This window comes from Paraburkholderia humisilvae (genome assembly GCF_902859855.1).
In the GTDB taxonomy this organism is placed as follows: domain Bacteria; phylum Pseudomonadota; class Gammaproteobacteria; order Burkholderiales; family Burkholderiaceae; genus Paraburkholderia; species Paraburkholderia humisilvae.
Genome location: NZ_CADIKH010000006.1, coordinates 1 through 56,726, shown reverse-complemented (window position 1 = coordinate 56,726; position 56,726 = coordinate 1). Strand labels below are relative to the sequence as shown.

Annotated in this window: 54 protein-coding genes (1 of these 54 running past the window's edge); 32 read left to right on the top strand and 22 right to left on the bottom strand. The window is 63.0% G+C overall.

Annotation, left to right across the window (positions count from 1 at the left end; translation table 11 throughout):
• Positions 1-388, bottom strand: partial view of an ATP-binding response regulator gene (locus HV796_RS07580; RefSeq protein WP_175225855.1) — the beginning only. The gene continues 1,550 nt to the left of window position 1, outside the view; only the first 388 of its 1,938 coding nucleotides appear in the window; the start codon lies at positions 386-388; its stop codon lies off the left edge, out of view.
• Complete coding sequence (locus HV796_RS07575) at positions 358-816, bottom strand: putative pterin-binding protein (protein WP_246355763.1); 459 nt, start codon at positions 814-816, stop codon at positions 358-360. Before HV796_RS07575 ends, HV796_RS07580 begins: the two co-directional genes overlap by 31 nt.
• Before the next feature lie 294 nt (positions 817-1,110).
• Between HV796_RS07575 and HV796_RS07570 the strand changes: the two genes are divergently transcribed.
• A complete protein-coding gene (locus HV796_RS07570) occupies positions 1,111-2,058 on the top strand; it encodes a phosphoribosyltransferase (protein ID WP_175225853.1) in 948 nt (315 codons plus the stop codon).
• 97 nt (positions 2,059-2,155) lie between these two features.
• On the opposite strand, the gene HV796_RS07565 is transcribed toward HV796_RS07570, so the two are convergent.
• Positions 2,156-3,838, bottom strand: coding sequence for an ATP-binding domain-containing protein (locus tag HV796_RS07565; protein ID WP_175225852.1), 1,683 nt, complete (start codon positions 3,836-3,838; stop codon positions 2,156-2,158).
• Positions 3,839-4,099: 261 nt separating this feature from the next.
• Between HV796_RS07565 and HV796_RS07560 the strand changes: the two genes are divergently transcribed.
• From HV796_RS07560 to HV796_RS07550, 3 genes are all read left to right on the top strand, one after another.
• Entirely contained in the window at positions 4,100-4,726 is a 627-nt protein-coding gene (locus tag HV796_RS07560) for a glutathione S-transferase family protein (protein ID WP_175225851.1), read from the top strand.
• A gap of 73 nt (positions 4,727-4,799) precedes the next feature.
• Positions 4,800-5,426, top strand: coding sequence for a glutathione S-transferase family protein (locus tag HV796_RS07555; protein WP_175225850.1), 627 nt, complete (start codon positions 4,800-4,802; stop codon positions 5,424-5,426).
• A gap of 33 nt (positions 5,427-5,459) precedes the next feature.
• Positions 5,460-5,993 carry a Fur family transcriptional regulator gene (locus tag HV796_RS07550; protein WP_175225849.1) on the top strand — a complete coding sequence of 178 codons (534 nt, stop codon included), beginning with the start codon at positions 5,460-5,462 and terminating at the stop codon, positions 5,991-5,993.
• A gap of 85 nt (positions 5,994-6,078) precedes the next feature.
• On the opposite strand, the gene HV796_RS07545 is transcribed toward HV796_RS07550, so the two are convergent.
• Positions 6,079-6,489: a response regulator gene (locus tag HV796_RS07545; RefSeq protein ID WP_134193475.1), complete on the bottom strand. Its 411-nt coding sequence runs from the start codon at positions 6,487-6,489 to the stop codon at positions 6,079-6,081.
• Positions 6,490-6,817: 328 nt separating this feature from the next.
• Positions 6,818-7,693 (bottom strand): DNA-binding transcriptional regulator KdgR, encoded by an 876-nt coding sequence (gene kdgR, locus HV796_RS07540; RefSeq protein ID WP_175225848.1) that lies wholly within the window; start codon positions 7,691-7,693, stop codon positions 6,818-6,820.
• A gap of 399 nt (positions 7,694-8,092) precedes the next feature.
• Between kdgR and kdgT the strand changes: the two genes are divergently transcribed.
• A complete protein-coding gene (gene kdgT / locus HV796_RS07535) occupies positions 8,093-9,112 on the top strand; it encodes a 2-keto-3-deoxygluconate transporter (protein ID WP_175225847.1) in 1,020 nt (339 codons plus the stop codon).
• A 66-nt stretch (positions 9,113-9,178) separates the two neighbouring features.
• Here the strand turns inward: kdgT and HV796_RS07530 are convergent, their stop codons facing one another.
• Positions 9,179-9,850, bottom strand: coding sequence for a TetR/AcrR family transcriptional regulator (locus HV796_RS07530; RefSeq protein WP_377756710.1), 672 nt, complete (start codon positions 9,848-9,850; stop codon positions 9,179-9,181).
• A 225-nt stretch (positions 9,851-10,075) separates the two neighbouring features.
• Between HV796_RS07530 and HV796_RS07525 the strand changes: the two genes are divergently transcribed.
• The 3 genes from HV796_RS07525 to HV796_RS07515 all read left to right on the top strand — a co-directional run bounded on the left by HV796_RS07525 (position 10,076) and on the right by HV796_RS07515 (position 14,325).
• The gene (locus HV796_RS07525; RefSeq protein ID WP_175225846.1) at positions 10,076-11,578 is read left to right on the top strand and encodes an MDR family MFS transporter; all 1,503 of its coding nucleotides are present in this window, start codon (positions 10,076-10,078) and stop codon (positions 11,576-11,578) included.
• Positions 11,579-11,925: 347 nt separating this feature from the next.
• On the top strand, positions 11,926-13,152 hold the full coding sequence (locus HV796_RS07520; RefSeq protein ID WP_175225845.1) for a zinc ribbon domain-containing protein: 1,227 nt from the start codon (positions 11,926-11,928) through the stop codon (positions 13,150-13,152).
• 63 nt (positions 13,153-13,215) lie between these two features.
• Positions 13,216-14,325: a TAXI family TRAP transporter solute-binding subunit gene (locus HV796_RS07515; protein WP_175225844.1), complete on the top strand. Its 1,110-nt coding sequence runs from the start codon at positions 13,216-13,218 to the stop codon at positions 14,323-14,325.
• Positions 14,326-14,711: 386 nt separating this feature from the next.
• On the opposite strand, the gene HV796_RS45375 is transcribed toward HV796_RS07515, so the two are convergent.
• Positions 14,712-14,834, bottom strand: coding sequence for a hypothetical protein (locus HV796_RS45375; protein WP_281369764.1), 123 nt, complete (start codon positions 14,832-14,834; stop codon positions 14,712-14,714).
• Positions 14,835-14,925: 91 nt separating this feature from the next.
• Here HV796_RS45375 and HV796_RS07510 point away from each other — a divergent pair, with 91 nt between their 5' ends.
• From HV796_RS07510 to HV796_RS07480, 7 genes are all read left to right on the top strand, one after another.
• Complete coding sequence (locus HV796_RS07510; RefSeq protein WP_246355740.1) at positions 14,926-16,527, top strand: efflux transporter outer membrane subunit; 1,602 nt, start codon at positions 14,926-14,928, stop codon at positions 16,525-16,527.
• Between the two features lie 128 nt (positions 16,528-16,655).
• Entirely contained in the window at positions 16,656-17,933 is a 1,278-nt protein-coding gene (locus HV796_RS07505) for an efflux RND transporter periplasmic adaptor subunit (RefSeq protein ID WP_175225843.1), read from the top strand.
• Positions 17,934-17,944: 11 nt separating this feature from the next.
• Complete coding sequence (locus tag HV796_RS07500; RefSeq protein WP_175225842.1) at positions 17,945-21,268, top strand: efflux RND transporter permease subunit; 3,324 nt, start codon at positions 17,945-17,947, stop codon at positions 21,266-21,268.
• Positions 21,269-21,273: 5 nt separating this feature from the next.
• Complete coding sequence (locus HV796_RS07495) at positions 21,274-21,921, top strand: TetR family transcriptional regulator (RefSeq protein ID WP_175225841.1); 648 nt, start codon at positions 21,274-21,276, stop codon at positions 21,919-21,921.
• A 131-nt stretch (positions 21,922-22,052) separates the two neighbouring features.
• Entirely contained in the window at positions 22,053-22,907 is an 855-nt protein-coding gene (locus HV796_RS07490) for a MetQ/NlpA family lipoprotein (RefSeq protein ID WP_377692031.1), read from the top strand.
• Positions 22,908-23,039: 132 nt separating this feature from the next.
• Positions 23,040-23,609: a GNAT family N-acetyltransferase gene (locus HV796_RS07485; protein WP_175225840.1), complete on the top strand. Its 570-nt coding sequence runs from the start codon at positions 23,040-23,042 to the stop codon at positions 23,607-23,609.
• 78 nt (positions 23,610-23,687) lie between these two features.
• On the top strand, positions 23,688-24,689 hold the full coding sequence (locus HV796_RS07480) for a sulfonate ABC transporter substrate-binding protein (RefSeq protein ID WP_175225839.1): 1,002 nt from the start codon (positions 23,688-23,690) through the stop codon (positions 24,687-24,689).
• A 12-nt stretch (positions 24,690-24,701) separates the two neighbouring features.
• Here HV796_RS07480 and HV796_RS07475 read toward each other — a convergent pair whose 3' ends face one another.
• Positions 24,702-25,289, bottom strand: coding sequence for a putative glycolipid-binding domain-containing protein (locus tag HV796_RS07475; protein ID WP_175225838.1), 588 nt, complete (start codon positions 25,287-25,289; stop codon positions 24,702-24,704).
• Positions 25,290-25,443: 154 nt separating this feature from the next.
• On the opposite strand from HV796_RS07475, the gene HV796_RS07470 reads away from it, so the two are divergent.
• From HV796_RS07470 to HV796_RS07445, 6 genes are all read left to right on the top strand, one after another.
• A complete protein-coding gene (locus HV796_RS07470) occupies positions 25,444-26,220 on the top strand; it encodes a class II aldolase/adducin family protein (protein ID WP_175225837.1) in 777 nt (258 codons plus the stop codon).
• Positions 26,221-26,320: 100 nt separating this feature from the next.
• Positions 26,321-26,512, top strand: coding sequence for a 4-oxalocrotonate tautomerase (locus tag HV796_RS07465; RefSeq protein ID WP_175225836.1), 192 nt, complete (start codon positions 26,321-26,323; stop codon positions 26,510-26,512).
• Positions 26,513-26,800: 288 nt separating this feature from the next.
• A complete protein-coding gene (locus tag HV796_RS07460; protein WP_175225835.1) occupies positions 26,801-28,192 on the top strand; it encodes a cytochrome ubiquinol oxidase subunit I in 1,392 nt (463 codons plus the stop codon).
• 45 nt (positions 28,193-28,237) lie between these two features.
• Positions 28,238-29,242, top strand: a complete 1,005-nt coding sequence (cydB, locus tag HV796_RS07455) for a cytochrome d ubiquinol oxidase subunit II (protein WP_175225834.1) — start codon at positions 28,238-28,240, stop codon at positions 29,240-29,242.
• Complete coding sequence (locus HV796_RS07450; protein WP_175225833.1) at positions 29,220-29,375, top strand: hypothetical protein; 156 nt, start codon at positions 29,220-29,222, stop codon at positions 29,373-29,375. Before cydB ends, HV796_RS07450 begins: the two co-directional genes overlap by 23 nt.
• Before the next feature lie 718 nt (positions 29,376-30,093).
• Positions 30,094-30,813, top strand: coding sequence for a response regulator transcription factor (locus tag HV796_RS07445; RefSeq protein ID WP_175225832.1), 720 nt, complete (start codon positions 30,094-30,096; stop codon positions 30,811-30,813).
• 79 nt (positions 30,814-30,892) lie between these two features.
• Here the strand turns inward: HV796_RS07445 and HV796_RS07440 are convergent, their stop codons facing one another.
• The 4 genes from HV796_RS07440 to HV796_RS07425 form a co-directional block, all read right to left on the bottom strand.
• Positions 30,893-32,743, bottom strand: coding sequence for an ATP-binding response regulator (locus HV796_RS07440; RefSeq protein WP_175225831.1), 1,851 nt, complete (start codon positions 32,741-32,743; stop codon positions 30,893-30,895).
• 310 nt (positions 32,744-33,053) lie between these two features.
• Positions 33,054-33,422, bottom strand: a complete 369-nt coding sequence (locus tag HV796_RS07435) for a hypothetical protein (protein WP_175225830.1) — start codon at positions 33,420-33,422, stop codon at positions 33,054-33,056.
• A gap of 202 nt (positions 33,423-33,624) precedes the next feature.
• On the bottom strand, positions 33,625-34,374 hold the full coding sequence (locus HV796_RS07430; RefSeq protein WP_175225829.1) for a hypothetical protein: 750 nt from the start codon (positions 34,372-34,374) through the stop codon (positions 33,625-33,627).
• On the bottom strand, positions 34,375-34,851 hold the full coding sequence (locus tag HV796_RS07425; RefSeq protein WP_175225828.1) for a hypothetical protein: 477 nt from the start codon (positions 34,849-34,851) through the stop codon (positions 34,375-34,377).
• 385 nt (positions 34,852-35,236) lie between these two features.
• Here HV796_RS07425 and HV796_RS07420 point away from each other — a divergent pair, with 385 nt between their 5' ends.
• Together HV796_RS07420 and HV796_RS07415 are read left to right on the top strand one after the other, a co-directional pair.
• On the top strand, positions 35,237-36,031 hold the full coding sequence (locus HV796_RS07420) for a hypothetical protein (RefSeq protein ID WP_175225827.1): 795 nt from the start codon (positions 35,237-35,239) through the stop codon (positions 36,029-36,031).
• 234 nt (positions 36,032-36,265) lie between these two features.
• Positions 36,266-39,721: an alpha/beta fold hydrolase gene (locus tag HV796_RS07415; protein ID WP_175225826.1), complete on the top strand. Its 3,456-nt coding sequence runs from the start codon at positions 36,266-36,268 to the stop codon at positions 39,719-39,721.
• Between the two features lie 33 nt (positions 39,722-39,754).
• Here the strand turns inward: HV796_RS07415 and hutC are convergent, their stop codons facing one another.
• From hutC to HV796_RS07390, 5 genes are all read right to left on the bottom strand, one after another.
• Positions 39,755-40,438, bottom strand: coding sequence for a histidine utilization transcriptional repressor HutC (hutC, locus tag HV796_RS07410; protein WP_175226016.1), 684 nt, complete (start codon positions 40,436-40,438; stop codon positions 39,755-39,757).
• 303 nt (positions 40,439-40,741) lie between these two features.
• Positions 40,742-41,419, bottom strand: coding sequence for a methyltransferase family protein (locus HV796_RS07405; RefSeq protein ID WP_175225825.1), 678 nt, complete (start codon positions 41,417-41,419; stop codon positions 40,742-40,744).
• On the bottom strand, positions 41,416-42,255 hold the full coding sequence (locus HV796_RS07400; RefSeq protein ID WP_175225824.1) for an arylamine N-acetyltransferase family protein: 840 nt from the start codon (positions 42,253-42,255) through the stop codon (positions 41,416-41,418). The genes HV796_RS07405 and HV796_RS07400 overlap by 4 nt, the downstream gene beginning before the upstream one ends.
• Before the next feature lie 188 nt (positions 42,256-42,443).
• Positions 42,444-43,124, bottom strand: a complete 681-nt coding sequence (locus HV796_RS07395; RefSeq protein ID WP_175225823.1) for a hypothetical protein — start codon at positions 43,122-43,124, stop codon at positions 42,444-42,446.
• A gap of 335 nt (positions 43,125-43,459) precedes the next feature.
• The gene (locus HV796_RS07390; RefSeq protein WP_175226015.1) at positions 43,460-44,767 is read right to left on the bottom strand and encodes an MFS transporter; all 1,308 of its coding nucleotides are present in this window, start codon (positions 44,765-44,767) and stop codon (positions 43,460-43,462) included.
• A 143-nt stretch (positions 44,768-44,910) separates the two neighbouring features.
• Between HV796_RS07390 and HV796_RS07385 the strand changes: the two genes are divergently transcribed.
• From HV796_RS07385 to mdcH, 8 genes are all read left to right on the top strand, one after another.
• Entirely contained in the window at positions 44,911-45,747 is an 837-nt protein-coding gene (locus HV796_RS07385; RefSeq protein WP_175226014.1) for a GntR family transcriptional regulator, read from the top strand.
• Positions 45,704-47,395 carry a malonate decarboxylase subunit alpha gene (gene mdcA / locus HV796_RS07380; RefSeq protein ID WP_175225822.1) on the top strand — a complete coding sequence of 564 codons (1,692 nt, stop codon included), beginning with the start codon at positions 45,704-45,706 and terminating at the stop codon, positions 47,393-47,395. Before HV796_RS07385 ends, mdcA begins: the two co-directional genes overlap by 44 nt.
• Positions 47,396-47,576: 181 nt before the next feature.
• Positions 47,577-48,590 (top strand): triphosphoribosyl-dephospho-CoA synthase, encoded by a 1,014-nt coding sequence (locus HV796_RS07375; RefSeq protein WP_175225821.1) that lies wholly within the window; start codon positions 47,577-47,579, stop codon positions 48,588-48,590.
• Complete coding sequence (locus HV796_RS07370) at positions 48,578-48,892, top strand: malonate decarboxylase subunit delta (RefSeq protein ID WP_175225820.1); 315 nt, start codon at positions 48,578-48,580, stop codon at positions 48,890-48,892. Before HV796_RS07375 ends, HV796_RS07370 begins: the two co-directional genes overlap by 13 nt.
• A complete protein-coding gene (locus HV796_RS07365; protein ID WP_175225819.1) occupies positions 48,889-49,776 on the top strand; it encodes a biotin-independent malonate decarboxylase subunit beta in 888 nt (295 codons plus the stop codon). The genes HV796_RS07370 and HV796_RS07365 overlap by 4 nt, the downstream gene beginning before the upstream one ends.
• A gap of 2 nt (positions 49,777-49,778) precedes the next feature.
• Positions 49,779-50,597 carry a biotin-independent malonate decarboxylase subunit gamma gene (gene mdcE, locus HV796_RS07360; protein ID WP_175225818.1) on the top strand — a complete coding sequence of 273 codons (819 nt, stop codon included), beginning with the start codon at positions 49,779-49,781 and terminating at the stop codon, positions 50,595-50,597.
• A complete protein-coding gene (locus HV796_RS07355; protein WP_175225817.1) occupies positions 50,597-51,355 on the top strand; it encodes a malonate decarboxylase holo-ACP synthase in 759 nt (252 codons plus the stop codon). Before mdcE ends, HV796_RS07355 begins: the two co-directional genes overlap by 1 nt.
• Entirely contained in the window at positions 51,352-52,293 is a 942-nt protein-coding gene (gene mdcH, locus HV796_RS07350; protein WP_175225816.1) for a malonate decarboxylase subunit epsilon, read from the top strand. The genes HV796_RS07355 and mdcH overlap by 4 nt, the downstream gene beginning before the upstream one ends.
• A gap of 54 nt (positions 52,294-52,347) precedes the next feature.
• Here the strand turns inward: mdcH and HV796_RS07345 are convergent, their stop codons facing one another.
• The 4 genes from HV796_RS07345 to HV796_RS07330 all read right to left on the bottom strand — a co-directional run bounded on the left by HV796_RS07345 (position 52,348) and on the right by HV796_RS07330 (position 54,276).
• The gene (locus HV796_RS07345; protein WP_175225815.1) at positions 52,348-52,668 is read right to left on the bottom strand and encodes a type II toxin-antitoxin system PemK/MazF family toxin; all 321 of its coding nucleotides are present in this window, start codon (positions 52,666-52,668) and stop codon (positions 52,348-52,350) included.
• Positions 52,662-52,910, bottom strand: coding sequence for an AbrB/MazE/SpoVT family DNA-binding domain-containing protein (locus tag HV796_RS07340; RefSeq protein ID WP_175225814.1), 249 nt, complete (start codon positions 52,908-52,910; stop codon positions 52,662-52,664). The genes HV796_RS07345 and HV796_RS07340 overlap by 7 nt, the downstream gene beginning before the upstream one ends.
• A 191-nt stretch (positions 52,911-53,101) precedes the next feature.
• On the bottom strand, positions 53,102-53,716 hold the full coding sequence (locus HV796_RS07335; RefSeq protein WP_175225813.1) for an alpha-ketoglutarate-dependent dioxygenase AlkB family protein: 615 nt from the start codon (positions 53,714-53,716) through the stop codon (positions 53,102-53,104).
• Positions 53,717-53,958: 242 nt separating this feature from the next.
• Positions 53,959-54,276, bottom strand: coding sequence for a hypothetical protein (locus HV796_RS07330; protein WP_377692043.1), 318 nt, complete (start codon positions 54,274-54,276; stop codon positions 53,959-53,961).
• Between the two features lie 331 nt (positions 54,277-54,607).
• On the opposite strand from HV796_RS07330, the gene HV796_RS07325 reads away from it, so the two are divergent.
• A complete protein-coding gene (locus HV796_RS07325; RefSeq protein ID WP_175225811.1) occupies positions 54,608-55,768 on the top strand; it encodes a metallophosphoesterase in 1,161 nt (386 codons plus the stop codon).
• Between the two features lie 58 nt (positions 55,769-55,826).
• On the opposite strand, the gene HV796_RS07320 is transcribed toward HV796_RS07325, so the two are convergent.
• Positions 55,827-56,378 (bottom strand): hypothetical protein, encoded by a 552-nt coding sequence (locus HV796_RS07320; RefSeq protein WP_175225810.1) that lies wholly within the window; start codon positions 56,376-56,378, stop codon positions 55,827-55,829.
• Positions 56,379-56,726: the final 348 nt, after the last annotated feature.

Genomic DNA, 56,726 nt, shown 5'->3' with positions numbered 1-56,726 from the left:
GCTTCGACTGCAGCAGGTGATACTGCAGCCGCAGTTGCGCATAGTTGCCGTCGACGCCCGTTTCGTACTGCAGCAACTGGCTCTCGAGCCGCGCGTAGGCAATCTGCAGTTGCGCCGCGTCCCAGTAGAAGCCGTCATAGGCCGCGGCGCGCTCCGTCACGCGCGGGTTGAGCAGCGCCGAATACAGCAGGTAGCCGATCGCCGCGGTCGGCGCGGCGAGCGCGGTCAACCAGATCAGCGCGTACACGAGACGACGCCGCCACGCATGCGGCAAGCGACGCACGCCGGGCTGCGGCGTCGCGGACCGATCCGCGGATGGCTGCCCGACGGACGGCCACCCCGCGGATCGCCGCCCCGTCACTTGACGATCAGAGCCTTGATCTGCCATACGAATTTCGCATCCGCCGTTGCGCCGGTCAGTTCCGCCGGGTACGCGTCGCGCGGATAGATCAGAAAGAGCGGCCCGAAATCGCTGATCTTCAGCCGCTTGCCGTTCATGCTGTATGCGACGATCACGCCATAGCGGTCGGTATCGGATACCGGCACCGTGTACGTGTAGTCATCGTAGGTATGCAGTTCGATGCGATCGCCGTAAGCGCCTACCGTCTTCAGAATATCCGCGAGCAACGGGCCCGAGAAGGGCGATTTCGGCGTCCATGACGTTGACGTCGAAATCGAATGCGCCGGCAGCGCAAGAATCTGCGCTTCCGAAAAGTGGAACACCCGGTGTTCGGAGTCCGTCGTGCGGGCGATCTTGCCGGAGACGTCGAGCGACATCGGCGTCGCCTGCGCTGCTGCCGCGCAGCATGCGAGCATGGCGATCGTAAGCCCGTAGGGGGCGGTGCCTATCGTGCGGCGCACATGCCGCGCTATCCCGTGTGATTCCCGCATGGTCTGGCCTTTTCTTTTCCGTTGTTTGTCGTGGTTCACCGCGCGCATCCGCAGCTCGAAGCACGCTTTCGGTGAACCGCATGCATAATATCGCCTCCATCCCGAAAAAGCCGTCCCGCTAGCGCGGCGCCTACGCGTATCGACACACCGGCCCCCTTTAGGCATCCATTCGCGCCCCTGGACCCCAACCGCGCCATTGAACGCAAACGAACGCCAGCCATGAAAAAGCCCGTTCTTCCGCTCACTTACGAACAGCTCGACCACTGGATCGAATCGCTGCAACCGACCTTGCTGGCAGAAGAATTTTCGGCCGCGATCGGCGTTCTGCGCGGCGGCGCGCCGCTCGCATTGATGGCTTCGCACAGCATCGGCGTGCCGGTCGCGTTCCTCAGCTACGACCGCCGCGCCCGGCACGTAACATGGGATTCGTCGTTGCCGTTGCCGTCGCTGGGTTCGAAAGTGCTGTTGTGCGAAGACATTGCGGGCCGCGGCTTCACGCTGGTCGACTGCATCGCGTTTCTCGAGCAGCATGGACTGGTCGTGAAGACGCTGACCGGCGCGTTCGATGAACTGAGCCGCATCCGCCCCGACTTCGCCAATGACGCGACCGGCTACTTCGCGCTATTTCCATGGGAACGCCAAGCGTACACGGAAGGCTACCGCGAAGACTGGCTGGAAGTCGAAGCCGGCGAAGCGAGCGCGATGGCGGAGGACCACGAATACGCGAGCTACGCGATCGACCTCGACGGTATTCTGCTGCCGGACGTGCCGCTCACCCGCTACGATGCGGACCTATCCGCGGCGCTCACCGAACGCGACGCGCTGCAGCCGTTCGACGTGCTGCCGGGCATCGACCTGGAGCATGTGCGCGCGGTGATCACCGGCAGGCCTCAGACGGACCTCGAACGCACCCGCGCATGGCTCGGGCGGCACGGCTTCGGCCACCTCGAACTGGTAATGCGTGTGCCCGACCTGCACGACGAAACGCCAGCGGGCGCCGCCGCTCATAAGGCGGCCGCCGCGATGCGCTGCGGCGTCACGCACTTTATCGAAAGCGATCCGGTACAGGCGCTGCGCATTGCGCAGGCAGCCCCGCTGCTGCGCGTGATCTGGTGGGATGCCGCAACGCGTACCGGCACGCTGGTGAGCGCGTCGCGCTGGCGCTGACGTTGGTGCGCTGACGTTGACGCCATTTCCGCTCTGATGCCCCCGGCGCGCGGGCTGCCAGCCGCGCCCGGGTTCGTTCAAACAGGCGCGGCTTCGTTCACTGCGCGCCATGAGCCGGTTCGATCGCCTCACCCAGCTGCAGATGTTGCGCCGCGCGTTGCGACGCGACGACAATCAGCTTCATCGTCGCGCGTGTCGCACCGACGAACAGCTTGCGCGCGCTGCGTTCGTCGAAGGAATCGAAATCGACTTCGGTCAGAATCACGCACGGCGCGGACTGGCCCTTGAAGCGGTAGATCGATTCGAGCAGCACATCGCCGTCGCGGTACTCGGGGCTGCCGAACAGATCGTATTTGCCGGTGAAACTGCGCAGCCGGTGCGGACCCAACTGGTCGAGCGCGGCGAGCACCGAGCCTTCGCGCCCGCGAAACGACAGCACCACGATGTCCTGCTTGCGAAAACCGAGCGACAGCGCCTGCGTGATTGCACGCTTGGTCGCATCGACGCAACTGTCGGCGGCTTCCGCTTCATCGTAGGTCGATAGCGCAATGTCGGACCCGTCGAACGGACTCGCAGCCGCAAGCCCCGCCGCAAGCGGCACCGATGCGCCGACCACGTCGCGCAGATAGTCGAGGATATCGCGCGGACTGCGGTAGTTCGTCGATTCCTTCAGCACCGTCCAGCCCGGCAGCGCGACCGGCTCGCGCATATACAGGTTCTGCAACGGATCTTCGAGCCACCACCACGCGCCGCCCGGCCGCAGCACGCGTTCAAGCGCCGGCACCCATGCCTCGCGAAAGTCCTGCCCTTCGTCGACGATCAGCACATCGTATTGCCAGCGTGTGTCGATTGGCGTTTGCGCGAACACGGTTTCGAGCTGCGCGAACACGTCGGTGGCGGCGAAATCCGGCACGCGGCCGCTGTCGCGCGCGATCCAGTCGCATAGCTGGTGATAGTTCGCGACCTTCGCTTCGGGCGGCGCGACACGCGCGATGTGATCGGCAAGCGGCCGGTTGAAGCAGACGTACAGCGGCCGTGCGCCGCGCGCGACCGCGTCTTTCATCACCTGCACCGCGAGCTGCGTCTTGCCGGAGCCGGCGGTGCCGATCACGCGCAGCCGGAACGGCGTGAACTCGAGGCGCCGCGCCCAGGTTGCGAGACCGCCGGCGAGGCGCGTGACGAGTGTGCCCGCCTGTCCGACCAGCGCGCTCGCGTCCGGTGTAAGCGACAGTTCGTCGGCGAGGAAATGGTGAATTTTCGGCGCGCATGGCAGACGCGGCTCATCGGCCGGCAGCGCGTCGCGAATGATCGCCGCCAGCCGCTCCTTGCGCGTCGCATCGACGATACGCGCCGGGTCCACACCCGCGATTGCCGCATCTTTCACCGCATGATCGGGGCAGTACAGCAGCCCTTCGATGAAATACGTGCCCGCGCCGAACGCCGCGGTAAAACGCCGATGCAGCCCTTCGACGGTGCGCGCGAGCGCGATCGCGACATTGCGCTCGGTCTGCAGATACGCCTTCACGAGCCCCTTCGGCGTCTCGCGCAGAAAGCCGGTTTTCTGCTCGATGATCATTACGCGCCCCGAGGGTCCGACGATCACGAAATCCGCTTCGCCGAACACCGAAAAGCCTTCGTTGACGCGCGTCCAGTGCACGCCGTGATACACGGTGTAACCGGCGGGCAGCGCCTCTTCGAGCAGCGCGAGCGTTTCGCGTTCGCGCGCCGCGGCGCCGGTGGCGGCGACATGCTTCCAGTCGTCGGGAACGATGCGGGCCATGCAATGCCTCGTCGTAGTGGGATTCGATAGGGGCGGTGGTGCTACGTGCGATACCACGTGCGGTGCTTATCGGCCTGTGCGCCTGTCGGCGCCTGTTGACCCCTGGCGGTGCCGCATCGCAAGAGACCGCTCATTGTACGCAATGCAAATCGCCGCATGCTTCGAACGTCGGTACGATGATTCGGCTTCGTGTATCGTTAACCGTTGAACGCCGCACCCGTGTGCGGCTTGCCAAACTGTAATGTCAGAAGGACTTTGCCGGTGATCAGAATCTGGGGACGCAGCAACTCCGTCAACGTTCAGAAAGTGTTGTGGTGCTGTGACGAACTGGTGCTGCCGTACGAGCGCATCGATGCAGGTCTGCAATTCGGGCGCAACAACGAGCCCGAGTATCTGGCGATGAATCCGACAGGCCGCATTCCGACGCTTGTCGATGGCGACTATGTGCTGTGGGAATCGCACTCCATCCTGCGCTATCTGGCGATGCAGTATGGGGAATCGAGCAGTCTCTACCCCGCTGACGCAAAGGCGCGCGCGAGCATCGATCGCTGGCTTGACTGGACGCTGTCGATGCTGGTGGCCGCCGAGCGCCCGGTGTTTCTCGCCGTGGTGCGCACGCCCGCGGAACAGCGCGATACCGAGAAGCTCGCCGCCGACCTGAACGCAGTCGCGACGCTATGGAAAATGATCGACGCGCAATTGCAGGGGCGCTTTCATATCGAGGGCGAGCATTTCACGCTCGCCGACATCGTGATCGGCTCGTACGCGAAGCGCTGGTTTGGACTCGATGGTGTCGAACGGCCAGCGCTGCCGAATCTCGAGCGCTGGTATCTGCGTCTTGCGACGCGCTCCGGCTTCCGGAAATACGTCGACTTCCCGCTCACCTGATTGCTGAGCACCGCGCCGCGCGCGTCACCCGCGTGCACGCTGGCAGCGCAGCGCACTTCCGCACACACGACCGATGACCATTACGCTCTACGCCTGGGCAACACCGAATGGACGCAAAATCAGTGTCGCGCTCGAGGAAATGGAACTGCCGTACACGGTCAGGCCGATCAACATCGGCAACAAGGAGCAGTTTCAACAGGAATTCCTGAGCATCAGCCCGAACAACAAGATCCCAGCGATCGTCGATCCGCAAGGGCCGGATGGCCAGCCGATCAGTGTGTTCGAATCGGGCGCGATATTGCTTTATCTCGGCGAGAAAACCGGCAAGTTTCTGCCCCAAAGCCTGCGCGACCGGGTGCCGGTGCTCGAATGGCTGATGTGGCAGATGGGCGGCTTCGGGCCGATGCCGGGACAGGTTCACCACTTCGCCGCGCTGCAGTCCGAAAGCGAGCGCCAGTATGGGCTCAAGCGCTTTTCCGCGGAAACGCGGCGGCTCTACGCGGTGCTCGATACGCGTCTTGGCAAGACCGAATATGTCGCGGGCGATCTGTCCGTGGCCGACTTCGCGATTCTCGGCTGGGCATGGCGCCACGAACGCCATAAGGTCGATCTTGCCGACTATCCGAACGTGCAGCGCTGGTATCAGACGATGTTCGCGCGGCCCGCGGTGCAGCGTGGCTTCGACGTGAAACTGGACTGAATCCATGCGCGCGGGCCATTTATAATTCAGCGCATGAAAAATGCAAAGGCCTCCGTGGCCGCCGAAAAACCCTCGCCCGCTCACGCACGAGCGCATGCCGGACACCGCCATCCCGCTTCACCGGAGGCGGCACTCGCGCTGGCCGACGCGTACTGTCGCGAGCGCGGTGAAAAGCTCACGCCGCTGCGCCGCAAGGTGCTCGAGTTGCTGCTCGCATCCGGGCGCGCGACAAAAGCGTATTCGCTGCTCGACGAGATGCGCCAGATACATCCCGGTTCGGCGCCGCCGACCGTCTATCGCGCATTGGACTTTCTGCTGTCCGCCGGCCTTGTGCACCGGGTCGAATCCATCAATGCGTTCACCGTTTGCCACGATCTGACGCAATGCCAGCACGGCATGCTGGTGGTTTGCCAGCAATGCGGCAGCGTCGCCGAACTGCATCAGCCGAAATTGCGCGAAGCGCTGATCGCACAGGTCGAGCATGCCGGCTACCGTCTTGCCGGCGAAGAAATCGAACTAAAAGGACTATGCGCGGACTGCCAGGCGGCGCAGGCCGCCAGCAATTGACACCGGCAGCGGGCGCCACCCTGTAAAACGACGCACACACGGGCGCTACTGCGGCACGGCAAAGCCCCGCAACCGCAGCGGCACGCTAACCCGCCGCACGCGCGCCGATGGCGTCATGCAGTATCGTCACCAGTGTTTCCGGACGAGCCGGCTTGGTCATGAAATGCTGGAATCCTTCGCCGATGCTGCGCAGCCGGTAGGCTTCGTCGGTATGGCCGGTAATCGCGATCGCCACCGCCGGCGCGTGATCGCCACGAATCTCGTGATCGCGCAACCGCTGGATCAGATAGAACCCATCCATCGCGGGTAAGTCGATGTCGCACACGACCGCGTCGGGCATCACACGCACCGCCGCTTCGACTCCCTCCTCCGCGTCCGACACTGCGACCACATGTGCGCCTTCGGATTCAAGCAAGCTCTTGAGTGACTCGCGATTCTGCGGGTCGTCTTCCACAAGCACGATCGTCGCCTGATCGAGCCTTAATACACCGTTCATTTTTACGTTGTTACCCAAAAAGCTGTTTGTGCAGCTGTTTATGCATTCTGACGTGGTCTTGTCAGGCACCTGCACCGCGCCAGCGCCGACAGCGGATAGACTGTACGACTTTCACTCTCTTGCAGATTTACATGACGTTCTTTCACAGACTGCGGGCGCGCTGTTCGCCGTTCGGTCCATGTCAATCTACCGTGCATTGACCCAACTGCGTCCAACGAGTTGCAAGGAAGTGTACGCTGCTGCGCAGTGCGCCGCAGCGACGCGGGCGACGCCACCATAACCGAACATTAAGGCGCGCGCATGACCGGCTGCGGACCCTGCACAATGCTTAATCCTGTGCGCAATGGCTGTCGTGATGGCCCAGTTGTGCCGAAATCGCACGTCCGGCCTCTTTCAGCAACGCGACATAGTGAGCCTTCGTATCGGCGCCGCAACGCATGCTTGGAAACGATATCGAAAGCCCGGCAACCACGCGCCCGAAACGGTCGAACACCGGTACCGCGACGCATTGCAGCCCTTCTTCCTGCTCTTCGTTGTCCTCGCCATACCCTTGCTCCTTGACGTGCGGCAGGATACTCAGTACGGCGTCCGCCGACGCCAGTGTTTTCGGCGTCGACTTGCGGAACACCACATGGGAGAGCACGTTGCGTGCCTCGTCGGGCTCCATCCACGCCAGCAGCACCTTGCCGATCGCGGTGCTGTACAGCGGATTGCGACGACCGATGCGCGATTGCATCCGCAGGTCGTAGTCGGCGTCGATCTTGTGAATATAAACAATGCTGCTTTCATCGAAGGCGCCGAGGTGAATCGCTTCGCGCGTGCGTTGCGACAGGCGCCGCATCTGCACGTCCGCTTCGCGCACGAGGTCGGCGCTCTCGAGCGCCTTCGAGCCGAGTTCGAACAACTTGATCGTCAGACGATAGCGGTCGGTGTCTTCCTCCTGCGCGACATAGCCAAGGGCTTTTAGCGTCTGCAGGAAGCGGTGCACGGTGCTCTTCGACATCACGAGACGCTGCGAAAGCTCGCTGATGCCGATCTGGTTGTTTTCGCCGAGCGCCTGCAGAATGGCAAACACCTTGTTCACCGCGGCGACCGACTCGCCCCGCTCGCCGCCGCCATCCGCGGTCAGCTCCGCACTGCGGCCGGTCAATGCGATATCGCCGTCTTTCTCGTCGGCTTTGACCTTTCTTGCTGCCACTCGCATATATCGTCATCCGTTGATGCTTTGCTGGTTCGAGAGCATAGCGCTTTTGCATCGCTGCGCGCGGTTCGATCAGCGCGCAAGCCAGCCGCAAAGGAAGGCTTGCGGCCTACGCCGTCGGCCGCGCATTAAAGCATGAAAAGACAATTTTCGGAACATCGGTCCGAAATTGTTCGCGCGCACGCGATGATGCCAAATGCGTGGGCATACCCATGCAATATGGGTATTTCACAGACATCGATTGCATAGGTGTAAACGATGGCCGTGAAATATAAACATTTTTAGAACGCCGTTCCGCGTCGATGATAAATTGCAATCCGGCCATGTTCCGGCGCACGACGCCGGCATTGCGACCCATAACAACCGATCGGGCACGACCCGTCCGTGGAGGAGCACTCTGGCATGAAGATCAAGCAAGCCATCGACCGTATTCCAGGCGGACTGATGCTGGTCCCCCTGCTGCTCGGCGCATGCGTGCACACGTTCGCACCGCATGCGGGCAAGTACCTCGGTTCGTTCTCAAACGCGTTGATCACCGGCACGCTGCCGATTCTCGCCGTCTGGTTCTTCTGCATGGGCGCAAGCATCAGCCTGAAGGCGACGCCGGTCGTGCTGCGCAAAAGCGGCGTGCTGGTCGTCACCAAAGTGGCGACCGCGGCGCTCGCCGGCGTGATCGCGTCGCGCTTCCTGCCGCCGGGCGGCATCACGTCAGGCTTTTTCACCGGGCTGTCGGCGCTGACCGTGATCTGCGTGATGAATGAGACAAACGGCGGCCTCTATATGGCGCTGATGCAGCAGTACGGAACCAAGGAGGAAGCCGGTGCGTTCTGCCTGATGTCGCTCGAATCGGGACCGTTCATGACAATGGTGACGCTTGGCATCGCCGGCCTCGCGAGCTTCCCCTACGCGACGCTATTCGGTGCGCTGCTGCCGTTCCTGATCGGCTTCCTGCTCGGCAATCTCGATCCGGAACTGCGCCGCTTCTTCGGCTCCGCCGTGCCGGTGATGGTGCCGTTCTTCGCATTCGCGCTCGGCAACAACCTTGATTTCGCGGTGATTCTGAACACCGGCCTGCTCGGCATTCTGGTCGGCATCTGCGTGATGATCGTGACCGGCACGACGCTGGTGCTCGCCGATATCTTCCTCGCGAAGGGCAATGGGACAGCCGGTATCGGCGCGTCGTCGACGGCCGGCGCGGCGGTCGCGGTGCCGCAGATCATCGCGAGTATCGAGCCTCGTTACGCGGCCGTTGCGCCGGCTGCGACCGCGCTGGTTGCGACCTCGGTCGTGGTGACCGCGCTGTTGACGCCGGTTGTCACGTCGCTGTGGGCGAGGCGCTGGGGCGTCCTGTCGGCAAAGTACCGCGATGCGGCGTTCGCTACGCTCGATGCGCCGCTCGAGCACAGGCCGGTTGAGCAGTGAGTGATGCGACGCAAACGAACCGGCGGCCGTGCCGGCGTTGTACGACGGCGCGCGGCCGCGGCTTGATCAGCGAGGGCCAACGCCGTTCGTCAATAATGCGAGCGCATGGCGCGCAATATCGGCGGCCGTGAGCCGGCTGCGCGCGGGATCGTTGCGCCAGGCATTCGACGCGGCGAGCGGCAAAATAGTGAGCCCCAGGATCGACACGAACAGCAACGACGGTTCGAGATCCGGATTGAGCCGCCCTTCTTTTTGCCACTTCGCGATACGCGCGAACGTGGCTTTCTGATGCGTGTCACCGAAGCGCTCACTCATGCGCTTCTTCAGCAAGCCGCCTTCACTGATCACCTCGCGCACCCACAACGACGGAAACCATGGATATTCACCGGCCATCGCAACCAGCCGGCGCGCCAGCTCGGTAATCGCCGCGACCGGGTCGTCGCCATGCTCGCGAAACGCACTGCCTAGCGCATTGCGCAGCGGCGTGAAGCGCTCGTCGATCAGTACGTCGATCAGTTGATCGCGCGTCTTGAAGTAGTAATGGACCATCGCCGGCGTGTAGCCCGCGTCGCGCGCAATCGCGCCGAGCGTCGTATCGACGATGCCCTGCCGCGCAAACAGTGTGATTGCAACATCGAGCAGCCGCGCACGCTGCTCGGGTGCGCGCGCCGCACCCGACGGGCGGCCGGGCCGGCGTGGCGGCGCAGGTTCGCCCGCCAGTTGAGGCGCGGATGCCACAGCCCCCTCGCGTGGCGCCGCACGCCCAGCGGAACGGCGACCGGCGCCCTTCTGCGCGCGTGAGCGCATCGCCACATTGCCCTTCCGTACTCCTTCCGACTGCGCTGCTTTTACCATTACCCTTCTCATTTGACGAACGCGTCATTGTGGAATATATTAATCTCCACGTTAATTAATTTCAAGTCAGCCGTTCGAGGCTGACCCGCCCGCATCATGGAACTGAACATGGACGCACATCCCCCCGCTCCCGCCGAGCTCGCTGGAGAACGCCCGCCCATCCGCCTGCTGTTCCCGGCGCTGCTGCTTGTCATGCTGCTCGCGGCGCTCGACCAGACCATCGTGTCGACCGCGCTGCCGACCATCGTCGGCGATCTCGGCGGGCTCTCCAGCCTGTCGTGGGTCGTGACCGCCTATCTGCTGACGTCGACCATCGTCGTGCCGCTGTACGGCAAGTTCGGCGATCTGTTCGGCCGCAAGATCGTGCTGCAAACCGCAATCGTGTTGTTCCTGATCGGCTCCGCGCTTTGCGGCATTGCGCAGAATATGACGCAACTCGTGCTGCTGCGCGCACTGCAGGGCCTGGGCGGTGGCGGCCTGCTCGTCATCACGATGGCCGCAATCGGCGACGTTATTCCGCCTGCCGAGCGCGGCCGCTATCAGGGCCTGTTCGGTGGCGTATTCGGCCTTGCCACCGTCATCGGGCCGCTGCTGGGCGGCTTTCTGGTCGACCATCTGTCGTGGCGCTGGATTTTCTACATCAACGTGCCGCTCGGCATCATCGCGTTCGCGGTGATCGGCGCGGTATTCAAGCCGCGCGTTGCGCATGTGAAGCATACGATCGACTATATGGGCGCCGCATTCCTCGCGGGCGCGCTCACCTGCATCATTCTGTTTACGAGCGAAGGCGGCGGGCTGCTGCCATGGACGTCCGCACAGTTGTGGATGACGCTCGTGCTCGGCGCGGTCTGCGTGGTGGGCTTCGTTTACGAAGAGCGCCACGCGCCCGAGCCGATCCTGCCGCTCGAACTGTTTCGCCAACGCACGTTCCTGTTAAGCAGCGCAATCGGCTTTATCGTCGGCGTATCGCTGTTCGGTTCGGTCACCTTTCTGCCGATGTATCTGCAGGTCGTGAAGAACTCAACGCCTTCCGAAGCCGGTATGCAGATGTTGCCCATCATGGGCGGCGTGCTCGTGATGTCGATCATCAGCGGCCGGCTGATCAGCCGGATCGGCAAGTACCGGGTGTTTCCGATCCTCGGCACACTGTTCGTCGGCATTGGCATGGCGCTGCTCGCCACGCTGCAACTGTCCACGCCGCTACACGTGATGTACCTGTACATGGGCCTCGTCGGCTGCGGTCTGGGCATGGTGATGCAGGTGCTGATTCTCGCGGTGCAAAACTCGGTCGAGTTCAGGCACCTCGGTGTCGCGACATCCGGTGCAACGCTGTTCCGCTCGATTGGCGGTTCAGTCGGCGTCGCGGGGTTCGGCGCGATCTTCGCGAACGGTCTCGCGTCAAGATTGCAAACCTCGCTGCCGGCGGGCGCCGAGTTGCCGCACTCGCTCGGCCCCGTTGCGATTCACCAACTTCCCGACGCCATGCGTAACGTCTATCTTCAGGCGTTTGCCGGCGCGCTCCATACCGTATACCTCGCCGCTGCGTGTGTCGTGGTCGTCGCGTTCGCACTCGCGTGGCTGATGCAGAACCATCCGTTGCGCAAGCATTGACGCGGCACCTTGTCAGGCGACTGGGCGTGCACCCTGCACGTCCCAGTCGTTTAGCTTTTCTTATGAATTGAAAAAACCGCGTACGCGAATGCGCACTCGTCGTAAAAATTCCCGGCTGCCAATCGTTCTGAGTGGGTGATGTGCCAACGCATCTGTGCGGTAGGTAACAACGGTGATTGACGCGCTGTTGGAAAGAACCCATATTTTCTTTCAGCGGTCTCGCCCAGCTCTCGCCTGACCGCTCTCCAGCGCATGTAGATCGTGAGTTCCGCGAGTCCTCGCCGATCGCTTCAACGACGATCCTGAGCATGCCGAAATGGCACCAGCCATAACGGTGGGTCGACAGCATGTCCGCTCAGATTACTCGTGACCCGAGTTTCCCCACGCCGTGCCGACGCTGTGGCGGGGTGCTCTATCAGCACGTCGATTTCTGTCCGTACTGCGGAACAGATCGCCCGCTGGACACGATTGCGCGCGCGCGCCCGGAGACGCCGCTGAGAGCCATTGGCCCGGCCGTTCCGGCCACGACGCAGCCTGTTCCGGCCCCGCTGCCCGCCGCCGATCTCCCGGCCAACGACCTGCCCCCAGTGAGGCCGGACGACCGGCACATTTCGCCGCTCGAAATTCCGTCACCGCTGTGGCAAACGGCCGGCCGCTGGATCTTCACGAAAGGGCTCCTGCTCGTCTGGTTCATTCTCGCGCTCGGCTATGCCGCGTACCTGCTCTTCGGCGAAAACCGCAAACCGGAACCCGTCGTCGAGGAGCAGACCGCGAACTCGTCGGCCGGTTCGATCTCGCTCTACCCGCCGCAGCAGCAGACCAGCCCGACGCCGCCCGTCGCCGACGCACACACGCAATCCGCTGGGCCGAAGCCACGCGTGATGCCGCAATACAAAGATGTGCCCGACAGCCTGCGCGCCGCACGCGCGAGCTTACAGGACAACAATCTGTCAGACGCCCGGGCCGCGGCCAATGCCGCGCTCGCACGAGCCCCGGACAATGACGACGCGCGCGCGATCCAGCGAGATATCGCCGCACGCGAACAACGGCGCGACAGCGCGCTGCAAAGCGCGGACCAATGCGCAAACCAGCACGCATGGGCGTGCGTACAGCAGCAGGCTTCCGAAGCGCTGGCGATCGATGCAAGCAGTCTTCACGCGCAGTCGTTGCTGGAGCGCGCGATTCTGTCGACCGGCTGGACGCCGCTCGCGGCGCCGTCCTCATCGGCGAGCGGCCCGCATACGGCCACCGCGTCGCCGCTGCCGGGCGGCGCGCGCACCGTGCGACTGCCATCGTCGCGCGACTGGGGCATGACCGCACCGCCCGTTTCGAATGACTCGACCGCGTCCGCGCCGCCGCCCCCACTGCCAGCCATCACGAGCGCGCCGGGCATCACGAGCGCGCCGCAGCGCGCAGACACCCCGGACGCCAGCAACAGCGCGGGCACCGCCACAGCCCCCGGCGCAGCGGATACCGCCAGTCCGGCAAGCCATGACAACAGCACGGATGCGCAGGAACGTGCGATCCTGGAATCGGGATGGAAGCACGCCGCACCGTCGAATGCGACGCACTAAACGTTCGGATACCGAACCATGTAGCAGTCTGCCGCACATCAACACTCAAAATGGAGGGAGACCATGCTGAAAAGAACTCTAACGGGACTGGCGGGACTATTCGCCCTGCTGTTTGCGATCTGCGCCGTCGCGGCGGGCGCCGCAGCCGAGGCTCACTACAAGATTGTCACCGGCCCGGAACGCGGTACGTACATTCAGATCGGCAACGACCTGTCGAAATGGGTCGCGCAGCCGGCCGGCATCGATCTGGAAGTGATTCCTTCGAAAGGCTCAGCGGAAAACGTGCAGCGCATGCGCTTCGAGCCGGGCGTGAAGCTCGCGCTCGTCCAGTCGGACGTGTACCAGGCGTACGTCGACATGGCTAACTCGGGCAACCAGGACGCCGGCACGACGATTCGCCCGCTGCGGCTCATCATGCCGCTCTACGACGAGGAGATCTACTTCGTCGTGCGCAACGACTCGCCGATGAAGACGATCAACGAGATCAAGGACAAGGTGATCAGTGTCGGTCTGATCGGCAGCGGCACCGCGCAATCGGCAACGACGCTCTACCGGTTGATGTTCGGCCAGCCGATTCCCGAGCAGAACACGCAGCATCTGAGCAACGAAGACGCGCTCGCCGCGTTGATCGTGAAGAAGATCGACGTCGCGATCATCGTCGCCGGACAGCCTGCGAAGCTCTTTACCGACATGAATCCCGACCTGCTTCAGCAGATCCGTTTCCTGCGCGTCGATCCGAATGCGCCCGAAACGGCGCGCGCGAAACAGACCTATTTTCCCGCGACGATACGTGTATCGAGCTACCCGAACTGGCTGAAGGAAGATGTGCCGACGTGGACCGTCAAGGCGTTTCTCGTCACCTACGACTACAACCTGCGCGATACCGTCGGCAATCTGAACCGCTTTGCTGATTCGCTCTGCGACAACTTCGATAATCTGCAGGAACACGGTCATCCGAAGTGGAAGCAGGTGAAGCTCGAGCTGCCAAGCCTTGGCAAGGGTTGGCAATACTATCCGCCGGTCGAGAAACATCTGAAGGCTTGTCTTGCGCGCCGCGCCGCGATGCAGGCGGCCACCGGAACGGCGACACCCGAGCGTGCCGCCGCTGCCCAAAAACTCAATCATCGGCCGTGCTCGGAACAGGAGCGTCTGCTGCTGCTGTGCGGGAAGTAATCTTTCCGCAAGTTGAGCGCCGGCGAAGGGTGCGGATTGCACACCAGCCGGCGCTCGGAAAACGCGCTGGATTGATGCACCGTGCGTGCGACAAATTAATGCGGACAAACTGCGCGGATGCTTCGTCAAGATTACTGCTTAACGCGCAATGAATTATTTCGTTTGCACGCTGACCTCTCCTCTTCATCAATCCACTGAAGCCGACCTGCACAACAGTTCCACCGTGTTCTGTAAGCAACATTTCGGCGCACTCTAGCCGGATTCCCTTATTGCTGGCGTTCGTCCGACCTTTTGGAGAGGTCCTTTCGCATTTCGCGACTCAACTACGTGATGCGCGTCGCGCAATTCTATAAACTGGTGCACAACAAATTTTCCGCCCGACTGAATTATTTCATTAAGCTTTCTTTTGCGGTTTGCACCATGCCCGTCGCCGCCGCGATGCGAAACACGTCGTAAACAAAACCTACCGTCATAACTTCACTCATAGCGACTAAAATCGCCGGATGCATCAAGAGCCTTCGTTATCCAGGAACGCTGAGCCTTCTCTTTTGCCGTTCGTCGCATTTCACTTGCCAATCGATTCCTTGACAGGAAGCATGCGTGAAAATCGTTTCGCTGTTCGTCCCGCCATTCGCACGGTCGGCTAAGACGCCGCCAGGTTTGCCGCACTCGCCGTCGCGGCGCCTGCTGCAGCACGGCGCGGCGCTCGCGGCCGCGCTGTGCCTCGCCGCGTGCGCCTTGGGCCCGGATTTCCGCAGGCCGGAAGTCCAGGTTCCCGATAGCTTCAAGGAAGGTGCCGACTGGCAGCGCGCACAGGCGAACCCGCAGGCCTCGCTCGCGAGCGACTGGTGGCGCATGTATCAGGACGACAAGCTCACCGCGCTGATCGAACAGTCGCAAAAGGCCAACCAGTCGATCGCCGCCGCCGAAGCCGCTTACCGCGTCGCGCTTGCGATCGTGCAGGTGAACCGCGCCCAACTGTTCCCGGTGATCTCCGCGGATCTGTCCGCCACGCGCAGCGGCACGCCGTCAGGTGCAACGTCAGGCTCGGCCACCGGCTCGATCACACCCGGCGTAGCGAACAACTTCCTCGCAAGCGCATCGGCCAGCTGGGAGCTCGACCTGTGGGGCGCGATCCGCCGCCAGGTTGAATCGGCGAGAGGCTTGGCGCAGGCATCTGACGCACAGTTGGCCGGCCAGCGGCTGTCAATCGCGGCAAGCGTCGCAATCGACTATTTCGAATTGCGGCAGGCCGATGTTGACATCCAGCTGCTCGAGCAACAACAGGACATCGACAGCCGCATCCTCTACATGACGCAAGAGGCGTATCGACAAGGCATGGCATCGAACGACCAGGTGCTCGCCGCGCAGGACAACCTCGAAGTCGTGATCGCCGATCTGCAGACCACGCATATCGTGCGCGAGCAGGACGAACACGCGATCGCGGTATTGGTCGGCGAGCCGCCTGCCAGTTTCACGATCGCGCGCGATCCGTCATATGCGTTCGTGCAGCCAGACATACCGGTCGGCCTGCCATCGCAGCTGCTCGAGCGCCGCTACGACGTAGTCGCCGCGGAACGCACGGCGGCTTCGGCGAACGCGTTGATCGGCGTCGCCGAGGCGGCGTTCTTCCCGACCGTGACGCTTTCGGCGACCGGCGGCTTCCAGCACAACACCTTCGCCAATCTGTTCTCGCTGCCGAACCGCTTCTGGACGCTCGGCCCTGATCTTGCCCAGACGATTTTCGACGGCGGCGCACGCACCGCCGCGGTGCGCGAAGCCCGCGCCACCTATGACGAGGACGTCGCGAACTACCGGAATACGGTGCTCACCGCGTTCCAGAATGTCGAAGACAGCCTGTCGTCAGTCAATCACCTGCGTCAGCAGACGCAATCATTCGCCGATATTCTCAAACGCAACCAACAGCTGTTCGCCAGCTCGAACGCGCAGTTCGACGCCGGCGCGGCCAGCCAGCAGGACGTGCTGACCCAACAGCTGACACTGCTGCTCGCCGAGCAGAACCTGAGCGACACGCAGGCGCTGCTGACGCAAAGCACGGTCGCGCTGATCAGGAACCTCGGTGGCGGCTGGGACTTCAAGGACATGCAGAACGCTGCGGCCAGCGCGACGTCGCACACGCCGGCCGGGTCGACGTCAGATCAGCAGCAGACGTCGACGGCATCCACGCCGCCGCCACACTGAACCGCACCGGCCTGCATGGTTGAACCCCCGCTACTCGCGGCTGCGCCGAGGCCCCGTTGTCGAATGGGCACCGCAACGCATGCTGCGAGTCGTCGTCACTACCGCCGTCAAGCAAGAATGGAGTCTTCATGAAGTCATTCCCGCTACGCGGGCCTTTGCTGTGCCTTATCCTCGTGGGCCTCGCCGCTTGCAGCAAACACAAGCCGGCTGCACCGCCGCCGCCGCGCGTGTCGGTGGTGACGGTGCACAAGCAGGACGTGCCGCTCACGAGGGACCTGGTCGGCAGGCTTTCGCCCTACTTCAGCGCGAACGTGACCGCCCGCGTGTCCGGGCTGCTGCTCAAGCGCGTCTACAACGAAGGATCGCAGGTGCGCGAAGGGCAGCTGCTGTTCCAGATCGACCCGACGTTCTACAAGGCGCAGCTCGACAACAACGTCGCGCTGCTCGCGCAGGATCAGGCGACCTACGTCAACAACCACATCACCGCGGTGCGTAATCGCAAGCTGCTGCCGGTCGGCTCCGTGTCGCAGCAAACGGTCGACAACTCGGATGCGCTCGAACGCAGCTCCGCCGCCAAGGTGAAGGCCGATGAGGCGCTGGTCGAAAGCTCGCGCATCAATCTCGATTACACGCGCGTGACGTCGCCTATTTCCGGCATCGCGGGACAGCAGCTCGTCACCGGGGGCGCGGTGGTCGGCAGCAGCAACAGCGACACCGGCGCGTCCGGCACGCTGCTCACGACGGTCCAGCAGATCGACCCGTCGTACGTGAACTTCACGATCAGCGCCGCCGATCTCGTCACGTTGCGCCAGGCGCAGAACACCGGCTCGGTCGCGCTATCGAAGCAGAACAAGACCAGCGTCGAAATCACGCTACCGGACGGCAGCCCGTACGGCCAGCTCGGCACGCTCGACTTCACCGACGTGACGGTCAACGCGACCACCGGCGCGGTCAATCTGCGCGCGCTCGTCGCGAATGCACAGCACGTGCTGCTGCCGGGCATGTACGTGAACGTCACCATCAACCTCGGCCAGCAGAACAACGTGATCCTCGTGCCGCAGCAGGCGCTGCTGCGCGACACGGTCGGCTCGTACATGTACGTCGCAGGCGCGGACAACAAGATCGTGCGCAAGGACATCGAAGCGGCCTACCAGTACAAGAACAGCTGGATCGTCACGAGCGGCCTCGCCGAAGGCGACCGCGTACTCGTAGACCATTTGCAGAGCGTCCATGAAGCGCAACCCGTGGAGCCGGTCGCATGGCAGCCGCCGACGGCCGCTCCGGCCTCGGGCGCCGCGGCAACGGACGCTCCAGCGCCGAACGCGGCGGCCTCGGCCACCGCAACCTCGGGCGCCGCGGCGGCGTCCGCACCCGACACGGCGAGCGCGGCTAGCCGCACGCAATAGGAGTTTCCGGCATGCCGAGTTTCTTTATTAAACGCCCGGTATTCGCGTGGGTCGTCGCCATACTGATTTCGCTGTTCGGCGTGATCTCGATGCGCAGCATGGGCGTCGACTCGTACCCGGACATCGCGCCGCCGCAAGTAACGGTCACCTCGACCTATCCGGGCGCGAGTGCGCAGACGATGGAAACCACCGTCACGCAGGTGATCGAGCAGCAACTCACCGGCATCGACAATCTGCTGTACTTCAGCTCGAAGTCGAGTTCGAACGGCCAGTCGGTCATCACGATGACCTTCGCGACCGGCACGAACCCGGACATCGCGCAGGTGCAGGTGCAAAACAAGGTGACGCTCGCGCAGCCGCTGCTGCCCAACCCGGTCGTACAGCAAGGCGTCGTGGTGGCGAAGTCGAGCCCGGACATTCTGCTGTTCCTCGCGTTGCGCTCGACCAATCCGTCGATCGACGCCGGACGCCTGTCCGATATTCTCGCGTCCGATATCCAGCCGACCATCGGCCGCCTCAACGGCGTCGGCAACACGACGCTGCTCGGCTCCGAATATGCGATGCGTGTCTGGATCGATCCGGACAAGCTGCAATCGTTCGGCCTGTCGACCACCCAGGTGGAAAACGCGATCAGCGCGCAGAACGCGCAGTTTGCCGCGGGTTCGCTCGGCGCGGACCCGGCCGTGCCCGGCCAGGTGTTCACCGCGACCATCTCCGGCGATCAGCTGTTCTCGTCGCGCAAGCAGTTCGAGGACATCATCCTCGCGTCGAACAGCAACGGCACCGTCGTGCGTCTGAAAGACGTCGCGAGAATCACGTTCGGCGCGCAGACTTACGGCACCTCCCCGGTCTGGGACGGCAAGCCGGCGGCCGGCCTCGCGGTGTACCTGCTGCCCGGCGCGAACGCGCTGGCCGTCGCGAATTCGGTGCGGGCGACGATGGGCGCGCTCGCGAAGGACTTGCCGAACGGCGTGACCTGGGCCATACCGTACGACACGACACCGTTCATTACCGCGTCGATTGCGGACGTCGTGCATACGCTCGCCGAGGCGATCATCCTCGTGTTCCTCGTGATGCTGCTGTTTTTGCAGAACTTCCGCGCGACGATCATCCCAACCCTCGTGATTCCGGTCGCGCTGCTCGGTACGTTCATCGGCCTGTCGGCGCTGCACTACACGCTCAATCAGCTCACGCTGTTCGGGATGGTGCTGGCAATCGGCATTGTGGTTGACGATGCAATCGTCGTGATCGAGAACGTCGAACGCATCATGACCGAGGACAAGTCCGAGCCGAAGCGGGCAACGATCAAGGCGATGAAGCAGATCACCGGTGCGATTGTCGCGATTACGGTGGTGCTGTCCGCGGTGTTCGTGCCGTCCGCGCTGCAGCCTGGCGCGACCGGCATCATCTACGCGCAATTCGCGCTGACGATCGCCGTGTCGATGATCTTCTCGGCTTTCCTTGCGATGTCGTTCACGCCGTCGCTGTGCGCGGCGATCCTGAAGCAAGGCAGTCACGTCAGCAAGAACGCGTTTTTCCGCGCGTTCGACCGTGGCTTCGACTGGATGACGCGCCACTACGTGAAGCATGTCGGGCACTCCGCGCGCCGGGCGCCGCGCTGGATGATCCTGTTCGTGCTGGTCACGGTGCTGACCGGCTTTCTGTACACGAAGCTGCCAACCGGCTTCGTGCCGGATGAGGATCAGGGCTTCATCCTTGCGCTGATCAACCTGCCGTCCGGCGCGACGATCCAGCGCACCAACAGCGTGATGACCGAAGTGCGCGAAACGCTGCTGAAGAGTCCGGTCGGCAAGGACATTTCGAGTATTTTCCAGCCGGAAGGCTTCAGCTTCGTCGGCACCAGCGAGAACGTCGGTATGGCGTTTATCAAGCTGACCGACTGGAGCAAACGCTCGAAGACCGCGATGCAGCTGATTCCGCAGGTGAACCAGATTCTGCACAGCATCCCGGACGCGCAGATCTTCGCGGTCAACCTGCCGACCATCCGCGGCCTGAGCCAGTTCGGCGGTATCGACATGTATCTGCAGGCGCGTGAAGGACAGTCGCGCGACGAACTCGGTGCGGCGACGGCAACGCTGCTCGCGAACGCCGCGAAGAGCCCGGTGCTGTTCGGCATCCGGCCGAACTCGCTGCCGACCGCGCCGCAGCTGAATATCGCCGTCGACCGGGTGCAGGCTCAGGCGATGGGTCTATCACTCAGCGACGTCTACGCGACGATCCAGATGCAACTGGCGCCGTTCTTTATCAATCAGTTCACGTACGGCGGCCGTGTGAAGCGCGTGTATGTCGAGGCCGATGCGAAGTACCGGATGAGCCTCGACGCATTCCAGCACCTCTACACGCCGACCAAGTCGACCAATGCCGACAGCAACGGCATCACGACCGCGACCAGTTCGGGTAGCACCAGCAGCGCGACCGGCGGCGTGGGCAGCTCAACGTCGTCGAGCAGTACGACTTCCGCGACGACCAGCAGCGGCTATCTGACGCAAGTCGATCCGTCCGCGGCGAATACCACCATCGCGCCGTACAACATGGTGCCGCTATCGAGCGTGGTGAAGGCGAACTGGGGCATCGGCCCACTCGTGTTGCCGCGCTATAACGGTTACTCGGCGATCGAGATCGTCGGTGCGTCGGCGGAAGGCTACTCGACGGGTCAGGCCATCGACACGCTGCAGAATATCGTCGATACACAGTTGCCGAACGGCTTCTCGGCGGACTGGACCGGTCAGTCGTATCAGGAACTGCTCGCGGGCAGTTCCGCGACGGTGCTGCTGGGGCTGTCGGTACTGGTCGTGTTCCTGTGTCTCGCGGCACTGTACGAAAGCTGGACGATTCCGGTCGCCGTGCTGCTGGTCGTGCCGCTCGGGATGCTCGGCATGCTCGCGTTCTGTCTGTGGTTCGGCGTGCCGAACGACATCTACTTCAAGATCGGTCTCGTCACCGTGGTGGGTCTCGCCGCAAAGAACGCGATTCTGATTGTCGAGTTCGCGGTCGAGGGGCAAGCGCGCGGGATGACGCTGTACGACGCGGTGGTCGAAGCCGGCCGCTTGCGTCTGCGGCCGATTCTGATGACCTCGATGGCGTTCATTCTTGGCGTGGCGCCGCTGGTGCTGTCGACCGGCGCGGGCGCGGCGTCCCGTCATGAGATCGGGACGGGCGTGATCGGGGGGATGCTGTTCGCGACGTTCTTCGGGCTGATGCTGATTCCGGTGTTCTACGTCGCTGTGCGGCGCCTGCTCGGTGACAAGCTCGATGAACCGTCGAAGAAGATCCACCATGCCGACGAGGGCGACCCGGATGAGGCTAAAGTTTAGCCGCGATGAGACGGACCCGCGAAGACGCGCTGAAAACGCGCGATCAGATTCTCGATGCCGCGGAGGTGACGTTCTTCCAGCATGGCTTCTCGCACACGTCGCTTGCGCAGATTGCCGAGCGCGCCGGGCTCACGCGCGGCGCGATCTATGGGCACTTCAAGAACAAGTGTGAGGTGTTCAACGCGATGGCCGAGCGCGTGAAACTGCCGATGGAGATGCTGGTCACCGCGACCTTCGACCCACGCGAAGCGGATCCGCTCGGGCGGATCCGCGACCTGTTCATGTTCTGCCTCGCCAAGGCCGCGATCGAACCACATAGCCGGCGTGTGTTCGAGGTGCTGTTCACGAAGTGCGAATACACCGAGGAGCTGGCGCCCGTACTCGAGCGGCAGCGCACCGCGGCACGCGACGGACGCGCGCGGATGGAACTGGGTTTGCGCAATGCGATCGATAAAGGGCAGTTGCCGCCCGAACTCGATACGACACGCGCGGCAGGCGTGCTGCAGATGTTTCTGGGCGGCGTGCTGCGGGACTGGCTGCTCGATTATGGCTCGGTCGACTTACCGCGTGACGCGAAATTTCTCGCGGATGCGTGCATCGGCATGCTGCGCAATTCGCCGGCGCTGCGCCGGCACGCGACGTCCGCTGGGTGACGCCGACGCGGCATCAGCCATGCAATAGCAGACAAGCGCTGAATTGCGATACCGATATATCGGCACGCTGAAATAGCAAACGAAGCAAAATTATTTGTCAGCGGCGCCGCCCGATACTTAGGATGCCGGTCATGTTCAACTCACACGACCCCGCGCATCCCATGAAGAACAGCAAACTCACCACCCTTATTCTGACCGCCCTGCTGCTTGGCTTGAGTCTCGCGACATTGCAGTTCGCGCATGCGGCGGAAAAGACACTACGCGTCGGCATCATGTCCGGCGAAGACGAGGACGTCTGGCGCGTGGTCGCGGCCAATGCGGCAAAGCATGGCCTCACGATCAAGGTCACCGCATTCTCCGACTATACGCAGCCGAATGAAGCGCTGTCGGTGCACGATCTCGATGCGAACTCGTTTCAGCACAAGCCGTATCTGGATGCGCAGATCAAGGCGCGCGGCTACCGGATCGTGCCGGTCGGCTTCACGTATGTGCAACCAATTGGCCTTTATTCGCGCAAGGTCAAATCGGTTGCCGCACTGCCCGATGGCGCGACGATCGGCGTACCGAACGACCCGAGCAATGAAGGCCGTTCGTTGCTGCTATTGCAGGCACAAGGGTTGATCGCGCTGCGTGCGGACGTCGGCCTGCTGCCCACCGCGCGCGATATCGCGAAGAATCCGAAGCATATTCACATCAAGGAGCTGGATGCCGGCATCGTGGGGCGCGCGATCGACGATCTCGACGCGGCGGTCGTCAATACCGACTGGGCCGTCAAGAGCGGCATCCGTATTCCCGATGAACGGATTGCACAGGAGCAGGTGAGCGGCAATCCGTATCGCAACTTTATCGCGGTCAACGAAAAGGATGCGAACGCAACGTGGGTGCATGCGCTGGTGGAGAGTTATCAGCAGCCGAACGTCGCAGCCGAGATTCAGAGTGTGTATCACGGTGCGACACTGCCCGCGTGGAACGAGCCGGCTCATTGATCGCGGCGCGACGTTCAGTCAGCCGAAGCAAATATCGAGGCGACGGGTTTACATGGTGCGCGCAATTTTGACGCACTTCAATTTGCACGACTGATCGGGCATAGTGAGTGCTTCAAGAGCCATACTCAGCGAATGTCCATGAGCAAGCCCGCCTCCGCCGTCTCCGCCGCTGCCAGCCCCGCCCTTTCTCCGGCTCTGCGCGACGCAAGCGATGCGGACTTTCCAGCCATTCAGGCGATCTATGCGCACCATGTGCTGACCGGCGTGGCTTCCTTCGAAGAAACGCCGCCTTCCGTTGACGACATGCGATCTCGCCACGCGACGATCATCGCACTCGGCCTGCCCTTTTTAGTCGCTGAATTCGATGGCCAAGTCGCCGGTTATTGCTACGCGAACCTGTATCGTCCGCGTATCGCATACCGCCATACGCTCGAAGACTCGATCTACATCGACGACGCGTATCGCGGCCGCGGCATCGGCCGTGCGCTGCTGCAAGCACTGATTGCCCGCTGCGAACGCGGGCCGTGGCGGCAGATGATCGCGGTGGTCGCGGACGGCGGCACCGGCGGCTCGATGTCACTGCATCGGGACGCGGGGTTTGAACTCGTCGGCACGCTGCGCGGGGTGGGGTTCAAACATGGCCGGTGGATTGATACGACATTGATGCAGCGGCCGCTGGGGGAAGGTGTACAGACTTCATAACGAAATCTCTATTGCTTCGTTTGCGGCACCCATCGTCCATGCGACGATCGTGCCACCGTAGCCATGGAGAAACGTTGGATGATCAAACGCATCGCCCCCCACGTACTACGTGCACTGCCCGCGATCGCGCTATTTGCCTGCGCCACCTTCGCATCCACCCAGTCCGCCGCACAAGACACGGTAAAAGTCTTGCGCATCGGCTATCAGAAGTCAGGTTTACTCGCGATCATCAAGGCACAACACACGCTCGACCAGAAGCTCACGCCGCTCGGCTACACCGTCAAATGGTTCGAATTCCCCGCCGGTCCGCAGCTTCTTGAAGCGCTGAACGCGAACAGCATCGACTTCGGCTCGACCGGTGCGCCACCCGCGGTGTTCGCGCAAGCGGCGGGCGTACGCTTTGTCTATGTCGGCACGGAGCCGGCGGGCGTCACCAATGAGGCGGTAATCGTCAAAGCCGATGCGCCGCTGCACACCGTTGCGGATCTGAAGGGCAAGCGCGTCGCGCTGCAAAAAGGCTCGAGTTCGAACTACCTGTTGCTCGCACTGCTGCAGAAGGCCGGCCTGCGCTACACCGATATCCAGCCCGTCTACCTGCCGCCGGCGGACGCGCGCGCCGCATTCGAAAACGGCACCGTCGATGCATGGGCGATCTGGGATCCGTACTACGCGGCCGCTCAGCACGCGTTGCATGCACGCACCCTCGCCGACTACACGTCGCTCGAAGCCGGACACAACTTCTACGAAGCAACACGTGACTTCGCGCAGCAACACCCCGACGTCGTCAGCATCGTGCTCGCACAGTTGCGCAGCACCGGTGTATGGGTCAACGCGCACCCGACAGAAACCGTCGATCTGATTGCAGCGCAAGTGGGACTCGACCGCGCGGTAGTCGACAAGTGGGTACGCCGCGTTCCCTACGGCACGCGGCCCATCACTGACGATATCGTGCGCGCACAGCAGAGCGTCGCCGATGCGTTCTACGACGCGCGCCTGATTCCGCAACGGATTACGGTTAAGGACAACGTCTGGCAGAACCCCGCGGCAACGGCAAAGCTTGCCGCCGCGGCGGCCAAATAGAATCAAGCAGGGTCACTCGCATGCTGCCGGAACGGTGCGGTTCGTTCCAACCACCGGCGGCAAGCGCGTAAACAACGTCGGATAGTCGATCACAAGCCCGTCTTCGTCGATTTTCATGTTCGCGGCAAAATCGCGAAAGATGCCTTCATAGCGGTATTCGACATCGGGCTCGATACACGTGTACGCCTGCTCAACGCGTGTCACCTGCAAATCCGGCGTCGAGATATACACAACCGCGATAGGCCGCCGCTCGCCGCGCGCGAGCTTTAATCGCAGGATCGGCAGCGTGTTCGTATAGGGCGTCGCCGCGATGTCGATATCGATGCAGCCTTCGAGCGCGGACAGCGTCAGTCCATGGCCGTCGCGCCAATGGCCCTCGCCGTCCCCATGCAGTTCGAGCTCGGCGCCGCCCACTACCTTCAGATACGCGTGTGTCGCGCGCCACTGCGGATCGCACAGGACACTGTAATACAGGCCGTAGCTTTTTCCGTAACGCTGCCCGACCACGGCACTTTCGACATGGAACCCATCCGCGCGCGCATCGAACGCGAGATGTTCGATGCCCTCATCCTCCTGCGACGCCCAGCGTACTTCACGCATGACTGTGTCTCCCTGTGTCGGCCGGCGTGAGCCCGAGCTTTCATCGTAGCGCGAACACGCGATCGACGGTATGCGGTCTCAACCTGCGCCACCGGCGAATTACCCGTTATCATCGTCGTGCTTATCTGTCACGCATGAATCCAAGGAGACGTTTATGTCGTTCGCTCGTCCCCCCGCGGGCCGTGTCGCCGCGTTCGGACCGCTGTCCGACGCCGAATGGCGCACGCGCATCGATCTGGCCGCCGCGTACCGGCTCACCGCCCTCAATAGCTGGGACGATCTCGTCTATACGCATATCTCCGCAAGCGTCCCTGGCGAGCCCGGTCATTTTCTGATCAACCCGTTCGGCTTCGGCTTCGACGAGGTCTGCGCGTCGAATCTGGTCAAGATTGACATCGACGGCAACGTCGTCGGCACAAGCGAGCATCCGGTGAACGTGACGGGCTTCGCGCAGCATGCGGCCGTGCATGCTGCGCGCGCGGACGCGTTCTGCGTGATGCATCTGCACAATACCGCCGGTATTGCGGTGTCGATCCAGCCCGCGGGTCTGTTGCCCGCTTCGCAACATGCGCTACGCTTTCACGGCTATCTCGCGTATCACGACTATGAGGGCGTCACGTTCTCGCCCGCCGACGGCGCACGCCTCGTCGCCGATCTCGGCGACAAGCCCGCGATGCTGCTGCGCAATCACGGCACGCTGACAGCCGGCCGCACGGTCGCCGAAGCGTATGTGCTGATGGCAACGCTAATCAAGGCGTGCGAAATCCAGTTGCAAGCACAGGCCGGCGGCACACATCTCGTGCTGCCGGCCGAAGCGGTTGCGGAGCGCGCGGCCGAACAGCTCTACGATGGCGGCGCAGTCGAAGGCGAGATTGAATGGCCCGCATTGCTGCGTAAGCTGGACCGCATCGACCGCTCGTATCGCGACTGATTCCCAACCGACCGTCCATGACATGCGGCGCCATGCAGCCCGTTCGCGAGCGGCGCCGTCTGTAAGCCTTTGTTGTTTCTACCATCAAGGAGCCGTTGTTATGCCCACCTTCCGCATCGAGCTATTCGAAGGACGCACCGTCGAACAGAAGCGCGAGTTTGTCGAAGCGATCACGAAGGCCACCTGCGAAACGCTGAAAGTCGAACCGTCATCGGTGGACATCATTCTCATCGACGTCAAGCGCGAGAACTGGGCCACCGGTGGCCGTCTGTGGTCCGACCCGCCGGCCTGAAGCAGAACCCATTCACGCGTCGTTTCATCGATGCTGCGGCGCGGTAGATTGACGCACGCCGCATCGGCAACCGTTTCGCGGTCCGCCTAGGCGCGGCGCACATTTTCCGATATCAATCAAAGGCTTGCCGTGCCGCAGACGCGTGCGGCAATGCACCTCGCTGCGTAATTTCGACGCACGTCGCGGCGCAGCACGATCTGGCGCACTCTCTTACGCTCCCCTCATCTGCCAAACGCAGTGCGCGCCGACACGAGTCGCCGTGCGTGGTTCGTCGCCCCGAAATCGAAAATGCACTCTGCCCTCTCCGCCTTCGATCTGGCCCGGCTCCAGTTCGCGTTCACCATTTCCTTTCATATCGTCTTTCCCGCACTCTCCATCGGGCTCGCGAGTTTTATCGCCGTGCTCGAATGGCGGTGGCTCAAAACCGGCAAGGCATACTACAAAGATCTGTGCCTGTTCTGGTCGAAGATTTTCGCGGTCGCATTCGGCATGGGCGTCGTGTCCGGCGTCGTGATGAGCTACGAGTTCGGCACGAACTGGTCGGGCTTCTCCGCGTTCGCCGGTCCCGTCACCGGTCCGCTGCTGATGTACGAAGTGATGACAGCGTTCTTTCTCGAAGCTGGCTTCCTCGGCATCATGCTGTTCGGCTGGCAGCGCGTGAGCCCGCGCGCGCACTTCGGCGCGACACTGATGGTCGCGATCGGCACATTGATCTCGACGTTCTGGATTCTCGCGTCGAATAGCTGGATGCAAACGCCGCAAGGCATCGAGATCGTCGGCAACCATGTCGTGCCAGTCGACTGGTTCAAGATCATCTTCAACCCGTCGTTTCCGTACCGGCTCGTGCATATGGCGCTTGCCGCGTTCATCGTCACGGCGCTGGTCGTCTCGGCGGTCGGCGCATGGCATCTGCTCAAAGGCCGGCGCGACCCCGCCGTGAAGAAGATGTTCTCGATGGCGCTGTGGATGCTGCTGGTCCTCACGCCCATTCAGGCGTTCGTCGGCGACCAGCACGGCCTGAATACGCGCGAATACCAGCCTGCGAAGATCGCGGCGATCGAAGGTCTGTGGAACACCGAAACAAACGGCACGCCGCTCAACCTGTTCGGCATCCCCGACATGAAGGCCGAAACCACCCGCTACGCGGTGTCGATTCCGCATCTGGGCAGTGTGATCCTTACGCACAGCTGGGATGGCCAGATTCGCGGCCTGAAGGATTTCCCGCCGCAAGACCGCCCGGATTCGACCGTCGTGTTCTGGACCTTCCGGGTGATGGCGGGTCTCGGCATGCTGATGATCGCTTTCGCCGTGACCTCGTGGGTGATGCGCCGCCGCGGCCGCCTGTATGACGCGAAATGGTTCCAGCGTTTCGCGCTCGCGATGGGGCCGACCGGTTTCATTTCGCTGCTCGCCGGCTGGATCACGACCGAAGTGGGCCGTCAGCCGTGGGTGGTGTACGGCATGAAACGCACGGTCGATGCGGTGTCGCCGCTCACCGCGCAGCAGGTCAGCCTGTCGCTGATGACCTTCGTCGTCATCTACTTCCTCGTATTCGGCACCGGCGTCTACTACCTGCTGAAGCTGATGCGCACCGGCCCCCAGTTACCCGGCCACACGCCGGACGGCGTTCCCGACGACGTGCGCGGCCGCCCCGCGCGCCACGCGCTGCCCACTGCCTGATACGGCTCGACACCCCGAATCTGATCGATACTTGCGAGGAACAGGATGGACGTTACTGTAGTGTGGGCCGCGATCATCGCGCTCGGCCTTTTTATGTATATCGTGCTCGACGGCTTCGATCTGGGCATCGGCATCGTGTTTCCGTTCTTTCCGGATGAGAAGGAACGCGACCTGATGATCAACACCGTCGCACCGGTATGGGACGGCAATGAAACGTGGCTCGTGCTCGGCGGCGCGGGCCTGTTCGCGGTGTTCCCGCTCGTCTATTCGACTGTGCTGTCCGCGCTCTATCTGCCGCTTATCTTCATGCTCGGCTGTCTGATTTTCCGCGGCGTGTCGTTTGAAATCCGCGCGAAAGCGAACCGCACCAAGCACCTGTGGGACCTCGCGTTCATCGGTGGTTCGGCCGGCGCCGCGTTCTTTCAGGGCATCGCGCTCGGCGCGTACCTGCAGGGCATTCCGGTCGCCGCGAACGGCAGCTTCGCAGGCGGCGCGTTCGACTGGCTCACGCCGTTTTCGCTGCTGACGGGACTCGGCCTCGTCGCAACCTATGCATTGCTCGGCTGTTGCTGGCTCGTCGCGAAGACCGACGGCGACCTGCAGCGGCGTCTGCATCGCGTGGTATGGCCGCTGACGATCGTGCTGCTCGTGTTCATCGCACTCGTCAGCCTGTGGACGCCGCTGCAGGACCCGAACATCGCGCAGCGCTGGTTCGCTTCGGGGCTGTTCGAGCGATTGCTGCCGGTGCCGTTCCTCGTTGCGCTGTGCGCGTTCTACATGTACCGCGCGGTGCGCGAGCGGCACCACAATACGCCGTTCATGCTCGCGCTCGGGCTCGTGCTGCTCGGCTATATCGGGCTACTGGTCAGCGTGTGGCCGTATGCGATTCCGTCGAGCGTCACGCTCTGGCAAGCGGCTGCGCCGCGTTCGAGCCAGATGTTCACGCTGGCGGGCGCCGCGGTGATTATCCCGATCATCATCGCGTACACGACCTTGGGTTACTGGGTATTCCGCGGCAAGGTGCGTCATGGCGAAGTCCACTACCATTGACGCGCGGCCGCGCCGCGTACCGGGCTGGCTGTGGTTCGTCGCGCTGTGGTGCGTCGGCGTCGGCAGTGCGATGGCCGTCGGTTTTGCGTTCAAGCTGTTGATGAATGCGACGCTCTTCGCGGTCAGCCGGTAGTGTGTCCGTCGCATGGTGGCCAGTGCGCAGCGCAGCATGCATCACGCAAGCGGCTCGCGGATACGCCTTTCGTCTATCACCTCGCGACGGGTACTCCCCTTCAAAAACGTTTCGGCGCGCTCGTCTACGTAGCAGGCTGCGGCGCGTAAGCGTCGCGCCACACGACGCCGCAGCGCACCGCCGCTGCCGCGACGGCCCGGCACAGGGCCGCGCGGCCGGGTAGCGAAGCGGTAGCGCGAGGGACCGCGTCCGGTCGCAGGCAGGATTGCATTCGCTGCACAGGACGCCAACAATAAGCAACCAGAGCGCGCCACCGGACGCGGACGCAGAACTGCGCCGACAGGCCGCCGGACATCAACCGAGCCGCAGGCCGGACGTTCGGCCGTAGCATGGGCGGCAAAGGAAACCCGCGCGGCATCGCGGGTAGCAGCAGACTGTACGACAGGCGATATAACAGGCGGCAGGCAGTACGCATCACGTAACACATAGACGCTGCAACGATCCATAGACGGCGGATCTCGGGGAAAGCAGCGGGCCGCGGCGCGCAACCTTGGCTATGGGAGCGCGCGCCGCAGCCCGGCGAACGGATGGCGCGGCACCGTGCGCAACGGTGTGCGCCGTTCGCTTCGGCCCCGGCAGGTTGCCGCGACGCGCGAACGCACGCGCCGCGGTGCAGCGGCAGCATCACGAACCGACAGGGCCAACTCGCGGAGACATCATGAAGTTTCTTGTGGCCGACGACCATGAACTGATCCGCCAGGGCGTCAAAGGACTGTTGCGCGGGCTCGATCCGGCAGCGCAGTTCGATGAAGCCGACAGCTGGGAAACGCTGGCCGCCCTTGCGCGGCCCGACGCGAATCACGATCTCGCGATCGTCGATCTGCATATGCCCGGCATGACCGGCGCGGCGTCGCTCGAAAGCCTGTTGAAGGCAAACCCTGCGCTGCCCGTCGTCGTGCTATCCGCGGAAGAATCGCCTGGCGAGATGCGCGCGGTGCTTGCCGCCGGCGCGCTCGGCTTCGTGCCGAAGCGGCAGCCGGCCAGCGTGATGCTCAAGGCAATCGAACTCGTGCTGTCGGGCGGTGCGTATGTGCCGATGGAAGCATTGAGCCTGCTCGGCGCGCGCGAAGCCGTCGCCGAGACGACCAGCGCAGGCGCGGGCGCGCGAAGCAGCCCGGAGCCCGAGCCGGTGGCGCGTGTCGAGGCGCTGCAGCCGCATCAACGGCATCTGCTCGAAAACCTGTCGCCGCGCCAGCAGGAAATCATGCGGCTCGTGCATCGCGGCTGGACCAACAAGATGATTGCGCGCGATCTCGGGGTCGCCGAAGGGACGGTGAAGGTCCATCTGTCGGTCATTTTTCGCGCGCTGGGTGTGCATAACCGCGCGACCGCGATCGCGGTGATCAATGGGTGGCTCGAAACGGGGAAGGTGCTCTAGCGGCTTGCACGGCGCCAGGCTCCGGGACGCCTGCGACGTACGTCTCGCGTGCGTGCCCAGCAGGGTTGCACATCAAGGCCTAGCCAGCGCCTTGCGCGTGGCCGCCGATCATCACCTGGGGTGTCGCCTGCGGCTCCCGCTCGGGCTGGGTCGATTCGAGCAACGGCGACCGATCCGCTTGCTGCCATAGCATCTCGAGCGTGCGACGCAGCCGCGCCGCCGTCACCGGCTTGTGCAGCACGGGAATACCCTGCGACGCGAGCGCCTGCAACTCGGCCGACGCCATATCACCGGTAATCAGCAGCATCACCGCCTGTTCACGGCCGCGCCGGCGCAGCGCGTCGCGCATGGCAGCCAGCGCTTGCGCGCCGGTCCGATGGTTGGCGAGCTGGTAATCGCACAGCACCGCGTCAGGCATGAATCCTTCGTCGAGCGCACGCAGCGCCTGACCCTCGTCGTGCACACCGCTCACGATGCAACCCCAGCGCCCGAGCAGACTCGACAGCCCTTCGAGAATGGCGGGCTCGTCGTCGATGCACAGCACGCGGCGGCCGGGCGCAGACGGTCCGCCGCTCGCGGTCTCGTTGAGTCCCGCGACGATCCGCGCCGGATCGCCCGTATCGACGGCAAAGCGGAACACCGAGCCGCGCCCCGGCACCGAACGCAAATGCAGTTCGCCGCCGAGCAGTTCGACCAATCGCTTGACGGTCGGCAAGCCAAGGCCGTGCCCCTGACGGGCGTCGCGCTGCGGGTTAGCCACCTGGTAGAACTCTTCGAAGATGCGCTCCTGCTCGTCGGGTGGGATGCCGATCCCGGAATCGCGCACCTCGATATAGCCGCCCGCGGAGCGGCCCGAGCGACGAAAACCCATCCAGATCGCGCCGCTTTCGGTGTAGCGCACCGCGTTCGACAGCAGATTGCTCAGGATCCGCTCGAGCAGCACCGGATCGCCGTGCACGACGGCCAGGGTGGGCGCGATGCGCAGCGCGAGACCCTTCGCGGCAGCCTGTGGCCAGTATTGATTACCGACCCGATCGAACAGTTCGGACAGCCGGAAATGCAGCTTGATCACCTGCGTGACGCCGCTCTCGAGCCGCGCGAGGTCCAGCACCTGGTTGAACAGCTGATTGAGCGCTTCGACGTTGTTGACGATGTGATCGGCGGTCTTCGCGTGCTGCGTGTGCGTCGCCGCCGGGTCGTTCAGCGACGCGGCGAGCAGCCCGATCGCATGCAGCGGCTGGCGCAAATCGTGGCTGGCGGCCGCGAAGAAGCGCGTCTTCGCGAGGCTTGCCTCTTCGGCGACGAGCTTTTGCACCGCAAGCGATTCGGCCAGCGTCTGCTGGTCGATGCGGGCCTGCACGACACGCTGGAACAGCTTGCGATAGCTCAGCGCATACACGTTGATCGCACCGAAGAAGAACGCGAGGACGATCGCAAGAATGGTCCGGTCGAACGTATGCACGTCGAAGTGCAGCACGATGGCGGGCAGCAACAGGAATGCGATCGACGTCGTGAAATTGACGACGTCGAAGCCGTTCGACATGAATACGCCCGCGGCGAGCGTGACGATCAGCACTGTATGCAGCAACGGGAGGTTGGTATGGGGACTTTGAAACGCGAACCAGATGGCGAGACCCGGCGCCGCGTAGAGCAAGGCGTTGCGCACCGCGTGCAGATAGATCCACGCGCGCGGTTGCAGCGCGTCGGGCCAGCGGCGATGGCACATCCACAGCACGAGGCCCGCGCAGTTCGCGAGCGCGTAGAAGATGAAACAGGCGGCAAAGCGCTGTGGGTACGGCATGTCGACCCAATACACCGCAACCAGCATCGCGATCGAAAACCAGTGCGAGAAAAAGGCGATCGGGTCTTGCGCGTACAGCACACGCACGAGGTCTTCGTCGATGGCACGCTGGATCGGATCAGCCCGCATCGTGGGGTCTCCTTTGTGTCGGCAGCGGTGGCGCTCTCGGGCGCGCGTCAATCGGGGGGCAATCGCAGAGCTCGGCGCTTCAAGGAAAACTCGCCCGCTTGGCTTGCGGCGACCCTGATCGGCTATTGGACAGCACCTTGCCTGTCTTGCGGAGCGGCGTGGGGTTGGCCTACTTTCGCCTGGAAGTTTACCGCCGCCACATTCTCTATGTGCCTTTATTTGTGCTTCGCGAACGCCTACCTGCCTGCGTATGGCAAGGTACATGCTCGAAAAACGAGAAAGGACGACCGGGACTGAAGACCCAGCAGCATCAGCGCTGACGGTATCGCTTTACAAAAACACCCAACAGCACGAACGCAACGGTCATCAAACCAGCGCCGACCAGTCGCACATTCAGCGAGTGCCTCTCGTCAGCCGACAGCATCATGCCTGCACCAAGCAGAATGCCGATCGCCGCCTGCAAAACCGGCATCGGGGGCTTCACCTTGCCTGCCGTTTTCGACTCGAACGCTGATTGAGGCAAAATGAACCAGCCGCGACGCTTTGCTGAGGTCAGCAATAGCAACGAGATAAATCGAAGCACAGTTGCGGAAGAAAACAGTAGCGCTGAACCAATCCCTTGTTCGCGCAGCCATTCAGCATTGGTACGTAAAAACACCATGCTCAGAGCGGTCACCACCGCGAGTATTCGACCAGACCAGAAATTTCGCCGGACTATAAGCCATAGCGCACATGGAGTGAAAAGCCACGCGCAGACAAGAGTTACCCTCTCAATCAATCGACAGTCAGAATCGATGAGGCGGCTATATTCAACCGGAGAGGCGCACACGAGCGCCAAAAAAAAGCCAGCGAATGCAAGGTATGCGGTCCGTGGCATTGGATCATCGCTCATATTGCGTACAATAGTACATGCCACTCACCACGTCGCTCCATTGTTCTACCTCGAGTCTACGATTACAGTAATTTGTTCGATACATTGCTTCATCAACGGGAGTGATACTCCCCGGTATGCAAGACCCACGCGGTAACAGCGCCCAACCGTTTTTCATAGAGTCTTCCAGACACATAAATTCGTTGTCAATTGATGACATAATTTCATCATAGGTAGCAAGTTGTGCGTCCCTACCTATACGAGCCCAATATAGATTCGACGTCTCAGTGGCGATAGGTGGATCCATCGAGAGATATTTTGGAAGAAACCCCTGACCATACATAATCAAACTGTTCATATAGGGTGTGAATTCATTAACCAGATCTGCAGATAAAACCAATCCGGATACGCCTGCAGCTACACCGGCACCTATTTCAGCCCACGCAAGAAGATTCAAGGTGACCGTTCCGAGTGAGCTGATCAGCGTCAGTACATCGCCTGTTTGCACGCGACGACGAGGATCTGTCCAGTCCGCAACTATTTTCACGGCCACCGTCGTTGCCGTTGTCAAATTGGTGACAACCCGAAACGGCTGCAAGATCGGCGTTACAGACGATATCGTCGCTAGCAGCACGGACGAATCGACCATAAGATTAAGCGTTTCATTTTTACCCGAAAGAATCGACTGTATCGCAATATAACTGCCCATTGTGTTGGAGCCTTGCTCCAAAATCTGGACCACAAATTCCTGTTTTGTCATTTACTCCACTCCCGATTCCAGTTCCCATGGTGAAATAGAACCGACAATGCCACCTTGAGGCATAATATTTCGACTATCACTAAAAATCACATATCGAAAAAATAATTTTAAATTTACCAGTTTAGATCGATAAATCGTATTGGCGATAAATGACCGATCTTTTTTAAGACCGATCGGTAACTGATCCACTATCTGACTGAAATTCCGGTCGGTGGCGAACTGCAAGAATGCAGAAATATCGTGTTCCGCATCGTCAATATTAATAATTCGAATAGTAAATTTCCACAGATTATCTTTCTTTTTTCTCGCACGAGGTCCATTGGTGATCAAATAGCCATGTTTTACCGGATCAGGTAAAACAGGATTTAAAGGAGCTTGTTGAGCCACTGCGCAGACGGCTCCAAAACTTAATACAGATACGCTACTTTTTGCGAGAAAATCACGCCTTTTAACCATTATCTCAATAACCTTTCCCATGCTATCGATACTCAATACAAATGTATGTAGTCCGATTCTCTTTTTGAGTAAGGACACTCCATTTGTTTGTACGCGAAGGGGTCAGAACGACGTAAGGGCTGCGAACCGGCCGCATGTAGGCGTGCGAGCGCACGGCCCCTCAAGCCCGCGGGGGCAAACGTAAGAGTCGATAGCCCGACGGTTTACCCAACGGTTTACCCTTCAGCTATCACTTAATCCATATAGGCGGCGCGCCGCACAAAAACCATACTGCATACCAATTGCAGCGCGGCATGCGGTCTTCCGAAGCACGCGAAGACCTGTTTCATCGCCTGGTCACCAGGCGCCCCCCGGCGGAACCTCGCCCCCCACCGCGCTCCTTGCCCTTCATACGACGGAGGCTTCCATGGGTGCGGTACCGAGTCATGAATTCGCACGGTCGCTCGACGATGCGATCCTTCCCGATCTGTGGCGCCGCCGCACCCAGTTATCGGACCACGAAATGGCGTCGATGTACGACCTCGTGAAGCGTGCGCTGCGCGGCTACCACCCGCTCGAACTGCACGCGCTGGGCGAAGACAAGGAAGAACTCGTGCACCAGTTCATCTATACAAAGGTGCTTCGCCTCGCGCCCGGCCACATGGAGTCGCACGCTTGCCCCGAGAGCGCGCCGTCCAACGGCTACGCGATCTGCGCCTACTTCCGTCGCTATCTGATCGACTGTCTGCGCAGCGCAAGCCATCAGCGCAACGTGTCGATGGAAAGTGAAGGCATGGCGCAGGAAATCGATCTGCGCGCGCATGCCCTCGACGATCCCGTCGAAAGCGTGCTGCTGCAGCACGGCCTCGACGAGCAGCGGGTCCGGGAGGCCGCCCGCGCGTTTATCGCCAGTCTCGACGAACCGGAGCGCATCGTGCTCGCCGGCACGCTCGGCTGGTGCTCCGAATGCAAGGGCGGACTGTCGGCGGTCGCCGCGCGCCACCACGTGCCGTCGTATCACTATCGCGCCGTAAAGCTCGGCGTCACGATGAAGAAAACGGCCGACGCCGCCGATTTTTCCAACACGAAGATCGGTCGCTGGCTGACCGACGTGCTCGGCATTGACATCCAGATCGAGAACCGAGCCGCGATGCTCGTCGCGCTGAACCTGCTCGCGGTCGAATCGAGCGTCGAAGGCGAAGCATTTGAAGCGGCCGCGTAAGAAGCCGCCACCCTACCTGTCACCGGCCTGACGCCACTCAATGGAGGCTGATGCCGCCGGCCACGGCGACGGCATGCGCGCGCTGTGGCTCGCACCATGCGCGCGCCGACCTCCTTTGCATCACACGAATTTCTTTGCTTTTTCGTCAACGCAGTCCAGGATGGTTAGGCTGCGAGCGCCAGTCGTCCTTATCGTCAGGGTCCCCCGCCCTGCACATTCGAAAAAGGTGGTCGTATGAACCGCTTATCCAGCGCCATTGAGGCGATGAAGCCGCACTATGAGGTGGTGGTCGTCGGGTCCGGCTACGGTGGCGCGATCGCCGCGAGCCGTATGGCGCGCGCCGGGCGCGACGTGTGCGTGCTCGAGCGCGGCCGCGAATTCATGGCCGGCGAATATCCGAGGACATCTGTCGAAGGTCTTACCCAAGTGCAGTACAACACCGGCATCGGTCAGGAAGGCTCGCCGCTCGCATTGGTCGAGGTGCATGTGAACCCCGATGTGAACGTCGTAGTCGGCTGCGGCCTGGGCGGCACGTCGCTGATCAATGCAAACGTCGCGCTTCCGCCCGACGACCGGCTCTGGGACGATCCGCACTGGCCGGCTGCGATTCGTGCCGACAAGACCGGCCGCGACAAAGGTTACGCGCTCGCAACCGCGATGTTGCAGCCGTCGAAGCTGCCTGATGACTTCAATGCGGACTTCAATGCGGACTTCAACGCGAACTCTAACGCGGACGTCACTACAGACACCGCGCATGCGAAGCCGCTGCCGAAACTCGCCGCGCTCGAGTTGTCCGCGCAAAAACTTGGCATGGAAGACCGCTTCTACCGGCCGCCCATCACCGTCACGTTCAAGGACGGCAAGAATGCCGCCGGCGTCGATCAACACCGTTGCGTCGGCTGCGGCGATTGCAATTCGGGCTGCAACTTCGACGCGAAGAACTCGACGCATATGAACTATCTGCCCGATGCAGTCGCGCATGGCGCGCAGATCTTCACGGGTGTCGCCGTGCATTCGGTGGTGCGCGATGAAGCGCAGCAGAAATGGCGGGTCCGCTATCAGCCGGTCGCGCTCGGCCGGGACCTGTATGGCGCGCCCGAGATGGCGATTACCGCGGATATCGTGATTCTGTCGGCGGGTACGCTCGGCTCCACGGCGATCCTGTTGCGCTCGAACGAAGCGGGCTTGCCGGTGTCGACGCAACTGGGCCACCGTTTCACCGGCAACGGCGACGTGCTCGCGTTCGCATTCAACACGGACCACGACATCAACGGCGTCGGCTGGGGCGCGCAATGGCGCAGCGACCTTCCGCGCGTCGGCCCGACCATCACCGGGATCATCGATCATCGCAATACGCCGGATGTGCGTGACGGCTTCGTGATCGAGGAAGGCTCGATCGCGGCGCCGATCGGCGGATTCATGGCTGCCGTGCTCGGCGCCGCCGCCCCGGTCGAAGGGGTGGCGATGCCCGACCCGCAAGGCGAAGCACCGCTTGCCGATGATGCACGCATCGCCGAAAGCATGCTGCGCGGCCCGCACTACGGTGCGATGCGCAATACGCAAACCTTCCTCGTGATGTCGCACGACGACGAAAGCGGCCGCATCACGGTCGACGACGGTGGACGGCCGCGCGTCGCATGGCCCAATGCCGGCAAACAGCCCATCTACGATATCGTCGAGCACACGCTCGAAGCGGCAACCAGCGCGATCGGCGGCGAGTACGTGCGCAATCCGATCTCGGCCGATATGTTTCGCAACCGCACCGTCACCGTGCATCCGCTCGGCGGCTGTGCGATGGCCGACGACGCGGAGCATGGCGTGGTCGACGAGGCGGGGCGCGTGTTTTCCGGCATCACCGGCAACACGGTGCATCCGGGCCTCTATGTGATGGATGGCGCGGTCATGCCGATCTCGCTCGGCGTCAATCCGTTGCTGACGATTTCCGCGCTCGCCGAACGCAACTGCGCGCAGCTCGCGAACGCACGGGGTTGGGAGATCGATTACGGCGCAGCCGGCCACGCCGCGCCGCCGCCGCAACCCAAAATCGGCCTGCGATTTACCGAAACGATGAAAGGCACTTACGTGCCGAGCGGCGCAACTGCGGACCAAGGCGCGCCGATGAGCTTCACACTGACCGTCGAATCGAACGACCTCGAGGACATGCTCGCGAATTCGCAGCACACGGCGAGCATGATCGGTACGCTCACGTGTGCGGCGCTCTCGCCGGAACCGCTGCAGATCTCGAACGGCCGCTTCAATCTGTTCGTCGTCGATCCGGCGCACGTCGAGCGCCGCAACATGAACTACCGGATGACGCTCAACGCCACCGACGGGAAGACGCTTTTTCTGTTCGGGCAGAAGATCATTACGCGATCGTCGCTACTCGATCTGTGGGCACAGACCAACACGCTATACGCCGAAGTGCGTGCGTCCGAAGCACCGGATGCGCCGCTCCTCGGCAACGCGACACTGATCATCACGCCGGAAAATTTCCTGAGGCAGCAGCGCACGATCGAGGTGACCAACGCGCCCGATCTGGAAACACGCCTGAAATGGACGAAGAAATTCGGCGAGTTTTTCGCCGGTGTGCTGTTCACCGAGTACGGAGGGGTCGCCGCGCCGCTGCAGTTCGCCGATCCGGATGCGACACCGCGTGTGCGCCGCGCGTTGCGCACGCCCGCGCCGCAGGTCACCTACTTCAATACGCCCAAGCCGGACGACAAGACCTTGCGTCTGACGCGCTATCACGCCGGCACGAAGGGCCCGGTATTGCTCGTGCACGGCTCCGGCGTGTCGAGCCGCATTTTCTCGACGGATCTGATCGATACGAACCTCGTCGAATTCCTGTGCGCGGCGGGCTACGATGTGTGGCTGGTCGATCTACGCGTGAGTATCGAACTGCCGAGCGCGACTGAGCCGACGACGGCCGATGCGATCGCGCGCTACGACATTCCCGCAGCCGTCGCCAAAGTGCGCGAGCTAACCGGCGCGAAAGACATCCAGGTGGTCGCGCACTGCCTGGGCGCAGTCGCGACGACGATGGCGCTGCTGTCGGGCCTTCGTGACGTGCGCTCGGTCGTGCTGTCGCAGGTTTCCGCGCATCTGGTGCCTGGCTTGCTGCAGCGGGTCAAGGCGGGCCTGCATACGCCGCAGATTCTAAAGTTCCTCGGCGTCGACGATCTGACCGCGTACACACGGCACGAAGAGTGGCCGCACAACCTGCTCGACGACGCGCTGCGCTTTTTCCCGACCGAAGACGACGAAGAATGCAACAACGCGATCTGCCACCGCGCGACGTTCCTGTATGGGCTCGTCTACGAACATGCGCAGTTGAACGAGCCGCTGCATGCGAATCTGCAAGAGCTATTCGGCATTCATGACGTCGAGCTCTTCATTCAACTCGCGCAGATCGTGCGCGAAGGACATATCGTCGATGCGCAAGGCGACGATGTCTATCTACGCAATCTCGACGGCATGAAGCTGCCGATCGCGTTTATTCACGGCGCCGAAAACCGCTGCTATTTGCCGGTCAGTACTGAAATGACGTATGACATGCTGGTCGAACGGTTCGGTCCCGACAACTACGAGCGGCATCTGATCGATGGTTACGGGCACATCGACTGCATCTTTGGCAAGAACGCGTCCGTTGACGTATATCCGACCATCGCGAGGCATTTGAATGCACATTGAGCGCACCACGGGCTGATGCACGGATGCGCCGCTTCAGAGCACCCCGCCGAGATGAAGACGCGACGCCCGATGCCAAAGCTGCACCGACGTCGCGACCGCGGCGCCCACCCAGGTACGGCGCCATAGCATCAGGCACGGCTCGCCCATCTCCATCTGCAGATGGCGGCGCACGTACGGATCGGGTTTTTGCGCGTGAATCTGAAACTCGGCGCGCTGGATCGGCGCGACGCGCATCATGTAATGATTCGGCGTTTCGAGCGTGAAGTCCTGCTCCAGATAGCCGGGAAAGACGCTTGGGTTCACGAAACGGTCTTCGTACTGGATTGGCTCGCCCTCTTCGCAATGCACGATGCGCGAGTGGAACACCGGGCCCGCCGACAGCCCCAGCGCGTCGAGCGCGGACGGCGCGCTGCTTGCCTCGATCACCAGCACATGGGCGGAGTGGCGATGGCCGCGCGCCGCGATCTCGTCGGCGATATTGCGGACTTCGAGCACCGTCGACTCATAGCGTTGCGGCGCCACATAGGTGCCCGAACCCTGCACGCGAGCCAGCACACGTTCGTTGGTCAGCTCGCGCAGCGCGCGCGACACCGTCATCCGCGCGACGCCAAATTCTTTCACCAGCTCCGTTTCGGATGGAATCAGCGCACCGGGTTTCCAGATGCCCTCCGCAATGCGCGCGACCACGTAGCGCTTGATTTGCTCGTAGGCCGGCATCGTCTTCGCCAGCAGTGGGTTCTCGTGCGCCGCACGCGCGCAGACGGTTGCGGCTTGACCGTTTGTATTCATTGCCTCGTCGACCTCGTGGGTGATATGCGCCTGTCTGTCGTCAATCCGGCGGATAAGCCGGACGGCCGACAGCGCGGCCGCGACGTTCGACCGGACCGCGCCGCCGGTTGGCGGCGGGCCCTGATCGCGCATTTGGGGCAGCATTATCCACGAAATCAGGCCGTTTCAATTTTCGCGTCGTGCGGGATGACCCATCCGTAACGCGCCCCTCAATGCGCGTTCGCGGGCGCGTTACCAGATGTGCGGCACAAACCGGTAGCGGACCCGCGCCGCATAGTCGGCATAGCCTTCGAGGCCCGTCATCAGCGTACGTTCCTCGAGCACCGCCCGGTAGCCGAGCCCCGCCACCAGCAACGGCACACAGGCGAGCGCCCACCACGAGCCGAGCATCAACGGCGTACCGGCGAGAAACAGGATCGCCGCGGCGTACATCGGATGACGCACGTAGGCGTACGGTCCGGTATCGCTGACCGTGTGGCCACGCTCGGTCTGGATCTTGACCACCGGCGCCGCATAGCGATTCGCACGGAACACCTCGCGTGTCGCGACGATGCACACAAAGATGGCAAGCGCGCCGCACACGCTCAGCCACAGCGGCATCGCCGCACGATGCAAGCGCCCCGCATCGATGGCGATCAACACGAACCAGCCGAGCCAGCTGATACCCGCGCCGCTCATGAAGAACTTGTCCCAGCGGCTTTGCGCCGGCTGCACAAACAGGCTCAGGCGCTCGGCAAGCAAGGCCGGATCGTAGCGCGCAAGCCATACGCCGGCCCAGATGCCGAGCACACCGACTTCCAGCAGAAACAGCCAGGCGGCTGGCCATGCGAATGTGCCGGCCGCCGCGAACAGCACCGCGCCCATAATCGCGAGCCAGACGATCGTGTGAATCACGAGCCGCGCGATCATGGTGTGAGCCCCGTCGGTGCACGTCCTTCGACGCGTTGGAAAACCGCCTCGACGTCGATGTCGCCGACGTCGATGCCGAACGCATCGCGCAAACACGCGTCGAGTTCGCGTGCGCTGCCGATGCGCCGCTCTGTCGCGCGGCCCTCTTTCGAACGCTCGGTCAGCCTGTCGTTGAAAAGCGTTAGCCGGCCCGTGGGCACAACACGGCACACGACCAGGTTGCCCGTGAAGAACGATTCCGGATGAGTCGACGTGTACCAGTTCGCCACTTCATAGTCGATCCATTCGACGCGCTGCGGCTCGAAACGGTAAAGCTTCATCCAGGCGTCGCCCAGCTTCACTTCGACATCGACGGCCTGTTGCACGGCATCGGCAAGACGAAACGGCTCGAGCGTCGTCGGCTGGGCGATGCCCGCGACAAGCCGCAGCGGCGCGGTCAACGTGATTGCGCCAAAGCCGGCGTCGGCAATCCACGGCTCGCCGTCGATATCGATACGCAGCACGGTATGCGAGCGCGCGGTAACGGCATGCGGATCGCGGCGCCATAACACGCGCGCCAGCAGCAGCGTCACCGTAAAGCCGAGTGAGATCAGCGCGTGCGCCAGCAGCGTGTTCAGTTCGAAGCAGTAGCCGCCGCGCCGGCGCTCGATCAGCTTGTCGACGAGTTCGGGCAGCGCCAGCGACACGCGAGCGCCGGTCAACGGATTCAGGTTTTCGAATGGAATCGCAAGCGGCTGCAGGCGCTGCAGATCGCGTAATACATCGAGCGTGGCCGCGCGCGGACCGTCATAGCCAATGCGCGCGAAATAGCGGTCGAGATCGAATGAACGGGACATCGCACCCTCCTTGCGGTGCATGACGATGCCATGCCGATGCCGCGCTCGGCAAGCGGCATTCGCTATCCGTTAGCAATCATTGCGTCGCATGCGCACGCGTCGTCATCGCACAGCGTCACCCGCTTCATGCCGGCTCATGCGTGTGCGTGACAGACGCGCCCGGACCCGCGCCACCCGCTGCGCGATCGTTAGAGTCCCTTGAGCGCCGACGTTGCGATCGATGGCACGCTGATCCCGTGGCTCGACGCGAACTGCACGGCTTGCGAAAGCGTCGACGCGAGCGACTGCAACTGCCCCGGCGCGGACTGCGCGATATATGACGCAGCCTGCGCGGTCTGCGGATTGAGACCGGACTGCAACAACGACGTCGGGTTCATCTGGCCGACGCTGCCAAGGCTCGATTGCAGACTCGAATATTGGCTCACGCCTTTGCCGAGCGATTCCAGACCGCTCGAGAACGCCGCCTTGTCGAGCGGCCCCGACGATGCCGAGCCGCTGCGGCTCGCGAACGCCTGCGTGAGCGTTTGCGAAAGCGACTGCTGTGTGCTGCCGACCTGCGTTAACTGGCTCACCGTTGGCGTGCCGCCGCCCAGCAAACCGGCGGCCTGCTGCGCCTGCCCGGCGGCGCTCGACAGCCCCATTGCCGACGCGAGGCTCGATTGGCCGGCTAACACCTGCTGGTTGGCGCCGACGTAGTTTTGCAGCAACTGCGAGACGCCGCCGGCGGACGTGGCGCCAGTTGCCGCATCGCCGGACGAATTGCCACCGCCGATACCGAACTGCTTGAGGTTAAGCTGCGCATACAATGCCTGGCTCGCCAACACGGACGTGCTCGCGAGCAGCACAGCGGAAAGAATGCGTCGGTTCATGCTGCACCTCCTGATGGGGTTGCTGCGCACACGGGTTCCACCGTGCGCGTCGGCAACCAGCCGCGTGCGCGTTCGGCGCAGCGCCGACGCGGTCGCGCACGATTCATTCTGCTCGAAGAACCTGCAATCAGGAAAGACTGGTTGGCCATGTCCCCATGCGGTGCGGGAATGCATGCCTGTGACAAACGCGCTACGCATGACGCAGGGTCCTGCGAGAATCGGTGTGTGATGCGTACGAACGCGCGTGGCGGATCGCCACGCGCGTTCGCAGCAAGATGCTGGCCCACCAGGTTGGCGTCACGCCGCATGCAGCAACGCAAACGCGACGGGGGGTTTTACTGCGGCAGCACTTCCCCTTTGGTCTCCGGCGCCATCGGAATGATGAAGAGACCGACCACGAATGCGATCGCGGTCAATGCGACAGGAATACCCAGCGTATGCATGTTGAGTACCGCCGCGCCGAGCAGGAAGTTCACGCCGGCCCCGACAAAGCGGCCGAACGATGTACAGAACGCGAACGCCGTGGCCCGCACGCGCGTTTCGAACTGCTCGGGCAGCCACAGGCTGAAGAGCGCGAAGTTGCCGCCGAAGAAGCCGAGCACAAACAGAATCGCGATAAACGGCGCAAGGCCGTTCGGCAGATAGAACGCCCAGCCGAAGCTCAGCGCGATCGACACGGCCATCCCCGCGAAATACACGGCGAGCGTCATCTTGCGGCCAATGCGTTCCGCCATCGGCGGCAACACGAGGCAGCCGAGAATGGTGCCGATCGACAGTAGACCCGTCGCCAGCGACGCCATTCTGATCGCGTCCGCCTTGCCCATGCCGGCGCGCGTCGCCAGCTGGATCACCGCCGACGGTTCGTACACCGCGCCCGCCCACAAGCCGATGATCGCGATCGTCAGCAGCGCGCAGGCCACCCACGTGCGGCGCCGGTACGTCGGCCCGAAAATCTCGCGCAGCGGCTTAGTGCGCACCGCCTTCGACTCGGCTTTCTGCCACTTTTCGGATTCCTTCACACGCGTGAGGATCATGATCGCGATCACGACCGGCACCGCGCCGGTCAGGAACATCGCGCGCCAGCCGAAATGCACGCCAATCGTCAAGTTCAGCGCGGCGGCAAGGAAGAAGCCCGCGTAGTAACCGGTTTGCAGATAACCCGCGCCCATCTTGCGGCGGTCCTCCGGCCACGCCTCGGCGACGTAGGTGCCGGCCAGCGCCCATTCGCCGCCGATGCCGACACCCGCGATAAAGCGATAGACGGCGAGTTGCCACACGTTATGCGCGGTCGCCGACAGCCCGGTGAAGATCGCGAACGTGAAGATCGTCGCGGCCAGCACCTTCGTGCGGCCGAAGCGGTCCGCAAGCGGCCCCCAGATGAACGACAGCCCCCAACCCACCAGAAACAGCGCAAACAGGATCGAGCCGGCGAGGCCCACGTTGGCAGGGGTCGCCTCATAGCCTGAGCGCGGCAACAATTCGGTCAGCGCCGGCGTCAAAACCAGTGCGTAGATGAACGAGTCCATCCCGTCCAGCGTCCAGCCGGCCCACGCGCCCCAGAAGCCCGCGATCTGCGAGCGATTCAGCGGCGTTTTGGCCGGACGCGCCACGCGCGCGCGGTTGGCGTCGGTGATTGAATCCATCATGCATGCTCCTCCAGTACTGCGGTTGTAATGCGCAAGCTGATATGAAGATGCAGCACGCGCGCCAGACCCCTAGGGTTTTCTCCGCCGGTCGGGTTTTTCCGGCTGGAAAACGCAGATTTTTATATATAATATATTCCATCATGGACAGCACAACCGATGGTTTTCCCCTGGATAGTGCGCCCGCCGCGCCTTTCCTGCCCACGGCCAGCACGCCGCGATCGAGTGCGTCGCGGACCATCGCGGCCGCGCTGCGCGCGGCGATCGTCGACGGCACGCTCGCACCGGGCGCTCCGCTGCGGCAAGACGCGATCGCGCGTCATTTTTCGGTGAGTGCGATTCCGGTCCGCGAGGCATTGCGGCAGCTGGAAAGCGAGGGCTGGGCGAAAGTCGAAGTGCATAAGGGCGCGACCGTCGCGCCGCTATCGGCTGATGAAGCGCGCGAAATCTATGAAATCCGTTCGGCGCTCGAAAGTCTCGCGCTTGGCCTGGCTATCCCGCGGCACACCGCGGAATCGCTGCGCGACGTGGCGACGCTGTGTGAAGCTGCGGAGCGTGAACCCGATCCGTCGCTCTATGTCGCGCGCAACCAGGCCTTTCATATGAGTCTTTATGCGCCCGCCGGGCGGCCGCAGCTTTGCGAGATGATCGCCAACCTGCACCGCCGTGGCGAACGCTATCTGCGGCTCAAGTTCGACTTCCCCGAGTACAAGGGCGAATCGGATCACGAGCACGAGGCGCTGCTCGACGCTGTGCTGCGCCGCGATGTGGCCGCTGCACAAACGCTTGTGGCGGCTCATCTGATAGGAACCGGGGAATTGATTTATCGTTTTCTGACTGAACACGCGCAGACCACCGCCGAACCGGCTTCGTCGCGCAAGCCGCGGGCGAAACGCGCGCGCCTTTCAACCCGACTCCCCGGGAGTACCCCTGACGATGAACCAGCGACCCGAACCCAACCGTCTGACTCCGACGGCTAGTGCGAACGCGGCTCCCGCGCGTTCATGGACCACGCGTAGGGATGAAAAGGCCCGCCGTCTCGCGCGGGTCACCCCCTGGTTCAAAGACGGTGTGCTGCCCGCATCGCGCATCGTCGACGCCTTGCAGGTCCTGATCCGTCCAGGCGATCGGGTTGCGCTCGAAGGCGACAATCAGAAGCAGGCGGACTTCCTGTCGCGCTCGTTCGCGAAGGTCGATCCGGCCGAAGTGCACGACGTGCATCTGCTGATCTCGAGCATCAGCCGGCCGGAGCATCTGACGCTTTTCGAAAAGCGCATCGCCCATAAGGTCGATTTCGCGTTTGCAGGACCGCAGAGCTTGCGCGTCGCGCAATTGCTCGAGGACGGTCAGCTCGAAGTCGGCTCCATCCATACGTATGTCGAGCTGTACGCGCGGATGTTCGTCGACCTGACGCCGCAAGTCGCGCTGCTGTGCGCCGAGCAGGCGGATCGGCACGGCAATCTGTACACCGGCGCGAATACCGAAGACACGCCGACGATCGCGGAGGCCGCTGCGTTCCGACACGGCATTGTGATCGTGCAGGTCAACGAAATCGTCGACCAGTTGCCGCGTGTCGACATTCCCGCGTCCTGGGTGGACGTAGTGGTCGAAGCGGACCAGCCGTTCGCGGTCGAGCCGCTCTTCACGCGCGACCCGCGTCATATCGGCGATCTGCAGGTGCTTACCGCAATGATGGTGATTCGCGGCATCTACGAGCAGTACGGCGTGACATCGCTGAACCACGGCATCGGTTTCGACACCGCCGCGATCGAGCTGCTGCTGCCGACGTATGGCGAATCACTGGGCCTGCGCGGCAAGATCTGCCGCAACTGGACGCTCAACCCGCACCCAACGCTGATTCCGGCGATCGAATCCGGCTGGGTCGACAGCGTGCACTGCTTCGGCAGCGAAGTTGGCATGGAAGCGTATATCGAGGCGCGGCCCGACGTGTTCTTCACGGGCAGCGACGGCTCGCTACGCTCGAACCGCGTGCTGTGCCAGCTCGCGGGCCAGTATGGCGTCGACCTGTTTATCGGCTCGACGCTGCAACTCGACGCCGATGCAAATTCGTCGACCGTGACGCGTGGGCGTCTGGCCGGCTTCGGCGGTGCGCCGAACATGGGTCACGATCCGCGTGGCCGGCGCCATGCGAGTGAAGCGTGGTTAAAGCTGCTCAAGGGCGACGGACCGGTCGCGCGCGGACAGAAGCTCGTCGTGCAGACCGCCGAGACCTACAAAAAAGGCGGCGAGCCGACCTTTGTCGACGAACTCGACGCGATTGCCGTCGGCAACAAGAGCGGCATGCCGATTGCACCCGTGATGATTTACGGCGACGACGTCAGCCACGTGGTCACCGAAGAAGGCATTGCCTATCTGCATAAGGCCGAGGGCATCGACGAACGGCGCGCGACGCTCGCCGCGGTCGCCGGTGTCACGCCGATCGGCTTGCGCGCGAAGCCTGAGAAAACCGCGGAACTGCGCCGCCGAGGAATCGTCGCGTATCCGGAAGATCTCGGCATCCGGCGCAGCGACGCAAAACGATCGCTGCTCGCTGCGCGCAGTATTGACGATCTGGTCACGTGGTCAGGCGGGTTGTACGCGCCGCCGGCACGCTTTAGAAGCTGGTGACGCGATGGCGATCGCCACGGTTTCTGGTCCGTGCGCAAAGCGCCGCAGCACGGCGGCCGATGATGACGCGCTCGAATGCGTCGATCTCGATGATGGCCGAGTGACATCCGCGCGCAGGCGGGCGGCGGTGGAGGCGCTGCGCGACATCAGCGCTACAGCGGGTACGCGTAACAGGTGCCGCATGCAACGTTTGGCACGGCAGCAGCCGCTGTCCGACGCGCAACTGGCACGGTTTGCGGTTGACGCACTGATCGAGGAGGCGGAGCTGACGCCTAAGCCTGCGCTCGTCGATGGGCGTGGCAGCGGCGCACACCGCGACCTCGATCTGCCGACCATGCGGCGCTCCGCGCGCGCACTCGAACCGACCTTCGCCGCGCTCGCGCGCGCGTCGCGACAACGCACACCGTCGGCGACGTTGCGCGCCGAGCTCGCGGCAATCGGCCGCGACGGTGAACAGGCAATGATGCGCGCGACCGGCGGCAGCAATGCGCATCGCGGTGCGATCTGGATCGTCGGCTTGATGATTGCCGGAGCGGCGATTGGCGGCGCGGCGCGTGGCGCGACTGGAACGTCGAGTGCGTCGGGCACGGCTTCGGTTACCGCCTGCGCTGCGTCTGCGATTTCTTCTGCCTGGGTCTCTTCGGTCTCTTCGGTTGCGAGCGCGGCCTCAACGGCGCGGTATCGCGCGCTCGCCGAAGCGGCAACGGTCTGTGAGCTTGGCGCGCAAATCGCGTGCTTCCCCGATCGCCTTGCCGCGCCCGCCGACAGCAACGGCGAGCGTGTGCGCCAGCGCTACCAGGTTGGCGGCGCACGCGTCGAAGCACAGCAGGGCTTTCCGCATGCGCTCGATATCGGCCTGCCGGCGCTCGTACAGGCGCGCGCACGTGGCGTCGGCGAAGACGCGGCGCGCGTCGATGCGCTGCTCGCCATCATGGCATCGCTCGACGACACGTGCTTGCTACACCGCGCAGGCCTCGCAGGATTGCAAGCCGGCCAGCAAGGCGCACGCCGCGTGCTCGCGGCAGGCGGCTGTTCGACTCACGCGGGCCGCGCCGAACTTGCGGCGCTCGATCGCGCGCTCGTCGCGCTGAACGCCTCTCCGGGTGGCGCGGCCGATCTGCTCGCCGCGACACTCTTCCTCGACAAACTGTCACGTCAAGACTTCACCGGGAGTACCACACCATGGAACACCTGACGTTCGAGTATCCGGCGCAACGCGCCTTCACGAATCGCACACATGTCGGCGTGGTCGGCTCCGGCGACCTCGAGGTGCTGCTGTCGCCCGCCGCGTCGATGACAGCGACCGTCGATGTGCGCACCAGTGTGGATGGCTATGGCCATATCTGGAAAAGCGTGCTCGACCGCTTCTTCCAGCGCTACGACGGCGCGGCGCACATCGAGATCAACGATTTCGGCGCAACGCCGGGTGTGGTGGCATTGCGCCTCGCGGAAGCCATCGAGGCGATCGACACCCACACACCGGGAGATCAGGCATGAGCACCGTCGCGGTTCAGGCTGCGCCGGTTCTGGCGGACAGCTTTATCGAATTGCCGGCGCGCGAGCGTGCCCGCGCCCTGCTCGACCCCGGCACGTTTCGCGAGTTGCTCGGCCCGTTCGACCGGATCGAATCGCCGTGGTTGCCGCTGCAAGGCATCGTCTGCCAGGCCGACGACGGCGTCGTCATTGCACGCGGCACGATCGACGGCGAGCCCGCGGTGGTGGCCGCGATTGAACCGGCGTTTCAGGGCGGTAGCATCGGCGAGGTGTCGGGCAGCAAGATCGCCGCGGCGCTCGAGCTCGCGTTGCGCGATTGCGAAAACGGCCGCCCGGTGCGCCCGGTTGTGCTGTTCGAAACCGGCGGCGTGCGACTGCAGGAAGCGAACCTCGGACTCGCGGTGATCGCCGAGATGCAGGCGGCAATCGTCGCCCTGCGCCGGTACGTGCCGGTGGTCGGCGTGATCAGCGGCATGGTCGGCTGCTTCGGCGGCATGTCGCTCTCCGCTGCGCTGTGCTCACACCTGGTCGTCACGAAGCAGGGACGGCTCGGCATGAACGGGCCCGAAGTGATTGAACAGGAAGCGGGCATCGACGAACTCGACTCGAGCGACCGCCGCCGCATCTGGCAACTGATCGGCGGGGCGCAGCGCGCGGCGACGGGGCTGGCGGACAGCCTCGTCGAAGACGACACGCAGGCGGTGCGCGCCGCCGTCGTTCAGGCGTTTGCGCGCGGACTCCCCGCCGCGCATCGCAGCGCTCAGGTCGACCCCTACCTCGCACGACTCGCCGCAATCGACCCGCAAAGCGTAACCCCCGAAACGATGCGCACGGTGTTTCATGCCGACGCGCCAGCCAATGCGTCAAATTCGGCGCGCAAGGAGTGACCGTGACCGATACTCAACTGACACGCGGTGCACGCTGGTTCCGCGCATTCGCCGGCGAGCCGACCACGAAAGCGCCGGTCTGGAGCGCAGACGCGCCGCTCGGCGACGAGACCGCGCGCTTCATCGCGGTCGTGCCGGCCCCCGGCAGCCGCTTTCCACGCGCAACCGACAACGTGGTTGGCCTCGAGCAGGGCTGGCTGCTCGCGCGCGCGGTGCGCGACGTGATCGCTCAGGATGCGAGCGCCACAAAGAAGCGTCCGATCATCGCGATTGTCGATGTGAAAAGCCAGGCGTATGGCTATCGAGAAGAGATGCTGGGCGTCCATCTCGCGTGCGCGGCCGCGGTCGACGCATATGCGTCGGCGCGCGACGCCGGTCACCCGGTGGTCGCGCTGATCGTCGGTCCCGCGATGTCGGGCGCCTTTCTCGCGCACGGCTACCAGGCGAACCGGATTCTCGCGCTCGATGCACCCGGGACGCTAGTCCACGCGATGGGCAAGGAAGCCGCCGCGCGCGTGACGCGCCGTACCGTCGAAGAGCTTGATGCACTCGGCGAAACGATCGTGCCGATGTCGTACACGATGGCGTCGTTCGCGAAGCTCGGCCTGCTCGATACGCTGATCGACGGCATCGACGCCGATACGCCAGGCGGCCCCGACATCGCACGCGTACGCGGCCTGCTCGCCGACGCGGCGCGCGATGCGCGCGCGGACAAGTCGCGCGGGCTGTCGCATCGGCTCGAGTCGGAGGCCGCGCGCAAGACCCGCGCCGCGTCGATCGACGTGCGCCGGCGGCTCGCGCAGCAATGGGATGCGGCGTAATGCGGATGTGCGCGCTGCCGCCGTTGACGTCGTCTGCTGCGATGAAGGCGGCCGGCGGCCGCGATGGCGGTGAGGCAGGCTGGCGGCCGCATGATGTGGTGCGGCTGAGTCGCTTGCCGAAATTCGATGGCGAGCCCGTGTGGGTTCGCGATGCGTTTCTGTACGCGCCGTTTGCGGTCGTGCGGCGCGCACAGGCCGCTAGCGGCTTCGTCGCGATCGGTATTCGCGGCGCAAAGCGCGCACAGCGTTATGGCACGTGGGTAGAACACGAGGACGTCGAGTTCGCGCTAGCGCCAGAGGCGCTCCTCACGCACGCGCCCCTGCCCGGGCGTGAGCAGCTTCCCGCGTTTTCCGCACTCGCCGCGCTACGCCGGGCGCCTGGGTGCCTTGCCCAGTTCGTCTGGGGTCCGGCAGGGAGTGTCGGCTTCGAACTGGCGACGGGAAGATCCACTGCCACCGCAACGAGCGATCTCGATCTGCTGATCCGTACACCCGACAAGCTGCATCACACGGCGGTGGAACGGTTGCTCGCCGAACTGCTTGCGCACGCGCAGCGCGCCGGAATCCGCGTCGATGCGCAACTCGAAACGCCGGCCGGCGGCGTCGCGTTAGCCGAACTCGCTGCCGGCAAGCCGCACGTGATGGCGCGTGCGGCCGATGGGGCGTCGCTCGTCGACGATCCGTGGGTCAAGGCCGCCGATAGGTCAAGTGGTGCGACGGCTCGCCCCGATACAGCCGTGACAGGCGCGGAACGATGACGCTCGCCTTCCTCTTCCCTGGACAGGGTGCGCAAACCGACGGATTTCTTCATCGCCTTCCCGAGCATCCTGCGACTGCGGCAACGCTGAGTGAAGCTTCCGACGTGCTCGGTTTCGACGTGATGACGCTAGACACGCACGCCGCACTCGAATCTACGGTCGCCGTGCAGATCGGTATGGTCGTCGCGGCGGTCGCGATCACGCGTGCGCTGGCCACGGAACGGTTAGCGCCTGACGTCAGCGCGGGGCTATCGGTCGGCGCTTACCCGGCCGCGGTCAGTTGCGGAGCGCTCCAGTTCGCCGATGCAGTCCGGTTGGTTCGCAAGCGGGCCGAACTGATGGAAGCCGCCTACCCTTCCGGCTATGGACTCGCCGCCATTGCTGGACTCACCGAGCACCAGGTCGAAACACTCGCCGCACAGGATGCACTCGACGGGCGTCCACGCGTGTTCGTTGGCAACGTCAATGCACCGCGGCAAATCGTCGTGGCGGGTGCGACGGATGCGCTTGACGCGTTTATCGGAACCGCGCTTGCCGCCGGCGCGCGCAAAGCAACGCGCTTAGCCGTCAGCGTGCCGTCGCATTGCGAACTGCTTGCGCCGGCAGCCGATGAACTCGCGGCCTACGCGCGCGACATACCGTTTTACGCGCCCCAGAGTCTGTACATCGGCAATCGCGGCGGCCGACCTTTGCACACAGCCGATGCGATTCGCGACGACCTCGTGACCAATATGTGCCACACGGTCCGCTGGTTCGATGCGCTGACGGTGATGGTCGAAATGGGCGCGCGCGTATTACTGGAGGCGCCGCCGGGCCAGGTGTTGACCGACATCGCGCACGAGCAGTTTCCCGACACGGTCGCCCTTCCCGCTAACGCAATGGCGTTTGACCGGCTGGTTGCGACTGTCAGGCGGCGTCTCGATACCGGTGGCAAGTAACACCCGCCGATGCAATGCCACCGTGCTACGGCCCGATGTGCATCGCCCGCCTCGCTAGTCGACGAAGATTTCCTGCAAGGTAGATAGCGTCGACGCTAGCGCCTGCCCCGAAATGGACCCCACCCGTCTAACCAGGCGCTCCTTATCGACGGTGCGAATCTGATCGAGCAGAATCAGTCCACGTTTGCGGGCAAACGTCAGCCCCACGCGGAACGGCGCGGACCGACTGCCGGTGGTCATCGGAGCGACGATCACGGTGTTCAGGTATTCGTTCAACTCGGGTGGGGACACGACCACGCAGGGCCGCGTTTTCTGAATCTCGCTGCCGACGGTCGGATCCAGCGCAACTAGCCAGACCTCGCCGCGCTCTACCATATGAACTCCACGTCGTCCGCGTTCGGAAACTCACCCATCACGAGGCGATCGTCCCCAACTGCCGCGATCGACTGGCTCGCTTCGGCCCAGCCCTCGCGTGCCTTCTTCTGCGGCCGGCGCAGCACCAGCGTGTTTCCTTCGATTTGCATTTCCACCTCGTCCTCCAGTCCCAGCTGGGCCAAAATAGGTTTCGGAATGAGCACGCCATGCGAGTTACCCATCCTGCGAATTGTGGTTTTCATGGCGTTGCCTTCAGGTTGGAAATGCTACGGGGATCGAAAGGGAAAGTAAACACAAAGTTATTACATCATAGCATGGCCAAATGGCATAGGGCGAATCTCATTGCGTCGCAAAAGTTGCCCCAAACTGACAGCCCCAAACCGGCTCAAAATTCCGCACGGGTTTGTGCGCATAAATTTTATATTTTTCTAATTTATATCGGTTGCCGAAGAACCGACGCATCCTGCGGAATGACGTATCTGAACGTCAGATTGATCCGCTCACCCTGAACCCGCGGCTCCTTGGGCACACGATGCCTCCACTCCGCCTGAGTGCTGCCGCGCATCACGAGCAGACTGCCGCTGCTCAGCTGGAACGACTGCGCGGCGCCCGTGCGGTTATGGCGCATGTCGAACGTTCGTGTTGCACCAAGGCTCACCGATGCAATCACCGGCTCATCGCCCAGTTCGGGTTCGTGGTCCGCATGCCAGCCCATGCTGTCCGCGCCGCTACGATAGCGGTTCAGCAGCACGCTATTGAAGCGCGCGCCAGAAGTCGCTTCCGCCGCAGCCTTGAGCTCAGCGACCGCTGAAGTCCATGCGTCGGGGACGTTGCGGATACCTGAATAGATGTACACGGCATCAGGCTCGCCCTGCCATGCCGTCAGGCGCGGCAGCGGCACGCGGCCGGCCGGCGTACCCATCGTGTCCTGCCGCCACGCGACTTCTTCGATAATGCGGGTCAGCATCGATGCGGCGCTTGCCGGCGACAGCCAATCGGGAAACCACGCGACATCCGGCGTGGGCAAATCGTCAAACAAATCGTGCATATCAGGAAAGCTGCAGACGCAGCGCTGAAAGTGTCGAGCAGCTGTGCAGTATGGACCCGCGCAGGAATCGAGTTCGCCGATGGCGCGCGGATGCGTGCGAGATTCGGACACTCGTCGTCCGCGCCGCGGCGGGATCAACGGAAGTTTGTGCCGCGGCACGGACCGTGCTCGCATGTTTAAGCTAAACCCGCAGCTCGGTTTCGTCAGAAAAAGCGGCACCGGCTTTCGCTACACCGAGTGCTTCATGTCGTGAACAGTGCGATATAGAAGATGATTGCGCCAAGCACCGCGCCGACAAAACAAAATCCCTCCTGCACGTCGTCGCCATTCGATCGCAGCCACGCTGCGACGACTCCACATAGTCCCGCAACGCCGAGGGTGACAAAAACCATCACCGTATAAAACAACGCGGCTTTGCCAAGTTGCGAAAACTCGATGCCCCGGACGCCCCAGTACACACCGACCGCAATGAGCGACAACATCACCAGCGCAAGCATGACGTGATTCGCTTCGCGACCGATGTGATGTTCGCGGTGCGACAACCTGATCGCTTTCATCATCGCCTCCCATCGCACGCTCTGTCGACGATAGACGGCCCGTCTCACGGTGCGAGACCTGCTGAACCTCTCGCACGTTGCGACATAAGGGCCGCCGCTTTCAGAATAGTTCGGATAGTTAATTCAATATTCGTTTAATAAGAACACTCTGAGGCTTCAGCAAGCGCACGCGACGCACTGCGATGCCACGCTGAAGAGAACCCGCGCGGTCTCACGCCCCCTCCAACGCGCCGTCAAATCTGCCGGTAGAATGACTGGCCGGCGATCCTGCATACGCGATTGTTCGTCAGCATGCCAGTCGCTTTCGACTCCATCGCGTCACGCTATCTCTCTTATGCGCCTATCTTCTTTCTTCGTTCGCCTTGTCTCGATCGGGGTCCTGTTTCACCTGTACGTAGGTTTCCGGATCATTCCCGATTTGCCGATCGGTTCGACCGGACGAGGGCTGTGTGTGCTGTGGCTCGTGCTGTCGTGTCTGCTGATTCCAGCCGGCATGCTGGCACGTCGCTTCGAGCGGCAGTCGGTCGGTGACCGGTTCGCGTGGATCGGCCTGATGGCGATGGGCTTTTTTTCATCGCTGCTGGTGCTGACATTTGCACGCGACGTCGTGCTCGCGTCGCTGTTGACGATAGACGCGCTGTGGCCGCACACGGTGTCGATCGCGCAATGGCGGCCCAATAGCGCGGCCGCGGTCCCGATTCTTGCACTGATTTCCACGACCGTCGGCTTCATCAATGCGCGACGTCGCGCGCGGGTCGTCACCATCAATGTGCCAATTGACGACTTGCCGCGTGCGCTCGAAGGCTTCACGATCGTACAGATCAGTGACATCCACGTCGGGCCGACCATCAAGCGCCACTATGTCGATGCAATCGTCGAAGCGGTGAACCGGCTCAAGCCGGATCTGATCGCGGTGACGGGCGATGTGGTCGACGGATCGGTCGCGCAACTGTCCGCCCATACGCAACCGTTATCGAGACTCAGTGCGAGACATGGTGCATATCTCGTTACCGGCAACCACGAATACTATTCGGGCGCCGATGCGTGGATCGCAGAATTCGAACGGCTCGGGTTGCGCGTGCTGCTCAATGAGCATGTGGTTGTGGAACACAACGGCGCGCAAGCGGTGATTGCAGGTGTGACCGACTATTCAGCGGGCCACTACGATCCCGCCCATCACAGTGACCCGGCAGCCGCGCTACGAGGGGCACCCGGCGATGTGCTGATCAAGGTGCTGCTTGCGCATCAGCCGCGTACTGCGGAAGCGGCCGCAGACGCTGGATTCACACTGCAGTTGTCCGGCCATACGCACGGCGGACAGTTTTTCCCGTGGAACTTCTTTGTCCGCTTGCAGCAGCCGTTCACCGCCGGACTCGCAAGACTGAATGGACTTTGGGTCTATACCAGCCGCGGCACCGGTTACTGGGGACCACCCAAACGGCTTGGCGCACCTTCTGAAATTACGCGGTTGAGGTTGGTAAGCGCAGGCCTTTGAGAGCGTGTGTACTGTGCGGCGATCGCCCGCTACCGGGTTCGATCGCCGCCTTGAATGACTACGGCGCTGAAACGGACACAGTCGCAGTCGGCGCGTAGGCGACTTCGACATGCATCCCCGGTGACAGATGAGCGAGCTGTGCGGTGCTGTTTGCCTGAATGTGGAACATCGCGCCTTTCGGGCCACGCAGTGCGAGCACACCGGTCTTCTGATCGATCGTGACGAGTTCGGCTGCGACGTTGTTCTGACTCACCGGGTCCGCATTTGCGACGATCTGGCCATTCGCGTTCGACGCCCCACGCGGTGACAACGTAATCACCACATCCCGAACCATCCGCACGCGTACCTTGTCCCCTGCTTTGAGTTCCGACAACTTCGTCGAATCCGGGCTGACGTTGAAGGTTGCCTGGCCACTCGCCGCATCCTTCACGGTGACGGTGTGCGCGATGCGATCCACCGCCTGCACGATGCCTTCTGCCTGAAGCACACTGACTCCCGCGATGGTTGCGCTCGACGCAACCGATGCGGCAGGCTGTGCCGCCTGTGGGCTAAACGGCGCCAGAGCGATGAATGCTCCGCTGACTACAGCGATGGCTAGCTTTTGATTCATGCGATCCTCAGTTGTTGATCAACAGCGACTCGCACAGCAGTTTGTTTTTCGAGATGAATCCTGTCAACGTTTGGAATCCAAATTAATTTGGCAATACCAAATGCATAGAGGTGAGGATGGGGCGCTTGGTGTATCGGAGGTTCTGCAGACGCATGCGCCGCCCAGAATGACTGGGGGCACTGCCGGTAGTGCTGGCTGGCTGGAATTGGGCTGCGTAGACCGGGCAGATTGTGTAGGCGTAAACGCACGAACCCCGCCTGGGAGGGCGGGGTTGGGGCGTCTGGAAAGGGGAGCCTGACGATTACCTACTTTCACACGGGGATCCGCACTATCATCGGCGTGGAGTCG

Excerpts from the sequence above, each read along its gene's own strand:
- HV796_RS07575 (WP_246355763.1), bottom strand. The coding sequence starts at position 816 with ATGCTCGCATGCTGCGCGGCAGCAGCGCAGGCGACGCCGATGTCGCTC.
- HV796_RS07570 (WP_175225853.1), top strand. The coding sequence starts at position 1,111 with ATGAAAAAGCCCGTTCTTCCGCTCACTTACGAACAGCTCGACCACTGG.
- HV796_RS07565 (WP_175225852.1), bottom strand. The coding sequence starts at position 3,838 with ATGGCCCGCATCGTTCCCGACGACTGGAAGCATGTCGCCGCCACCGGC.
- HV796_RS07555 (WP_175225850.1), top strand. The coding sequence starts at position 4,800 with ATGACCATTACGCTCTACGCCTGGGCAACACCGAATGGACGCAAAATC.
- HV796_RS07550 (WP_175225849.1), top strand. The coding sequence starts at position 5,460 with ATGAAAAATGCAAAGGCCTCCGTGGCCGCCGAAAAACCCTCGCCCGCT.
- HV796_RS07545 (WP_134193475.1), bottom strand. The coding sequence starts at position 6,489 with ATGAACGGTGTATTAAGGCTCGATCAGGCGACGATCGTGCTTGTGGAA.
- kdgR (WP_175225848.1), bottom strand. The coding sequence starts at position 7,693 with ATGCGAGTGGCAGCAAGAAAGGTCAAAGCCGACGAGAAAGACGGCGAT.
- kdgT (WP_175225847.1), top strand. The coding sequence starts at position 8,093 with ATGAAGATCAAGCAAGCCATCGACCGTATTCCAGGCGGACTGATGCTG.
- HV796_RS07525 (WP_175225846.1), top strand. The coding sequence starts at position 10,076 with ATGGACGCACATCCCCCCGCTCCCGCCGAGCTCGCTGGAGAACGCCCG.
- HV796_RS07520 (WP_175225845.1), top strand. The coding sequence starts at position 11,926 with ATGTCCGCTCAGATTACTCGTGACCCGAGTTTCCCCACGCCGTGCCGA.
- HV796_RS07515 (WP_175225844.1), top strand. The coding sequence starts at position 13,216 with ATGCTGAAAAGAACTCTAACGGGACTGGCGGGACTATTCGCCCTGCTG.
- HV796_RS45375 (WP_281369764.1), bottom strand. The coding sequence starts at position 14,834 with ATGCATCCGGCGATTTTAGTCGCTATGAGTGAAGTTATGACGGTAGGT.
- HV796_RS07505 (WP_175225843.1), top strand. The coding sequence starts at position 16,656 with ATGAAGTCATTCCCGCTACGCGGGCCTTTGCTGTGCCTTATCCTCGTG.
- HV796_RS07500 (WP_175225842.1), top strand. The coding sequence starts at position 17,945 with ATGCCGAGTTTCTTTATTAAACGCCCGGTATTCGCGTGGGTCGTCGCC.
- HV796_RS07495 (WP_175225841.1), top strand. The coding sequence starts at position 21,274 with ATGAGACGGACCCGCGAAGACGCGCTGAAAACGCGCGATCAGATTCTC.
- HV796_RS07490 (WP_377692031.1), top strand. The coding sequence starts at position 22,053 with ATGTTCAACTCACACGACCCCGCGCATCCCATGAAGAACAGCAAACTC.
- HV796_RS07485 (WP_175225840.1), top strand. The coding sequence starts at position 23,040 with ATGTCCATGAGCAAGCCCGCCTCCGCCGTCTCCGCCGCTGCCAGCCCC.
- HV796_RS07480 (WP_175225839.1), top strand. The coding sequence starts at position 23,688 with ATGATCAAACGCATCGCCCCCCACGTACTACGTGCACTGCCCGCGATC.
- HV796_RS07475 (WP_175225838.1), bottom strand. The coding sequence starts at position 25,289 with ATGCGTGAAGTACGCTGGGCGTCGCAGGAGGATGAGGGCATCGAACAT.
- HV796_RS07470 (WP_175225837.1), top strand. The coding sequence starts at position 25,444 with ATGTCGTTCGCTCGTCCCCCCGCGGGCCGTGTCGCCGCGTTCGGACCG.
- HV796_RS07465 (WP_175225836.1), top strand. The coding sequence starts at position 26,321 with ATGCCCACCTTCCGCATCGAGCTATTCGAAGGACGCACCGTCGAACAG.
- HV796_RS07460 (WP_175225835.1), top strand. The coding sequence starts at position 26,801 with ATGCACTCTGCCCTCTCCGCCTTCGATCTGGCCCGGCTCCAGTTCGCG.
- cydB (WP_175225834.1), top strand. The coding sequence starts at position 28,238 with ATGGACGTTACTGTAGTGTGGGCCGCGATCATCGCGCTCGGCCTTTTT.
- HV796_RS07450 (WP_175225833.1), top strand. The coding sequence starts at position 29,220 with ATGGCGAAGTCCACTACCATTGACGCGCGGCCGCGCCGCGTACCGGGC.
- HV796_RS07445 (WP_175225832.1), top strand. The coding sequence starts at position 30,094 with ATGAAGTTTCTTGTGGCCGACGACCATGAACTGATCCGCCAGGGCGTC.
- HV796_RS07440 (WP_175225831.1), bottom strand. The coding sequence starts at position 32,743 with ATGCGGGCTGATCCGATCCAGCGTGCCATCGACGAAGACCTCGTGCGT.
- HV796_RS07430 (WP_175225829.1), bottom strand. The coding sequence starts at position 34,374 with ATGACAAAACAGGAATTTGTGGTCCAGATTTTGGAGCAAGGCTCCAAC.
- HV796_RS07425 (WP_175225828.1), bottom strand. The coding sequence starts at position 34,851 with ATGGGAAAGGTTATTGAGATAATGGTTAAAAGGCGTGATTTTCTCGCA.
- HV796_RS07420 (WP_175225827.1), top strand. The coding sequence starts at position 35,237 with ATGGGTGCGGTACCGAGTCATGAATTCGCACGGTCGCTCGACGATGCG.
- HV796_RS07415 (WP_175225826.1), top strand. The coding sequence starts at position 36,266 with ATGAACCGCTTATCCAGCGCCATTGAGGCGATGAAGCCGCACTATGAG.
- hutC (WP_175226016.1), bottom strand. The coding sequence starts at position 40,438 with ATGCCGGCCTACGAGCAAATCAAGCGCTACGTGGTCGCGCGCATTGCG.
- HV796_RS07405 (WP_175225825.1), bottom strand. The coding sequence starts at position 41,419 with ATGATCGCGCGGCTCGTGATTCACACGATCGTCTGGCTCGCGATTATG.
- HV796_RS07400 (WP_175225824.1), bottom strand. The coding sequence starts at position 42,255 with ATGTCCCGTTCATTCGATCTCGACCGCTATTTCGCGCGCATTGGCTAT.
- HV796_RS07395 (WP_175225823.1), bottom strand. The coding sequence starts at position 43,124 with ATGAACCGACGCATTCTTTCCGCTGTGCTGCTCGCGAGCACGTCCGTG.
- HV796_RS07390 (WP_175226015.1), bottom strand. The coding sequence starts at position 44,767 with ATGGATTCAATCACCGACGCCAACCGCGCGCGCGTGGCGCGTCCGGCC.
- HV796_RS07385 (WP_175226014.1), top strand. The coding sequence starts at position 44,911 with ATGGACAGCACAACCGATGGTTTTCCCCTGGATAGTGCGCCCGCCGCG.
- mdcA (WP_175225822.1), top strand. The coding sequence starts at position 45,704 with ATGAACCAGCGACCCGAACCCAACCGTCTGACTCCGACGGCTAGTGCG.
- HV796_RS07375 (WP_175225821.1), top strand. The coding sequence starts at position 47,577 with ATGCAACGTTTGGCACGGCAGCAGCCGCTGTCCGACGCGCAACTGGCA.
- HV796_RS07370 (WP_175225820.1), top strand. The coding sequence starts at position 48,578 with ATGGAACACCTGACGTTCGAGTATCCGGCGCAACGCGCCTTCACGAAT.
- HV796_RS07365 (WP_175225819.1), top strand. The coding sequence starts at position 48,889 with ATGAGCACCGTCGCGGTTCAGGCTGCGCCGGTTCTGGCGGACAGCTTT.
- HV796_RS07355 (WP_175225817.1), top strand. The coding sequence starts at position 50,597 with ATGCGGATGTGCGCGCTGCCGCCGTTGACGTCGTCTGCTGCGATGAAG.
- mdcH (WP_175225816.1), top strand. The coding sequence starts at position 51,352 with ATGACGCTCGCCTTCCTCTTCCCTGGACAGGGTGCGCAAACCGACGGA.
- HV796_RS07345 (WP_175225815.1), bottom strand. The coding sequence starts at position 52,668 with ATGGTAGAGCGCGGCGAGGTCTGGCTAGTTGCGCTGGATCCGACCGTC.
- HV796_RS07340 (WP_175225814.1), bottom strand. The coding sequence starts at position 52,910 with ATGAAAACCACAATTCGCAGGATGGGTAACTCGCATGGCGTGCTCATT.
- HV796_RS07335 (WP_175225813.1), bottom strand. The coding sequence starts at position 53,716 with ATGCACGATTTGTTTGACGATTTGCCCACGCCGGATGTCGCGTGGTTT.
- HV796_RS07330 (WP_377692043.1), bottom strand. The coding sequence starts at position 54,276 with ATGATGAAAGCGATCAGGTTGTCGCACCGCGAACATCACATCGGTCGC.
- HV796_RS07325 (WP_175225811.1), top strand. The coding sequence starts at position 54,608 with ATGCGCCTATCTTCTTTCTTCGTTCGCCTTGTCTCGATCGGGGTCCTG.
- HV796_RS07320 (WP_175225810.1), bottom strand. The coding sequence starts at position 56,378 with ATGAATCAAAAGCTAGCCATCGCTGTAGTCAGCGGAGCATTCATCGCT.